The organism is Roseibium sp. (assembly GCF_048260565.1).
In the GTDB taxonomy this organism is placed as follows: Bacteria; Pseudomonadota; Alphaproteobacteria; order Rhizobiales; family Stappiaceae; genus Roseibium.
On record NZ_JBLXGP010000005.1, the window covers coordinates 229110 to 285179 of the forward strand.

A 56070-nucleotide genomic window follows, 5' to 3' on the forward strand; every position below is an offset into this window, starting at 1 on the left:
TGGCGGGCCTGGAAAAGCTGCTCACCGGGCGCGGTCTCGTCTCCGAGGACGAAATCGCGGCCGGACACGCGCTGACACCACCGGCTCCGATCAAACGCAAACTGCTGGCCGAAAACGTCGCGACAACCCTTGCCAGGGGCGGGCCGGTTGACCGTCCCGCCTCCGCGCCCGCCAAATACGCGGTCGGCGATCGCATCGTTGCAAAGAACATGCATCCGGAAACCCATACCCGCCTTCCCCGGTATGTGCGGGGCCATCCGGGCGTGATCGAAGCCGTTCACGGCGTCCACGTTTTTCCGGATACCAACGCCCACGGCCTCGGCGAACAACCGCATTGGCTCTATGGCGTTGCCTTCAAGGCATCGGATCTCTGGGGCGCGGAAGCGGATCCGAAGCTGACGGTGCGGGTCGATCTCTGGGAGCCTTATCTTGACCCGGCCTGAGATCGACGCACCAGAACTTGCCCGGAAAATCCCCGGCCTGCCGAATGACGGCGAAACGCCCGTGTTCCGCGAACCGTGGGAAGCGCGCGTCTTCGCCATGACCGTGTCCGCCCATGACGCCGGCCTGTTTACCTGGCCGGAATGGACGCAGGCGCTCGGTGCGGAAATCCGCGCGGCGGGCTCCAACCCTGAGGACACGGGCGCGGACTACTACCGGCACTGGCTTTCGGCCTTTGAAAAGCTGCTCGCCGACAAGGGCGCCGCTTCGGCCGATACGCTCGCCGGTCTCAAGGAGGCATGGGACCGGGCTGCCAAGGCGACGCCCCATGGCGAGCCGATCGTCCTCGGCGCTGAAAAGCTCTAGCCCCAGCCGAGCGTTGCGATCAGCAACGTCACGCCGAGGAAGAACACCAATAGCGCGCCGCCGATCTCGATGCTCCGGTGCACCACATGCGCCAACCGGCTGCCGTCGCCGGACAGGCGCACGGCAATCCCCTTTGCGCCGACGGCCAGTCCCGCGAGCACGGAGACCGTGATCCCGGTGCCGAGCGCCATGACCAGCGTCGATGCGATGCCGGCGGCAATCAGTCCCTGGGACAGGGCAAAAACCAGGACGATCAGCGCGCCCGTACACGGGCGCAGCCCCACGGCCAGCACGATCGATGCCGCGCGGGCAAGCGTGATCTTGCCCTGCACCATGTCCGGCGTTGGCGCATGGGCATGGCCGCAAGTCGAACAGGCGCCGTCCGCTCCGATCTCGTGATGGTGGTGGTCATGCCCGTGATGATGATGGTGATCATGACCCGCATGCGCGTAAGCATGGCCGGTCGGCGCCCCAAAACCGGCCAGGACCGGCTGCAGGGCCTTCTGCCACAACAACCAGGCGCCGAGCACTGTGATCAGGATATAGGAGCCGATCTCGAACCAGCGCGCCGTATCCTGGATCGCGATCGAGGTCAGGTTGAAGACCATGGCAGCGGCCCCGACGAGCACGATCGCTGTGACCGCCTGCGCGAATGCCGAGACGAACGACAGCACGATGCCCTTTTTCAGCGTCTCGTTGTTGGCGACCACATAGGACGAAATGATCGCCTTGCCGTGTCCGGGACCGGCCGCATGGAAGATGCCATAGGCGAAGGATATCCCGATCAGGAGCCACGCCGCATTCGGATTGGTCCGGAACATCCGGAGCGCGCTGACCAGCTTCTGGTAGAATTCGCTCTGCAGCCGGGCAATGGTGGCAAACCATTGACTGACCAGACCGGGGCTGGATACGGCGGCAGGAGACCCCTCGGGTTTCGCGGTGTTCAACGCCTGCGTAATCGCCTCCTGTCCGTTTCGGGCGATGCCCGGACCCGTTCCGGCGGTTGTCGCTGTCACGCCATCACCGCCCGCGTCGCAGGTCACGATCATCTGGTTGACCTGGGTCGCGGCTGCGGACTGGAGCTCCGGCGGCAGGTCCCGCTGATCCGGACCGATCTGCGCCAGCGCATAGGCCGTCGCATCGTCGAGGGGCGGCGGTTCCTTGCGCTCGATCCCGCATTTGCCCGGCGCGTTCACGATCCCGAGTGCATCGTCTCCCTTGGCGAACCGGAAATCGACGTAATAGGTCGGATCGTAGACGTCCAGCGTGATCGGCTTCGTAGCGTCGGTCGGCTCTTTCAGCGGCAGACGGAAATGCAGTTCCAGAAGATCGACGGTGTCCGGTATGTCCGTCCCGTTCATTCGCCGGTCTTCTTCCATAGCCTCAAAGTCTTCCGGCTTCATCACCCAGTAGTCCTTGAGATTCACCGTCTTGACCTCAAGCCAGTAATCCGTCGGCGGATTGAAATCCAGCTCCACGCGCATGTTGTCGCCGAAGGTGAAATATCCGTAATCGGCGATACCCTCGATATTCACCTTGGCGAGTTCGGCAAGTTCTTCGCGGCTGAAGTGACCGTCCCCGTTGGCATCGAATCCCTGGATCGCAAAGGCGGTGTAGGCGTCATCGAAGCGGAACACGTTGTCCACCGCGACCGCGATGCCCTTGTCGTCGAACACGAGCTTTGTGCGGGCCTCGATGAAAACATGCGGATGGGCAACGGCTGCAATCGATGTCAGGACCAGGCAGGCGAGCGCCAGACCGGCTTGAAGGAAACGCGCCATGAGAGCGAGAGAAAAAGGCATCGGACCTGCACGGACAAGATGATCGGTTGGGTTGACCTTCCTCTGCAACGGGAACGCGGCGGGATCAAGGCCACTGCGATGCTGCAGCGCCATAATTACCGAAAATTTATTTCCCTATAATCTGATTGAATCGGAACAAATTCATCGGAAATTCCGATAAATCAGCAAGATTAGACACCTTATTCCCCGATTGAGCGGTATCTTTATTTCAGAAAAACACTTTCTGAAGAGTGATCTCATGAACGCCCTGCCCCAATCCATCAAGCAAGCTGGCGCAATCGCCTCCGTTTTCGATCATCCCGAATTCCGAGACCACGAAGATGTGGTTTTCGCATGCGACCGGGAAACCGGCCTTTCCGCCATCATCGCCATTCACAGCACCACGCTCGGCCCGAGCCTTGGCGGCTGCCGGGTCTGGCCCTACGCCACCCCCGCGGAAGCCCTGACCGACGCGCTCCGGCTTTCCAGAGGCATGACCTACAAGAACGCCCTGGCCGGCCTGGACCTCGGCGGCGGCAAGGCGGTGATCATCGCCGACCCGCGCAAGGACAAGACTCCCGCGATGATGGAGGCCTTCGGCCGCCATGTGGACCGCCTGTCGGGCACCTACATTACCGCCGAAGATGTCGGCGTCTCGCCGGACGACATGGAGCATATTTCCCGCAAGACCGCTCATGTGCGCGGCACAAGGGCCACCGGCCTCGGAGACCCCTCGCCCTATACCGCCCTCGGTGTCTTCACCGGCATCAGGGCCTCTGCCCGCCATGTCTACGGCACCGACGACCTCTCCGGTCTGACAGTATCGGTACAGGGCCTCGGCCATGTCGGGTTCGATGTGTCCACCCGACTGCATGAAGCAGGTGCGACGCTGATCGTTTCCGATATTCACGCCCCTTCCGTCATGAAGGCGATCGAGACCTTCGGCGCACGAGCCGTTGACCCTGCGGAAGCCCATCGGGTCGAAGCGGATATCTTTGTCCCCTGCGCCCTCGGCGCCGGCCTGAACGCAACAACAATTCCGCAGATCCAGGCGAAGATCGTCGCAGGAGCTGCCAATAACCAGTTGCAGACCGAGGCGGATGGCGAGGCGCTCAAGGCCCGCGGCATCCTTTATGCGCCCGACTACGCGATCAACGCCGGTGGCGTCATTTCCATTGCCCTTGCTACGCCGGGCGGCAATGACGAGGCGGTTCGGGTCAAGACCCTCGCCATCGGTGACACGCTGACGGAAATCTTCGAACGCGCCAAAGCGGAAGACAGAACGCCGGAACAGATCGCTGACCGGATCGCCGAGGAGCGGTTGTCGGCCTAAGCCGGGCAGGACTCTCCGGACTTCTTGCGCTCAGCCAGCCATTCCACGAGAAAATCGACAAAGGCGCGCACCTTGCCCGAGAGGTGCCGCCGATGCGGATAAACGGCATAGATGGCCTGCGTGGTCGGCTCGAAGTCCTCAAGAACCGTCACCAGCTTTCCAGCCTCCAGTTCATCGGCCACGAAAATATAGGGCGTGCGCAGAAAGCCGAGACCGCACAGGGCCGCGTCGCGCCCGCCGAGCGCGCTGTTCACCTCCGCCCGTCCCCGGACAACCACCGAGACCCGCCGCTCGCCATCCGAAAACCCCCAGTTCTGTTTGAACCGGTAATTCGTGTCGATGATGCACGGCCGCGTGGACAGATCGGCCGGCACCTTCGGCGCCCCATACGCTTCGATCACTGCCGGCGTGGCGCAGACGACGGTCCTGAAAGGACCGATCTTCCGGGCGATCAGGCTGGAATCGTCCATTTCCGTCACCCGGATCGCCACGTCGAAGCCTTCATCCACCAGATCGACGAAACGGTCTTCGAGCCTGAGGTCCATCGATACTTCGGGATTTGCCGCCAGAAACTCCATGGCCGCCTGATTGAACAGGGCATCGCCCATGGACCGGGGCGCGGAGACCCTGAGCCTTCCGCGCACACCGGTGTGCGAGGATTGAACGGACGCCTGCAGATCGTCGATCCGCTGCAGAATGTCGGACGCTTCCTTGTAATAGGATTCGCCGACCTCGGTCAGGGACACCTGCCGGGTCGTGCGGTTGAGCAGCCGGACGCCGAGTTCGTCTTCCAACTCGCTGATATATTTGGACACCAGCGCCTTCGAGCGCCCCATCTCCCGCGCGGCCGCCGAAAACCCACGGCTGTCGACAACCTGAATAAAGCAACGCATTCGCGTGATGGCATCCATTCTCTTCCCCCGGACAGCGGACTTCCGACCTGCCCATGTTATGCCACTGCGGCGCCTCCGTCGGCGCGCGGATCATGAGCCCCGTCAAGGCCGCCTTTTGCATTGCGTACGATCATGCCGGCATGGCCCATGGTATCGGAATAGCCGTCCGCCATTTCGACCACCTCGTGACCGCAGCGCTCAAGAGCCCTTACGATATCCGGATCGAAACGGTTTTCCAGCCTGAGCGCCGTCGTTTCGTCGCCCCAGGTCCGGCCGAGCAGCCAGCGCGGCGCATCGATCGCCTCGCCGACGGGCATGCCGTTCAGGACATGACGGGCAAAGATCGCGGCCTGGGTCTGCGGCTGGCCTTCGCCGCCCATGGTGCCGTAGGTCACCGTCCGGCCGTCCCTCAGCCGGGCCATCGCCGGATTGAGCGTGTGGAACGGTTGCCGGCCCGGCTCCAGCACGTTGAGCGCGTCCGGATGAAGCGAGAAACTCGCGCCCCGGTTCTGCCAGGTGATCCCGGTCTTCGGCAGCACGCAGCCGGAGCCGAACTCCCAGTAGATCGACTGGATGAAGGAAACCGACACGCCCTTTTTGTCGACGGCCCCCATCCAGATCGTATCGCCATGCGCACCTTCATAGGGCCATTCCAAAGCCCGGCGCATGTCGATCCTGGCGGACTCCTGACCGAGCCACTCCGTGGTCAGGAAAGTCTTCGGCGGTTCCGGCAGGCGCATTGGATCGGTGACGATCCGGTCGCGCACCAGGAAGGCGCGCTTGGTCGCCTCCACCAGCCCGTGGACGAGATCGAAGCCCTCCCGGCTGTCGGTCTTCAGCCGGTCGTAGAGCCCGAGGATGATGAGCGACGCCAGCCCTTGCGTCGGCGGCGGCGCATTGAACACCGTCCCGCATTTCAGCTCGACCTTCAGCGCATCCTTGAACCGGGCCTCATAAGTCTCAAGATCCCGCTTGGTGACCGGAGAACCGATGCGCTCCAGGTCGTCGGCAATGGCGGCGGCCACATCGCCCTTGTAGAATTCCTCAAAGCCGTCATGCGCCAGATGCTGCAGCGTGTCCGCGAGCCGCTCCTGCCTGAGAAGCGTCCCTTCTTCGGGCACCTTACCGTCGACCAGAAATACGTCGGCAAAACCGGGCTGGTCCTTCAGCTCATCGAATTTCTCCGCCGTCAGGGCCGCCTGGCTGCGGGTCACACGAATGCCTTCCTTGGCATGGCGGATCGCTTCGCGCAGCAATTCGCCGCGCGGGGTCTTTCCGGCCCCGATCGCCTGCGCTGCCTCCAGAGCCTTGCCCCAGCCGCCGATGGTACCGGCGACAGTGAGGGCGGCCATCGGCCCGCGCGTCGGGATCGCGCCGTAGCCGGCCTCGTTATAGGCGGCGATCGTCGCCTTGGATCCGGCCGATCCGCAGGCCATCAATGCCTTCGGATCCTTCCCCGGCTCGGCGATCAGCCAGAAGCCGTCGCCGCCGATGGCGTTCATATGCGGATAGACGACGGCAATCGTGCTCGCAGCGGCGATCATCGCCTCGATAGCCGAACCGCCGTCAGCGAGGATTTCAGCCCCGGCGTTCGCCGCCGCCGTATGCGGAGCGACCACCATGCCGCCCGAAGATGTGACCGTATCCATTCCAAACCCCGTATTTCGTTGTTTTTGTCATCACGAGTGCGCCCGGGCCCGCCGCCGGCCGAGACGTCCGAGCCCGACGAACAGCCGCGCGCCCAGCAACCCGGCAAGTCCGCCCAATCCGGCACTGACGGCCCCTTCCACCGTCACCGGCAACGCAGGTTCATAATCCTTCACGGTGGCTTCGGCGATATCCGGGTCCATGGTCTCGAAGACAACGGCCAGCCGGGCGAAGGGGCCGGCGGAGGCCAACGCCTGCTTTTGCTCGGTCAGCCGTTCGAGACGCTCCTGAGTCCGCTCCATGCTGAAACCGCGTTTACGCGAAAATCCGTCCTCGCCGGTTTTCATCCGTGCGATCGCCTCGTCCACGCTCAGCCCGAACCCGGTCGCATCCGCCTCGAAATCGGCCATGACCTGCCGCAGCGCATCGATGGCGCCACCCATCCGCTGGCGGTATTGCTGCGCGAATTCCGGTAACTGTGACGTCGCTGTCCCGGCCAGGACCGCGACCAGCAGCATGATGATCCGTGCCATGGCTTCCTCCCCGTCTGCAGGACCCGCTTCCGCTAATCCTGCAGGGATATGATGCCGGCTTCGCCTTCTTCCGTCCCGAAGGCAAGGCGCGCACCCTCGCCGTCCCATTCCAGCGCGGAGACCGGCCCCTTGCCTGGACGGCGCAAAAGGACCTCGGCGTTATCCTCGAAACGGCACAGCATGACCATGCCGTCCTGATAGCCGACCGCGACGACCTCTTCTTTCGGATGGCAGGCAACCGCCGTCACGAAAAAATCGCCGCGCGTTCCAAGCTGCAGCGGCGTCTGTCCCATGGGACCGGTCTTGCCGTGGAAAGGCCAGAGAATTGCGGCATTGGCGCCCGACGTCGCCAGATAACGGCCTTTCGACGACCAGCTCCAGGACTTCACCTTGGCCGGATAGCCGGTCATGCGCATGTCCTGCTCGTCGGATAGCCGCCAGCCGTGCAGCGCGTTTTCCTGCATCGCTGTCACGAGGTACTTGCCGTCCGGCGAATAGATGATGCCCAGATGCGCACCTTTCCAGGAAAACTCCTGCGGCTTACCGGAGGCGTTGGCCCACCACACGGTCGCGCCGTCATAGCGGGCAACGGCCAGTTTCATGCCCTTGGGCGCGAAGGTCAGTCCGCCGACGGCCCGTTCATGGGTGAATTCGTTTTCCTTGCCGTCCGCGAGCCGGACCCAGGCGGTCCGCCCCGAGGCAAAGGCGATGGCCCCGTTGGGCCCACAGGCCAGAAGGTCGATCCACTTGCGCGGACGTTCCGCAAGGGTACTGACGCTTCCCTCCGGCGCGACCTTCTGGATCCTGCCGTCGTCGCCGGACGTCACCAGCGCCCTGCCGTCCAGGGTCCGTTCGGCGGCCAGCAGCCCGCCTTCATGAACCTGAACGCGGGTTTCCGCGCCTTCGACGAAACATACATAGCCCTCGCCGGAGGCAAAGAAGGCCGTGTCGTTCAGGAAGCCGGTGCGGACGATGAAGCCGTCCGCGTCGACCGGAGCAATCGTCGGCATGAGAGCTCCTATTCCGCTGCGCAGGCCTGGAAGCTCTTTTCCAGAACATCCCAGTTGAGATCGCGCCCGATGAAGACCAGACGGCTTTCGCGCGGCTCGTCCGCCTTCCAGTCGCGCTGATGATCGCCTTCGACGATCATATGGATACCCTGGATGACATAGCGCTGCGGATCGTCCTTCAGCGCAATAATGCCCTTCAACCGCAGAATATTTGGTCCCTGCACCTGGGTGACCTGGTTGATCCACGGGAAGAACAGTTCCGGATTCAGGTCCCCGGCCTTCAGCGAAATGCTCTTCACCGAATGGGGATTGTCGTCATGGTGATGATGGTCATGGTCGCAATCCGGACCGCATTCATGATCGTGGTCGTGATGATGGTGATCGTGGCCATGGTGGTGGTCGTGATCGCAGTCGGGACCGCATTCGTGTTCATGATGCCCATGTTGAAGGAAATGGGGATCGAGCGACAGGATCCGGTCCAGATCGAAAGCACCACGGTCGAGCACGGCCTTGAGATCCACTTCGCAGCGCTTGGTAAAATGGCGAACCGCATAGGGATTGATGGACACGATCCGGGCATCGACCGCCTCCAGTTCTTCCTTGGAAACCAGGTCGGTCTTGTTGATCAGGATGACGTCGGCAAACGCGATCTGGTCTTCCGCCTCATCCGTGTCTTCCAGGCGCTGCAGCACATGGCGCGCGTCGACCACCGCGACGACCGCATCCAGCTTGGATGCGGCGCGCACGTCGTCGTCCATGAAGAAGGTCTGGGCGACGGGGGCCGGATCGGCCACGCCGGTCGTCTCGACGATAATGGCATCGAACGCGCCCTTGCGCTTCATCAGGTTCTGCACGGTGCGGATCAGGTCGCCGCGCACGGTGCAGCAGATGCAGCCGTTGTTCATTTCGAAGATTTCTTCGTCCGACTCGACCAGCAGGTCGTTGTCGATGCCGACTTCTCCGAATTCGTTGACGATCACGGCGTATTTCTGGCCGTGGTTCTCGGTCAGGATCCGGTTCAGGAGTGTGGTCTTGCCGGATCCGAGATAGCCGGTCAGGACCGTGACCGGAATCTGGTGGGTCGTTGCTTCAGTCGCAGACATGGGAAGTCCCTTGCGCGGAATGTCTTGTGAGCCCGGCAACAGGGCCGGGCGCGAGTCACGGCGAATATAAGCGCTAAGAAGATCATATGGGAGGGGCTTTGCGGGAATTCTGTTTTGCCGGCGGTGTTTCCATGACCAAGCGAACACCTTTGCTGCAACCCGGTCTTTCCAGACCGGTGCCTTCTCCGCTAAACATTCCGAAAAGATCAGCATCGCCGCGGCCGCGGCCAGAAGGGTGGACCCATGCTCAAGACCATTGCCGGCTTCGACCGTATCGGCGAGGAAAACGCCTTTGCCGTGCTCGCGCGCGCCACGCGACTCGCCTCTGAAGGCCGCGACATCATTAATCTGGGCATCGGCCAGCCCGACTTCAAAACGCCGGACCACATCGTCGAGGCCGCCATCAAGGCGCTGCGCGACGGCCATCACGGCTACACGCCGGCAACCGGCATCCTGCCGCTGCGCGAAGCCGTGTGTGCGGATCTTCACAAGCGCGTCGGCGCCGAGGTCAACCCGGACAATGTGGTGATCGTGCCCGGCGGCAAGGTGACCATGTTCATGGCGATCCTGATGTTCGGCGAGCCGGGCAGGGAAATCCTTTATCCCGATCCGGGCTTTCCGATCTACCGGTCGATGATCGAGTTCACCGGCGCCACGCCGGTTCCGATTCCGATCCGAGAGGAAAACGACTTCGCCTTTTCGGCCGAAGAAACCCTGTCGCTGATCAACGACAGGACGAGCCTGATCATTCTCAATTCCCCGGCGAACCCCACCGGCGGGGTCACGCCGCGCGCGGAGATCGAGAAGCTGGTGAAAGGCCTTGCGGCCTTCCCGGACGTGGCGATCATGTCCGACGAGATCTACGCGCAGATGACCTATGACGGCATGGAGCACGTCTCCCTGCTCGGATTCGAGGAATTGCGCGACCGGCTGATCCTGCTCGACGGCTGGTCCAAGACCTATGCCATGACCGGCTGGCGGCTCGGCTACTCGGTCTGGCCGGATGCGCTCATCGACAAGGCGCGCAAGCTGTCCGTCAACGCCTGGTCCTGCGTCAACGCGCCGACGCAATTCGCCGGCATTGCCGCCCTCACCGGCCCGCAGGACGAGGCCCGGGCCATGGTCGCCGAATTCGACAAGCGCCGGAAGGTGGTGGTCGAAGGCCTGAACGCCCTGCCGAACGTGACCTGCCGGACGCCGCTCGGGGCCTTCTATGCCTTCCCCAACATCACGGCGACCGGCTGGAAGGCCAAGCAACTCGCCTCCGCCCTTCTGGAAGAAGCCGGCGTCGCCGTCATCGGCGGACCGGATTTCGGCATTCTCGGCGAGGGTTATATCCGGCTGTCCTACGCCAACTCGACGGAAAACATCCTCCGCGCCCTGAAGCGCATGGAAGAGTTCCTGACCGCCAACAGCAAGGCCTGAACCGCCACAAAGCCTCAGCCGGGAACCGGCGTGACTGCCTTGCCCGTCTCGAACCAGCTCGTCAGGTTGTCGACGACAAGCTGCCCCATGGCATCCCGCGTGTGCACCGATGCGGAGCCCACATGGGGCAGCAGGGTCACCCGGTCGAGCGCCATCAGCCCGGCCGGCACATGGGGTTCGTCTTCGAACACGTCGAGGCCGGCGCCGTGAATGACGCCCTTTTCCAGCGCCTCGGTCAGGGCCGCCTCATCGACCACGGTTCCCCGGCCGATGTTGATCAGGATGCCGTTTGAACCGAGTGCGGCAAGGACTTCGCCGTTGACGGCGTGATGGGTCTCCGGACCGCCCGGCGCGACCACCATCAGCGTATCGCAGGCTTCCGCCAGCTTCAGCAGGCTGTCGTGATAGGGATAGGCGACATCCGCCTGGCGGTTCCTGCCGTAATAGTGCACCTTGAGGCCGAATGCCTCCGCGCGTTTGGCGATCGCCTTGCCGATCCGGCCGAGGCCGAAAATTCCGAGTGTCCGGCCGACCAGGGTCGCCCCGGTCAGGGGATAGGGTCCTGTTGATTCCCACTTTCCGTCGCGGAGCCATTTTTCAGCCGCCGACAGTTCGCGGGCAGTCATGATCAGAAGACCCAGCGCCGTGTCGGCAACCTCTTCGGTCAGTACATCGGGTGTATTCGTCACCACCACGTTCTTCGCCGAACAGTCCGCGACATTGATGTTGTCATAGCCGACGCCGAAATTCGAAGCGATCTCGACATTCGGAAATTTGGCCAGAAAGTCCGCATCGATCCGCGTGCCCAGCACGGCAATGCCCCGAATCTTGTCCGCCACCTCCGCAAGCAGCTTCTCCGGGTCGTCCGCCTCGAACGGCTTGTGAACCGTGAACTTTTCCTCCAGCCCGCGCATGACCACCGGCAGCATGGCGCGCGGCATGAGAATATCGACTTTGCTCATTGGACCCTCGGAAAATCTGGAGGAGATGATGCGGAACGACCCGCTCCGCCTTTCCTGAACGTTCAAGGCAAAACGGTCTTCTGGCAAGCCCCGGAAAACACATTCCTCGGCAAAACTCTTTTCCCGATTGCCGTACCTGCCCGAAAACGCCGGATGCATTTCCGTCGATATTTCAATCGCGGAACGAGTTGACCGGCTTCGAACCTTGGGTCAATCTCACTGCCATAAACATTGGGAGGAACAATCATGAAAGCTCTTACCTGGGCCGCCGGCGCGGCCCTTGCCGCCGGTCTTATCGCCGGCCTGTCATCCGGTTCGGCCGTTGCCGCCGACACCACGCTGCGCATTTCGTTGCAATTGCCGCTCAAGAGCCACCTCGGCCAGAACCTGGTTCTGTTCAAGGAAGAGGTGGAAAAGACTTCCAACGGCGCTATCGCGGTCGAAATCTACGACAGCGCACAGCTTTACAAGGACAAGGAAGTCCCGGCCGCCGTCGGATCCGGCGCCATCGAGATGGGCGTTGCCTCGCTCACCCGTTACGTCGGCGACATTCCGGCTGTCGATATCTTCTACCAGCCGTTCCTGTTCGACTCGGAAGCCAAGGTCCGCGCGGCCGTCGCCAAGGGCTCTCCGGTTCGCGGGCCCCTGGACGAAGCGATCGCCGGCACCGGCTCCACCGTGTTGTGGTGGCAGGCCTACGGCGGCGCCATCATGCTGTCCAAGGGCGGTCCGGTGAAAACCCCGGCCGACATGAAGGGCAAGAAGGTCCGGGTCTTCGGCAAGACCCTCGGCGACTTCGTCACGGCCGCCGGCGGCGCACCGACGCTGATTTCCGGGTCCGAGCAGTATCTCGCCTACCAGCGCGGCACGGTCGACATCGGCATGACCGGCGTTTCCGGCGTGAAGTCGCGCAAGCTCTGGGAAGTGATGGACACCATCACCGAGACCAACCACGCCGACATCGAGTTCATCGTCGTGGTCAACACCGACTTCTGGAACGGCCTTCCCGAAGAACACAGGAAGCTGATCGAAGCCGCCGCCATGAAGGCGGAGGCCGACGTTCGCGACCGCATGTCCCAGATCGAAGCCGAAGCCTATGGGGCAGCCAAGGAAAACGGCATGACAATCTACAAACCGACGGCGGAAGAGCTGGCCGCCTGGAAGGCCGTCGCCGAGCCGGTCTACGACAACTACAAGGAAAAGGCCGGGGAACTCGGCGCGAAAGTGCTTTCAGCCGCACAGGCGCTTTGACCCTTTTCCCTTCATCCTTGCCCCCGGGCGGACACACCGTCCGGGGCTTTCATGTCTGGGTCTGACCGTCCATGGCCTATTTCCAATTCCTGACAAAAGCGCTCGCCTGGCTGGCGGCAGCCTTCTTCGTGGCTGCCGGCTTCATGCTGACCTACGAAGTCGTCGCCCGCTATTTCTTCTCCGCGCCGACGATCTGGGCGGCGGAACTGTCCCAGCTCGCCCTGATCTGGGGCTCGCTGCTGGCCATGGCCTGGCTGCTCGGCGCCCGGCGCCACATCGCCGTGGACGCACTCGTCAGCCTGCTCTCACCCGAACAGCGCCGGTTCACCGAGACCTTCGCCATGCTCTGCATTGCCGCCTTCAGTGCGCTGGTCACCTGGAAGGGATGGGATATCTTTTTCGATTCCTTCGAGCGCGGACGCACGACCGGATCCATGCTCGACCTGCCGACCTGGGTGACAGAACTGGCCGTGCCGGCCGGCTTTGCGCTTCTGTTCCTGCAGGCGCTGCTTGAAGCCTGGCGCGCGCTTACCGGCGAACGCGATGCCGATGCCCCGCACGGAGGTTTTGAATGAGCACGCTCATGATCCTGGTCGCGCTCTTCGCCCTGCTGCTCCTGCGCGTGCCGGTGGCCTTTGCGCTCGGCGGTCTCGGGCTTGCGCTGCTCATTGCCGGCGGCTTCTCGCCGCTCATGGCACCGCAGGCGATCCTGTCGACCCTGGATGGCTTCATCCTGCTGGCCGTGCCCCTGTTCCTGCTGATGTCGAACGTGCTTTTAAAGGGAGGTGTCGGCAAGGACCTGTTCGCCGCCGTTCATGCCTGGGTCGGCCACTGGCCCGGCGGGCTTGCCGTCGCAACGATCCTGTCCTGCGCGATCTTCGCCGCCATTTCCGGCTCCTCCGTGGCAACAGCGGCCACCATCGGCACCGTCGCCATTCCGGAAATGATCCAGCGCGGCTACGAGCGGCGCTTCGTCTACGGTCTGCTGGCCGCTGGCGGCACGCTCGGCATCCTGATCCCGCCCTCGATCCCGATGATCGTCTACGGCTTCGTCACCGAGCAATCGGTCATTGCCCTGTTTCTCGCCGGCATCGGCCCGGGCATCCTGCTCGTCGTCTTATTCATCGCCTTCTCGATGGTCTATGCGCGCTGGTTCGGCGGCTACCAGCCCGAACCGGCTGCCAGCTGGCGCGAGCGCAAGGATGCCAGCCTCCGGGCCGCACCAAGCATCCTTCTTGCCGCCATCGTCATCGGCGCGATCTACACGGGCGCCGCCACGCCGACGGAAGCCGCCGCTGTCGGTTTCGCCGCAGCCCTGGTGATTACCGCCGTCATCCTGCGCACGCTGACCTGGAAAGGCTTCAAGGAAGCGGCGTTCGAGGCCATGGCGACGACGGTCGCGATCCTGCTGATCATCGCCGGCGCCAAGGTGTTCGGCAAGGCGATCACCCTTTACCGGATCCCGCAGGACATTTCCGTCTTCATCGACCAGACGATCCACACGCCCTTCGCCTTCCTCGTCGTCGTATCGATCGTGCTCCTGTGCATGGGACTGGTGTTCGAGGCGCTGTCCATGGTCCTGATCATGACCCCGGTGCTCCTGCCCGCGGCCCAGGCCATGGGTCTGGACCCCATCTGGTTCGGCGTCTATATGGTCATCCTCGTGGAATGCGCCCTAATCACGCCTCCGGTAGGCCTTAATCTCTACGTGATCCAGTCGGTGGCACGCGCAAGCCTCGGCGATGTGTCGCGCGGGGTTCTGCCGTTCCTGCTGCTCATGCTGATCAGCGTGTTCCTGCTTTATTTCTGGCCCGATCTCGCGCTCTACATACCGTTCAAACTTTAGGAAATCCCATGTCCCAGGCTGCGAAACTGCGCGCACTTCTGGCGCAAGACAAACTGCACGTCATGCCCTGCTGTTTCGATGCGCTTTCCGCCAAACTGATCGAGCAGGCCGGTTTCGACCTGACCTTCATGTCGGGTTTCGCCGCTTCGGCCTCGCGCATCGGCGCGCCGGATCTCGGCCTCATGTCCTACGGGGAGGTCCTCGACCAGGTCCGCAACATCACCGACGCGACGTCGATCCCGCTGCTTGCCGACGGCGACACCGGCTACGGCAATGCCATGAATGTCCGCCGCACGGTCGCGGGCTTTGCGAAGGCGGGGGCTGCCGCCGTCATGATCGAGGACCAGCTTGCGCCCAAACGTTGCGGCCACACACCGGGCAAGGCCGTCGTTCCCCGCGAGGAGGCCTTCGACCGCATCCGGGCCGCCAATGACGCAAGGGGAGACGGCGCCGACATCCTCATTTTGGCGCGCACCGATGCCCGTCACGATCACGGCCTGGGCGAGGCCATCGAACGGGCGGCGAAATTCGCCGAGCTGGGCGCCGACATCCTGTTCGTCGAAGCTCCGAAGACGGTGGAGGAAATGCGCACCGTCTGCGCCGAACTTCCCGGACCGAAGATGGCGAATATCGTGGAAGGCGGCGAAACGCCGGACCTGCCGCAGAATGAACTGCGCGATCTGGGCTATACCATCGCGGCCTATCCGCTGACGCTGATGGCGGCCGCCATGAAGGCCATGACCGACACACTCGCCGTGATGCAACAGGACGGCGATCGCAGCCCGCACCTGATGGATTTCAAGACCCTGCGGCAGAAGATCGGCTTCAACGACTACTACGAGGCTTCCGAGAAATATCGGTCTTCTGTCCGCGAGACATAATCAGGCCGTCTCCGTGGCCGCATCGACAGCAATTTGGGTTTCGGAAAACCCGATTCCGCACCTTGCATTCCGATTCCGGCACCCAGGCTCGTGACCCTGGGTGCAATGGATCCCGCACGGAGAAATACATTCCAATTCGAAGCTATCAGAGTCGATAAAACCGAATGAATATAAAAATTTATTCAAAGTGCCAAATATTTAAAAATCAAGAAACGCACACCCAATCAAAATACTGGGAATTTATACGGGTTAAAAATTAGCAATAATCCAAGAATTCCTAATTTTTTTCACAATTATTATATATTACGCTAGGGAAGTTACGTATACTGTTGCTCGCAACCAAGAATGGTAACGACCGATGACCCAGCGCAGACCGATAAAAAATCTGAACCTGGATACGAAGAACCCCTTCGAGTCCGCGACGCCATCCACCGAAACGGAGCCAGTCCGTTTTACAGAACCGGATGACGGCCTGATAGGCGCCATAGTCGAGCTGGATAGCGAAGGGCGTTGCGTCTTCATCAATGACCTGTTTGCGAGCTGGTTCGGCAAACCGCGGGAAGACCTGCTCGGCACCAGGATCAGAGACGCTTTGCCAACCGACAGCAGGACCAAGTCCGAGCCTTATTACCAGCGCGCCTTGAAAGGCGAGCATGTCTGCTTCGAGACCGAAAAACGTTATCCGACCGGTATCATGCGCGAAGTTCGCATCGAATACTCGCCCAAGCTGAATGCGTCGGGCGAACAGACCGGCGTCATCGTCTATTCCACCGATATCACCGAGAGAACCCGGACAAAACGCACACTCGCGGACCTTTACGCGATCACATCGACACGAGAATTGACGACGGATCAGAAGATCGAACAGATCCTGAAACTTGGCTGCGAACATTTCGAGCTGCCGTACGGGGTTATCAGCCGGGTCATTGAAGACCATTACACGGTCATCCACGCGGAAAGCCCGAATGGGGAGATCATGGCCGGCGCCTCGTTCGGCCTCGCCGACACCTATTGCAGCCGCACACTCGGCGATAACGCCCCGCTCGCCATCGACCATGCGAACGCTGCCGGATTCGCCGGCTTTCCCTGCTACAAGAAATTCGCCTTGGAAGCCTATATCGGCGCACCGGTTATCGTGGACGGCGATACCTATGGCACCATCAATTTTACGGCGCCCGAGCCGAGAGATCCTCCGTTTTCGAAAACCGAAAGGGAACTCATCCGCCAGTTCGCGGACTGGATCGGCAACGAGATTGCCCGGCAGCAGGATCGTGAAGCGCTCATGGAAGCCAGGATCCGGCTTGAACAGGTGGCCAGCATTGATGACCTCACCGGGGTTTTGAACCGGCGCGCCTTCCTCGAATGCGCCGAGACGGAACTTGCCCGGTTCCATCAGACAGGCCGGAAATTCACGGCCGTGACGATCGACGTCGATGATTTCAAATCGATCAACGATAGCTTCGGCCATTCGGTCGGAGACGAGGTTCTGAAAGGGGTCGCCGAATTGTTTTCCGAAAGCTTGCGGCCGGTGGATGTCTTCGGCCGGATCGCCGGCGAAGAGTTCTGCGCCATTCTGGTCGACACCGAAGAACATGATGCCCTGATGATCTGCAATCAAATCCAGAAATACGTGATCAGGCAGTTCAAGGTGGCCCCCATCACACGGGACATCACCTGCAGCATGGGTCTCGCAACCGTCTCCGACGACGACAACCAGTTCTCTACCTTGCTTCAACGCGCCGACCAGGCGCTTTACCGGGCCATGAACGCCGGACGCAACCGCTGTCTGGCCTACAGACCTGAGGTCAATTTACGCATAGCGGCCGGTTAACGGGAGCCGCTTTGGAAAGGGAAGTCCAGTTGGCGAAGTCTGCCGTTCTCGGGCAGGCGCTCACGCAACGTGGGAAATGTGGCTGAAGAAACCCTGTGCACCCCAAATACTCTTGGAGTCTCATGGATTAGTCTCGGATTAAGTCCTCACAAGACAAGAAATAAATTTATTTTACATCGTAATATTTACCTATATCAATTTCTTCATGAAATACATCTTCCCACAAGCGGCCTGAGTAGACTTAAAAACGACTGAAATTATAACCTTCTTTAAGAAAATCGGACATTCTGCCGTTAAGTTAAAAAACGGCGACGGGTATGAACGAAGACACGTTAACCGACGTATTGAACATGGATCTGAAGAAGTCCTTCGGATCGCTGGATGAATGCGTCGCCATAACCGGTCCGGACCGCCGCATCCTGTTCGTCAATGACGCGGCTGAAAAGATTTTTGGATATTCCAGGCAGGAACTGACCGGCGCAACCAGTGTCAATCTCTATGCAAATCCGGAAGACTTTGCCGCCAACCGCAAAATCTATGACGACTCGGACACGCTTTCGGACGACAGCCGTTTCAGGCTTCAGCTCCGCCGGAAGAACGGCGATATCTTCCCGGCGGAAGTCATCACCGCCGCTCTTTATTGTGACGCGTCAGACCCCGTCGCTTTCCTGTTCATCGCTCGCGACATATCCGATCGCATGGCTCTGGAAAGCAAGCTGAGCGACGCGATCACGACGCTTGAAGATGCGCTGGAGACCATTTCCGAAGGTTTTGCCCTCTACGACAGGGATGACCGGCTCGTCATCTGCAATGAAAAATACCGGGAGATCTACGCGCACAGCGCGCCGGCGATGGTTCCGGGTGCCACCTTCAGGGAAATTCTCGAATACGGCCTGGACCGGAACGAATACGACCTGGGAGGGCTTAGCCGGGAGGAATGGCTTAATATCCGCATGGACCGGCATCTGGCTGCGGACGGCGAAGTCATTGAACAGGCCCTGGGAGACGGATCCTGGCTTCAGATCGCCGAACGGCTGACCCATTCGGGAGGCCGGGCCGGCATTCGGACCAACATAACCGACCTGAAAGCCGCACAATCCCTGGCCGAAGAGGCCCTGCACGATCTTTCGAACCTGGCGGACAACCTCTCCTGTTCGATCACCGAATACGATCTTGAGGGCAATTGCATATTCCTCAATGAAACCAGTGCAACGTGGTTCGGCGGAACAAAAGAGGAGTTGCTCGGAACCAGATTGCGCGACCGATTACCGGAAAATAACCGGAAGAGGTCGGATCCCCTGTTCAAGCGTGCTCTCGCTGGTGAAAAAATCTCGTTCGAAACGCGCAACGACTTCATCGATGGTCAGACGCGGGATATCCAGATCGACTACATCCCGAAGAAAAATTCCGCCGGCGATCCGGCCAGCCTTGTCGTCCTTGCAACCGACATCACGGACTTCAAGCAAGCCCAGGCGCAGACGGAAAAGGCCCATCGCGATCTCTCTGATCTGACGAACAATCTACCCTGCGCCATTGCCGAAATAGACCTGAACGGCATTTGCGTTTTCAGCAATGAGACCAACAACCGCTGGCTGGGAGGCAAGGATCAGGTCGGTTCCTCCATGGTCGAGGTCCTTAACCCCGAGTTCCTGCACGAAGCCCTCCCATACTACAAAAGGGCTCTTGCGGGAGAAAACGTCGCCTTCGAAACGATTTACGGCTTTCCTGACCGGGGCGACCGCAACATCCGCGTCGAATACACGCCGAAATCGAATGCGGATGGCGATCCCATCGGCGTCATCCTTTACGTCACCGATGTAACCGATCTGAAAACCGCCCAGGCGCAGACCGAACAGGCCCATCGCGACCTGACGGACATGACCGACAACCTGTCTTGCGCCATCATCGAAATGGATCTCGAAGGTCACTGCGTTTTCATTAACACCGTCTTTGCGAACTGGTTCGGAAAACCCCGCGAGGAGCTGCTCGGAATCAAGGTCCGGGATATGCTTCCCCCGGACAGCAGGAAAAAGTCGGAACCCTATTACCAGCGGGCGCTGAACGGCGAGCATATCTATTTCGAAGACAGGATCCGCTATCCGACCGGAATCGAGCGCGAAGTCAGTATCGAGTACACGCCCAAGCTCAACACGGCAGGCGAGCGCGTCGGCATTATCATCTATTCGACCGATATTACAGAGAGAAAACGAACCGAACGAACGCTTGCCAGGCTTTACTCGATCACGTCCACACGCGAACTGACGACGGATCACAAGATCGGCCAGATCCTTAAACTGGGCTGCGAGCATTTCGGACTGCCAATCGGGATCATCAGCCGGATCATCGAAGGCCACTACTCGATTATCTATGCGGAATCCGCGAAGAGCGACGTTCAGGTCGGTGCCTCCTATGACCTCGATGAGACCTATTGCGCCCACGCTCTCAAGGCGGACGGGCCGATCGCCATCGCCAACACCAAATATTCGGCTCTTGCCCAACATCCCTGCTACGAGAAATTCCAGCTGGAGGCCTATATCGGAGCCCCGCTCCTGGTGGACGGCGAAAGATACGGCACAATCGCGTTTTCCGATTGCGACCCGCGCGTGCATCCGTTCTCGCAAACGGAACAGGAGCTCATCCGGCAATTCGCGGACTGGATCGGAAACGAGATTGCCCGCGAGCAGGACCATATCGCCCTGATGGAAGCGCAAGTCCGACTGGAACGGATCGCCAGCATCGACGATCTGACCGGCGTCCTGAACCGGCGCGCCTTCATGGAAAGAGCATCAACGGAACTCGCGCGGTTCCGGCGGACGGGTCGGAAATTCACCGCCGTGATGATCGACATCGATCACTTCAAGTCAATCAATGACACGTTCGGCCATTCCGCAGGCGACGAGGTTCTGAAGAAATTCGCCGCGATCATTTCAGATGCGCTTCGCGCCGTGGATGTTTTCGGGCGGGTCGGCGGCGAGGAGTTCTGCATCATTCTCGACAGCACGGAAGGTGACGACGCCCGGATGGTCTGCGAGCGCATTCGTCAGCAGGTGGCCGAACATTGCCGGGTCGATCCGATTACCTGGGACATCACCTGCAGCATGGGGCTCGCAACCGTTGCCAAAGAGGATGTGGAATTCTCAACCCTGATGCAGCTTGCCGATCATGCGCTCTACAAAGCCAAGGAAGCCGGACGCAATCGGTGCCTGTTTTACAAGGCTTTGGACTACGAGCCTGTAAAAGCCGATTGAAAGCCGAACTCCTGATTTCGAGACCCTGCCCGCGCCGGCCTGCACATTTTTCTCTCAACCGGCAGCCTTGCCCGCAAACCGTGTGGAACTCTCGCGGATCCGAAGCTCCGGTTCGATGAGGATCGGCGTATTCGGCACCCGCTCGCCAGCAATCTGGCGCAACAGGGTCAAGGCAGCCAGGCGCCCGATCTTGTCTGCGTGGTTGCACACCGTCGACAGGGCCGGCAGCAGATTTGCAGACCCGTCGATGTCGTCATAGCCGGTCAGGGCGATGTCCCGCCCGGGCTCGACACCGGCCCGGCGCAGCATCGGCATCATGCCGAAGGCGATCAGGTCGTTAAAGCACATCGCCGCCGTCGGACGTTGCGGCGCATCCAGCACCCGGCCGACGGCCTCCCGGCCATCGGCCTGGGTCATCAGTTCCGGCAGGTCGAGTTGCGCGGACGGATCGATCCCGTTTTCCTCAAGCGCCTTTTTCCACCCGGCATGCCGGTCCCGGCCGGTCGAGCTGGCACGACGGCCGCCGATCATGGCAATGGACGAATGCCCCTGGCTGACCAGATGGCTGGTCACCGCATAACCGCCGGCAACATCGTCGCCGCGAACACATGGCGCCCAGGCCCCGTCCACTTCACGGCACACGAGGGTAACCGGAATCCCCTGATCGACCAGACGGTTGATCTCTTCGGCCGTTGTGCCCACGGACGGACAGATGATCAACCCGTCCGCCCGGTGCTGAAGCAGCGTGTTGACGAAAGCCCGTTGACGCATCACGTCGTCCCGGTGATTGCAGATGAAGATCATCTGCCCCTGCTCTTCCAGCACATCCTCCAGCGAGGAAAAGATGTCGGCGAAATAGGGATTTTGAATATTGTGGACGGCAACGCCCACGATCTGGCTGCGCGCGGTCCTGAGCGACGCCGCGGACCGGTTGTAGATGTAACCGATTTCCTCAGCAGTCCGCTTGACCCTGGCGCGCGTCTCTTCCGCCACCAGCGGGCTGTCCCGCAAGGCGAGAGAAACCGTCGCGGTCGAAATTCCGAGCTGGTCCGCGATGTGCCCGAGTGTCAGGCGCCGGCCCGGATTTGCCGGCAGAGCAGGACCGTCGATCCCGGCCTGCTCGTCGGGCATCGGATCGGAGGCGCCGGAAGTGGGACTGTCGGAACCTGATTTCTTTTTCATCTTCTAATCCGCCCCGCCCGAAAGCGGGCGTCGAGAAAAGGCAGCCGGACCTGCGTCGCGGCGACCATCTCCAGACATAGGTTCCAGGTTCTCCCGTTCAAAGCCTTTTCTCAGCGGCCCGGAGCCGAAGCATCGAATTCTTCCCGCAGGTTCACGACAACACGGCGGTTCTGGGACTTGCAGGTAATCTCATCACAGTCGGTCACAGGGCGTTCAATCCCGTAGCCTTTCGCCCACATGCGCTTGCGGGAAACCCCCTGGTCGGCAAGGGCGTTCAGCACGGCTTCGGCCCGTTTTGTCGACAGCGCCTTGTTGGCGCTTTCGCCGCCCGGGTCGTCGGCATGCCCCTGCACCTTGATCAGCCAGCCCTTGTTCTTCTTCAGCCAGTCGGCCTGACGGACGATGGTCATTTTGGCTTCGTCGGTGACGACCGCCGACCCTTGCTCGAAATAGATCCGGCGTCCGACATTGAGAATGAACTCTTCCTCGGAACCGGGTTTGATATCGACAAATCCGGCGGCCCTGGCATTCGTCACGTCTGGCGTGCTCAGATCAGTACTGTTGCAACCGGCCAGAAGAAGACAAGAGAGCAAAAGCCCCGCCAATCGGGTTACTCGGAAATTCCTGTTCACGGTCACGTCTTCCCCCACAAAAACAGGGCGGCCGCCAGGGCCGCCCGCATCATCATAACGCCAGTCACGTCTCAGCCGGCATTCTTTTCTCCCAGGTGCTTGAGCACCAGCACGCGTGTCCCCTTGGGGCAGCGCTGATAAAGATCGATCACATCCTCCGGGAACATGCGGACGCATCCGCTGGACACATCTCGACCGATGCTCCAGGGTTCAAGCGTTCCATGCAACCGGTAACCGAGATCGCTCCCGTCCCGGTACAGATACAGGGCCCGTGGCCCGAGCGGATTGTTCGCGGCGCCACCTTCCACCCTGCGCGGCAGATCCGGCTGGCGTTCCAGCATCTCGGGGGGCGGCACCCATTGGGGCCAGATGGCCTTTCGGTCGATCCGCGCCCTGCCGAACCATTGGAAGCCTTCCTTGCCGACGCCCACACCATAGCGGAGAGCGGTATTGTTCTCGTAGACGACGTAGAGAAAATGATTGGTCGAATCGACGACCACGGTTCCCGGGGGTTCCGTGCTGAAATACTTGACCACCTGGCGTTGCCAGACCGGATCGATCTTCTTGAAGTTCGTCAGACGATAGCGGAAACCGTTGTCTTCCGCATAGCCATTGAAATAGGCATCTGCCGCGGCATTCGCGAAAGCAGGCGAACGGACCAGAAGCGCCCCGCCAAGCGCAGCACTGCCAGTCAGAAAGTCCCGGCGCGATACGGACATCACATACCTCCACTCCCCGATCCGCCGGCACCTCCAAAAAACGCCCTGCCAACCGGGAATGTCCTTGCTCAACTCATATTAGCAGCCGTGTTATTGGAAAACACGGGCAATAGAGCCATAAGACCCGTCATCATTAAGCCCGCAATACCTACCTTGCGTCAACTGTTACCGGCGGCACCTTCCTGATCTGCTCGCGGTAAAGGATGTAAAGGCCGGATGCGACGACGACCGAAGCGCCCACAAAGGTACTCACCGTCGGAATGTCCGCGAAGATCAGATAACCCAGCGCAATCATCCAGACGATCTGGGTGTAGATGAAGGGGGCGAGCATGGGGGCGGGCGCCTTCCGGTGGGCCAGGATGAAGCACCAGTGCCCCAGAGCCCCCCAGAATCCGGTCGTCAGCAGCAGCACCCAGTGGAGCAGGTCCCCCGGCGGCGTCCACTCCGACAGCCCGGACGGGGTCATGGCGATCGCCGCGACCAGCCCCGAAATAATCAGCATTCCAGCCGGCGAATCCGTCGCCGCCAGCATGCGGGTCATGAGGGCGTAGAGTGCATAGAAGATCATCGCCCCGACCGAATAGATGGCGGCCCAATGCATGCCGCCGAAGCCCGGCTGGGTGACGATCAGAACGCCGATAAAGCCCACAATGATTGCCGCCCAGCGCCGCGCGCCCGCCCATTCGCCCAGCAGCGGCCCGGCAATCGCCGTGACCAGGAACGGTGCCGCGAACAGAATGGAGATCGTTTCGGCGAGCTGAAGATACCGCACGGCCATGAAATTGCAGATGGTCGTGGAAAGCAGACAAAAGGCACGCACGATCTGCAGGACCGGACGCCCGGTTCTCAGAAAACCGGGATTTCTCCAGATCCGGAACATGAACAGGGCGATGACCACATGGGATGCGAACCGCACCCACACAATTTGCAACGCCGGCATGGTCTGGCCCAGATACTTGGCCGTTGCATCGAGGATCGCAAAACAGAGACAGGCAAGAACGATCAGTCCTATCCCGATCAGAACGGCTTTCGACGCCCCTTCATCACCCTTTGATGGGGTGTCCGTATTTCCGGTGGTCATGGGGTTATCCTGGGTGGCCGCGCCGAAGTCCGGCGACAGACGTTTTCGGTTTGTATCCCCGAAACGGAAATATCGAAAGGCCGGTTTGCACCGGAACGGTACGGCATGTATTCACGATGAGGACCATCGAAAGGCCTGCGCATGCCCGTCGCCTCACTGCAAACCCCTGTCGGCCCTCTCGCCGTAACCGTCGAGGGAGAAGCCGTGACCCGGCTGACCTGGGACAGCCGCACGGAAGACGCGCCTTGCGCCCTTCTGGATGAAGCCCTGACCCAGCTCCGCGCCTATTTCGACGGCCGCCTGAAAACCTTCGACCTGCCATTGGCCCCAAAGGGAAACGACCTGCATCAGGCTGTCTTCAAGGCCATGCTGGACATACCCTACGGCCAGACGCGCACCTATGGCGATGTCGCGAAGGAGCTGGGAACCTTCGGACAACCGGTCGGCCAGGCCTGCGGGGCCAATCCGATCCCGGTCATCATTCCCTGTCACCGCATCCTGGCCGCGACTGGCCTCGGCGGCTATTCCGGCTCCGGTGGTCTGGATACGAAAATCGCGCTGCTGAAAATGGAAGGCGGCTATCCGTTCCTGCTCTGAACCGCGTTCCTCGCCTTGAAGCAAGGTCAGGTCAGAAGCGTACCGAGCAAATAGGCGACCACTCCGATCACTGCCCAGATCAGGATACTTTTGCCGACAGCGCCGGCGTTCCTGTCCGGACCGGCTCCGGCCGATGCATTTTCCCTTGCCCGGAATATCCCTGTGCGACCGAACGAGCGGTCGGACACTTTGCTGAAGCGGGCTCTCAATGCCGCGGCACGGCGCGCACCGCGCTCTTCGTTCAGTCTCTGTTTCGCCATCGGTCCGGTCGTCAGAAAGAAACTTTCTCCATTTCCCCCGGACCCGGAGATAAGGATTCAAACATCGGGTTTCAAACCCGGACCTGATCACCCGGGTTTCGACCTGCCGGCCTATGCCGTTTCGAGTGCACCGTCCTGGTCCGGTTCCAGATCGCTTTCGTGCTCCGGATCCTGGTCGAAGGAAATGGACAGGTTCTTTTCCACCTGACGCAGCAACTTGCGCAGCTTCTTGCGATCCTTGTCGTCGAGACCGGCCATGGCCTCCCGCTCCAGGCGTTTCCAGGCCTTGTCGACGGATTCGACCAGATCGCGACCGGCTTCCGTCAGATGCACACGAGCAAGACGCCCGTCCGTGTCGGAAACCTGGCGACGGACATAGCCTTGAGCGGAAAGGCGGGTCACCATCTTGGTCACCGTCGGCGGCTGAACGCCGAGCGCCAGCGCCAGTTGGCTCATGGTGCGCCCGTCCGTATCCGCGAGCACCTTCAAAACCAGCTCCTGACCGGGATGCAACCCAATCCGCATCAAATGCCCGCCGGAACGCGCGCGTTGCGCCTTCGCGGCCTGAACGAGACGGAACGTCACGCTCTTCTTGTAATTGAATGCCATCGTCGAAATCCCCGCCTGATCACTCGACCCGAATCGTCCCGGTCCGTATCGAATCCGGGCGAAAGATAATGACGTTATTTAACCGTCAAATGACACTCCGGTCACAATGGCCGATTCTCAGAATTTTCCAAGGTGATGACGAATCTTAGCCAGATAACGGTTGCGGGTCTCCGGCGTCGACGTGTCCATCTTGTAGTGCGCCAGATAGAGCGTCCTGCAATTCGTCGCGCACAGTGCCCGCATGCCGCGCAGGATCGTCTTGCGCCCCGGTTCTCCCATCAGCTTGGAAACCAGCCATGTGGCCCCGCAGGTCGTGACCACGGCGATCTTTTTGATGTGCTGCATCTTCGGTCTCATGCCGGAGCGTTCCGTCGGCATCTCGAAAGTCACGTGAGGCACCCACACCCGGTCGAACCAGCCCTTGAGCATGGCCGGCAATCCGAACCACCAGGTCGGATAGACGAAAACGATCATCTCGCACCAGTTGATCGCATCCACATGTTCCGCGACCGGTTGCGCATTGCTGTCGGGCTCGTGATAGCCGCGCCGCTCCTCGGCCGACATCGCCGGTTCGAACCCCTGCGCGTAAAGATCGATCAACCGGATGTCGTGCCCGGCGCCTTCGAGCGTCGACAGGACCGTTTCCTTGACCGCGGCGTTGAAGCTCTCCGCACAGGGATGACAGTAAACGACCAGAACGCGCATCAGAAAGCCTCGAGCGATGCGCCGACCTTGTCCATAAAGGCCTTGCGCTGGTCTTCGGTGACCCGGTTCATGTCGTAAAGCGCATGGTATTTTACCGGAGCGGCCGGCTTGATGACCGCCCTGAGAACGCGCGTCGCGATCTTGCGCGGCGGGTCGCCGACGAGAAACGCCCGCAGGCGCGTGCCGCCATAGGTGGTCACGATGGCAAGCTTGCGGATGTTGTGCAGGCTCGGCTCCACCTTGCCGTTCTTCATCTTGAAGGAAACGCCGGGCAGGAACACCCGGTCGAAAAACCCTTTCAGGATGGCCGGATGGCCGAAATTCCATACCGGCGTGACGATCACCAGCGCATCTGCGGCCAGGACCCGGTCGACATAGCCCTGCACGGGCGCCTGGTTGGTTTCCAGATCGTGATAGCCGAGCCGTTCTTCGCGGGTGAGACGCGGATCGAAGCCTTCCGCGTAGAGATCGCAGTCGTCGACCTCGTGCCCGGCCGTGCGCAGCGCACTGAGAACACGGTCATGCAGGGCAGCCCCGAAGCTGGTTTCGACGGGATGGGAAAAAAGAACGAGAACCCGCATTTGACGCCTTTCAAATTCCGGACATGCGGAAGGGACGGCCCGCCGATCCTATGCATCGTCCGGGCGGCCTCGCCTGTCCTATAGGTTTTAAAATCGAACTCCTACGAGCGCTGAAGGCCCGGGAACAGGAACACTTTGTCGCTGGAATAATCGTAGGAAGGATCTTCCCAGGCAATCATCTTGCCCGGATTGAGCAGCCCTTTCGGATCCGCCTCGCGCTTGAACGCCAGCTGGATCTCGTCCGTCTGCTTCATCCCGCCTTCCTCCAGCGTGTAGCGGTGGGCGTTGAAGATCGGACAGCCGTTTTCCTCGTGAAGGCGCATGATCTCGTTGAGCCGCTCTTCACTGGTGTAGCGGACGATCGGCAGGCCGAAGCAGGTGATCTTGCCGTCGAAACGGACGAATTCCAGGTGACCGGGAACTTCGTCGCCCAGAAGCTCGGTCATGGTCCTGACCTTTTCCACCTGGTTCGGGAACGGATACAGGACCTGCAGATAGGTGATCTTGGGATCGACGCGAAGCCCGCGCAGGGTGGTGTGGTTCCACGCCAGTTCGTAGGCCGGGGGCAATCCCTGCTTTTCGGTGTCGCTCGCCGTGTCGGACCGATAGAGAATGGACGCCTTGGCGTTACGCGCAACGAAGGCGGCAAAGGCGTCCATCGCGAACGGCGCCACCATGCACACCACCACCGACTGGTCCTTGCGGATATATTTCTGGTGGCGCAGGAAATAGTCATGGGGGACGGGCGCCGCGATCGGCGCCAGTTCCTTCACCAGAATTCCGTCCTGGTTGCCGAGCTCATCGGCGAAATGCACACCGTCCATGAAAGCGTCGAAGCCGACAAGCACATCCACCCAGTCATAGGCGGCCGTCAGCGGCATTTCGATCTCGGTGATCACCCCGTTCGTGCCGTAGGCATGCATCACCTTCTGAAGGTCCTCGCCCGTGAGATCGAGCACCCTCGGTTCCGCCTCCATGGTCAGTACCCTGAGGCGAATGACGTTGCCGAGATCGCGCAGGCCGCCCCAGTTGATGGAGCCGACGCCGCCGGATCCGCCGGCGATGAACCCGCCGATGGTCGCGGTGCGGTAGGTCGACGGATGCAGCCGCAGTTCCTGACCGGAATTCGCCCTGGCCTGCTGGTCCATGTCGTAGATGATGGCACCCGGCTCGACGACGATAACGCCCTGGCGGATCTCCTTGACGGCATTCATCTCCGCCAGGTTCAGCACCACGCCGCCGGACAGCGGCATCGCCTGGCCATAGTTGCCGGTTCCGGCGCCGCGCACGGTCACGGGCACGTCATGAGCGAAACAGGCCTTGAGAACCCGCGCGACTTCCGCCTCGTTCTGCGGGCTGACGATCAGGTCGCCGGTCACGTGATCGAGCTGTTGCTTGAGCACCGGGGAATACCAGAAGAAATCCCGGCTCTTCTGCTTCACGATCTGCGGATTGTCCTCGATCTTGAGACCGTCCAGATCCGCCTTGAGCTGTTCGATAGCGCTCATCCTGCCAATTCCCTTCCCTGCATCAAACCGTCGAGCATTCGATAATCGGGCAGTTCTTCCGTGACGGTTTTCCCTTGCCGGAGGACATCCCTGGGTCCATGGGGCCGGGGCAGGAGTTCACTCCAGTCCCGGGCCCTGAAGAGTATCATGTCGGCCGCCGCGCCTTCCGCGAGACGTCCCGCGTCGGACCTCAGCATGTCCGCCGCCGACGTCGACACGGTCTTGATCCAGTCGGCGATCGGATGATCAAAATGCAGGATGCGGGTCGCCTGCGCATAGACTTCGATCAAATCCAGGTCGCCATAGGCATAAAAAGGATCGCGTGTGTTGTCCGAGGCGACCGCCACCGGTATGCCGCGCTCGGCCATTTCGTGGATCAGGGTCACGCCTCGCCACCTTGGCGTCCGCGCGACATGCCTGTCCTGAAGATACATGTTGCACATGGGAAGCGATACAACGCCGATGCCGGCTTCCGCGACCAGATCCAGCGTTTCATCGGCTTCCACCGGATCCTGCCGGGCGATCGAACAGCAATGGCCGCAGACGATCTTGCCTTCGAACCGGTTCCGGATCGCCGCCTTGGCAATGTGGTGCAAAGTGCGCGCTGCCGGATCGGCGGTCTCGTCCACGTGGAAATCGAGATCCAGACCCTTATCGGCGGCCTTCTTGAAGATCGCGTCCAGATGTTCGTCAAGGCGCGGGATCATGTAGGTGACCGAACCGAGAATCCCGCCGGCATCGACAACCCGATCGGCGATCCGGTCCAGATAGCCGTCGTCCAGATCCAGCCGGTCGATCCCGAACAGGCAGGATCCTTGCAGATCGATCCTGCCCTTCCAGGCTTCCTTCAGTTCCTTGAAGACCGGCCAGGTGATCTCATCCTGGGGCGGCAGGCTGTCGATATGGGTCCGAACGACACCGGTCCCATGCACATAGGCGCATTGCAGGCCGAACTCCATGCGCGCACGCACGTCTTCCGCCGTCCAGTTCTCCAGCCGGTCCTCGCCGACGGCCTTGAGCGCGCTCGTGAAGGTGCCGTCCGGATTGGATTTGCGCGGCCAGATGTGCCCCTTGTCGAGATGGGTATGCATATCGACAAGCGTCGGCAGGATCATGCCCCCGTCGAGATCGATGGCAGCTCCGCCCTCGGCCGGAGCCCCGACCGCAGGCACGATTCTGGCAATCCGGCCGCCCGCGATCTCCAGATCGATGCGGACGAGATCGCCGGTTGCCGCGCCGGACAGTTCTTTCGGCAACAGGCAGGCCGGCGCCGTCCCGTTGAGAAGACGCACGTCGCCTGTGAGGTTTCTTCCCAAAACGCCCATCTCAGTTCTCCCGTTTCAGGGCGCTCTCGTGCCAGCGGCGCAGGAGCAGATGTGAAATCATGCTGGTGCAGAAGAAGATCACGACACCGGTCGCCGACAGCAGAAGCAGGGCAGAGAACAGGCGAGGGATCTTGAGCCGGAAGCCTGCTTCCTGAAGACGGAAGGCAAGGCCCGACCCCGCCCCTGCGGAACCGGCCGCGAATTCCGCGACGACGGCCGCGATCAACGCCAGACCGCCGGCGATCCTCAGTCCTGCCAGAAAATAGGGAAGCGCGCTCGGCATCTTCAACAGGAACAGGGTCTGCCAGCGACTTGCGCCGTAAAGCTCGAACAGGTTGAGCAGATTGTGGTCGGTCGACTTCAGCCCTTGTGCGGTATTCGACAACACCGGGAAGAAGGCGACGATCCAGGCGCAGATCAGGATTGCCGACTGGGTCGTCGGCGCATAGATCAGGATCAGCGGCGCGATCGCCACGATCGGCGTGACCTGCAGGATCACCGCATAGGGGTAGATCGCGACCTCGATCCAGCGCGACTGGGTCATCAGGACCGCAAGTCCGACGCCCCCCACAAGCGCGATCGCCAGCGCCGAAAACGTGATCTTCAGCGTGACCAGCAGCGCCGCCGACAGGATGCCCCAATCCTCGACCAGGGTCTGGGCCACCAGCCACGGGCTCGGCAGGATATAATGAGGAACGTTATAGGCCTTCACGTACCAGGCCCACAGCCCGACCAGCAGCGTCAGCATGGCCAGCGGAATGACGACTTTCAGGACGCGTTCGCCAATGTTGTCGGTTGCCGGCGCGATCGGCGCCGGCTCATCGAGCTCGGCCGGTACCACGTCGGCGGTCTTGTCGTTTTCAATCATGCTCATAGGTGGTCGTTCGCCCCCATTGCTGCATGCAACGCGTTGGACGCTTCCCTGCAATAATCGTTGTAGACGCTGGAGGTGCGGAATTCGTCTTCCCGCGGGTAGGCGGCGTCGACCGCCATATCGTTGACGACGCGACCCGGACGGGCGGCCATCACAACGATCCGGCTGGAGAGATAGACGCTCTCGAACACCGAATGGGTCACGAAGATCACGGTCCAGCCGAATTTTTCCCAAAGATGCAGAAGATCGTTGTTCAGCTTGAACCGGGTGATCTCGTCCAGCGCGGCAAAGGGCTCGTCCATGAGCAGCAGTTTCGGCCGGGTCACAAGCGCCCGTGCGATGGACACGCGCATCTTCATGCCGCCGGAAAGTTCGCGCGGATAGGCATCCGCGAATTTATCCAGGCCGACCATTTCCAGCGCGCCGAGCACGTCGTCGCGGGCCGCGGTTTTCGAAACGCCTTTGAGCCTCAGGGGAAGCCAGACATTGTTGAACACGGTCGCCCAGGGCATCAGCGTCGGTTCCTGGAACACGAAACTGATTTCCGGCGTCGCCTTGCCCGTCGCATCGTGGCCGGAGGTCGGCCAGTCGATGGATCCGGACGACACGTCGCCCAGTCCCGCGATGATGCGCAGCACCGTGGACTTGCCGCAGCCCGACGGTCCGAGCAGACTGATGAATTCGCCCTGATGGACATCCATCGTCATGTCCTGCAAGGCAGTCGTGCCATTGGAGAAGACCTTGGACACGCCCTTGAGGGCGATGAGCGGTTTCGATGCCGCGGCTGACGTTGCCGCCGGTGAGGTGGGGTCGGCTTTCGCCGTATCAATCGTCAAGAGAAAGCTCCGTTTAGGGCCAGGTGCCGGCCATGGAGGCACGTTGGAACGCGGCTCCAATGAATCCGTGTGACGGGTAAACCGCCACACAGACTCATGCTAACAGATAGGATTGGAAAAGGGAGTTGGATCCGGGAAGACTTACTTCTTCAGATCCATGCCGACGCCCTTGCACACGAACTCGGTCGTGTAGATCGACTTGATGTCGATACCGGCCTTGACCACGCCGGCCTCGACCATGGCGTCGTAGAAGCCCTGCTGCTGCTCGTCGGTCATGCAGCCGATGCCTTTGTCAAGCGCGGCACCGGATTCGACCAGACCGAATTCCTTCATCGTCTTGATGGAGAAGGCGATCTGCCCGTCGGACATTTCCGGGTTGTCCGTCTTGATCAGTTCGTTGGCAGCGGCATTGTCGCCATAGAGGTAGTTGTACCAGCCCTCGATGGTGGCATCGACGAAGCGCTGGGTCAGGTCCTTGTTGGCTTCGACGAAGTCCTTGCGGGCTTCGATCAGGGTCGAATAGGTCTCGAACCCGGCATCGGCCAGCAGGAACAGCTTCGGCTTGATGCCGCCTTCGGTCTCGATGGCATAAGGCTCGGACGTGATGTAGCCCTGCTGTGCGGACTGCTTGTCGGCCAGGAACGGACCCGGATTGAAGGTGTAGGGCTTGTACTGCGCGTCGCTGAAGCCTTCATAGGCCGACTTCATCCACTGGAAGTAGGAGGCATAGCCGTCCTTGCCCATGAAGATGGTCGGCAGCTTGGCAAGGTCCTCGAACTTTTCGAGACCGACATCCGGATGCGCGATCAGGACCTGCGGGTCCTTCTGGAAGATCGCGGCCACTTCGATCAGCGGAATGTCCTCGGCCAGCGCGTTCAGCGGCTGAAGCATGTTACCGGCCATATAGAAATCGATCTTGCCGGCCAGGAGCAAGGCGCGGTTGGCCGCCTGCGGTCCGCCCGGAACGATGGTGACCTTGAGGCCGTATTTCTCGTAGGTGCCGTCTGCGACCGCCTGGTAGTAGCCGCCGTGTTCGGCCTGTGCGAGCCAGTTGGTGCCGAACTTGACCTCATCGAGGGCAAAGGCGCTCGTGGTGAAGGAAAGGGCCGCCGCAGCGACGCCGAGTGTCTTGAGAATATGCATGTTGTCTACCGTCTCCTATACGCTCAAAAGTACCGTGGCCCGCTCACCGAGGGTCCCGATACGTGCTCTGCCGCTGTGCCTCCTCAGGCCCTGGGAGCGGGTCAGGCAATCATGCAGGGAAATAAAGAGCAAACGCCGTGCCAAAACCGTCCGCCAACCGAATACCGGAAAGATTCCCCTGCCTCCCTGCTTCCGCTTTTGCGCTGCCGAACAAGAATCGGTCCCAGTCAGATCGAAACTATGCTCATTTATTATGCAGTTTTACCAATTAAATGCCACAAGCTTCGGCAGAAGCTTCGCTTGCGCTGCCGTCGGCACGCGCTAACATTCCGGAACCACATCTTCGTGACAGCCACATCTTCGTAACAGCCACATCTTCGTAAGAGAAAGGCGACAGGTTCCATGGCGCGAGCCGTTACCCCATCCACCATCCGCCCCCCCTTTGCCCGCTACAGCCACGCCGTGGAGGTTCCCGCCGGGCACAGGCTGGTCCTGACCTCCGGCCAGCTCGGCATTACGGAAGACGACACCATCCCCCCGGACGTGGAGGGACAGACCCGGCTCTGCTTTGAAAATATCGGCGCGATCCTGAAGGAAGCCGGCATGTGGTATCAGGACATCGTGCGCATCAACGCCTATGTCACCGGGCGCGAGCACATGGCCGGCTACATGAAGATCCGGGACGAGTTCACCGCCGATCCGCCGCCGGCATCGACCCTGATGATCGTCGGCGGCTTTACCCGCCAGGAGTTCGTCGTGGAGGTCGAGGTGATCGCGGCAAAGGCGGATTAGAATAAGCTAGAGGAGCACTTGCGCTTCGCTGGAAACCGCATAAAGAATGACCCTCGGCCGACAGGCCGGTGCGGTTTCGCGAAAGGCGCGCCTTAACAGACTTAACTTCCCTGCGCGGAACTCGGACAGCCCGAAAATCTGGTAGCTGTTATCTAAGCCTGCAGGTCCGTGAAAAAGGACCATTTCAATGCGTTTGTGGATCAAGGACCCCATCGCCATTCTCAGCCAGGGTGCGGAGCGTGGCGTCGTCGTGGAAGACGGTGTCATCGTCGAACTCGTCGCCTCCGGCAAGGAACCGATGCTGCCGGTCGACCAGACCTTCGACGCCTCCCGGCACGTGATCACGCCGGGTCTCGTCAACACCCACCACCATTTCTTCCAGACCCTCACCCGCGCCCACCCGCAGGCGATCAACAAGGAACTGTTTCCCTGGCTGCAGACGCTTTACCCGATCTGGGCCAAAAACGTGAAGCCCGACAATTTCCGTCTCGGATCGCGCCTCGCGCTGACCGAACTGATGATGTCGGGCTGCACCGCCGCCTCCGACCACCATTACCTGTTTCCGGACGGCCTTGAAGAAGCGATGGACATCCAGGCGGAGGAAGCCGAACGGGTCGGCGTGCGCATGACCATCACCCGTGGCTCCATGAACCTCAGCCAGAAGGACGGCGGCCTGCCGCCGGACACCGTGGTGCAGGACGAGGACACGATCCTCGCCGACTGCGAGCGGGTGCTGTCGAAGTATCACGACACCTCGAAAGGCTCGAAGCTCCAGGTCGCGCTTGCCCCTTGTGCGCCATTCACCGTCACCAAGCGCCTGATGCAGGACAGCGTGGCGCTCGCGGAAAAATACGATTGCCGCCTGCACACTCATCTGGGCGAGACCATCGACGAGGACAATTACTGCCTGGAGAAATTCAACTGCCGCCCGGTCGACTATCTGGAAGAATGCGGCTGGCTGAACGAACGCGTCTGGCTCGCTCACGGCATTCACTTCACCGACGACGAGGTCAAGCGCCTCGGCCATGCCTGCGTTGGCGTCTGCCATTGCCCGACGTCCAACATGGTGCTGGCCTCCGGCCAGTGCCGGACCAAGGAACTGGAAGCCGCCGGCAGTCCCGTCGGTCTCGGCGTCGACGGCTCGGCCTCCAACGACAATTCCAATCTGATCGAGGGCGTCCGTCACGCGCTGATGATCAACCGGCTGACCTATGACGCCGCCTCCGTGACCCATTACGACGCCTTCCGCTGGGCAACCGAAGGCTCGGCGCGCTGCCTCGGCCGTGACGATATCGGCGCGATCAAGGTTGGAAAGATGGCCGATATGGCCTTCTACACCCTCGACGAGCTGCGCTTCTCCGGCGCCGGCGATCCGCTGGCGGCCCTGGTGCTGTGCGGCGCCCATTCCGCCGACCGGGTCATGATCGGCGGCGAGTGGAAGGTTGCCGACGGCGTTCCGACCGGCATCGACATCGGCGAATTGCGCTACGAGCACGGACAGGCAGCGAAGCGGTTCCTGGAAAGCCTTTGAGAAAACCAACGCCGCGGGGCGGACACCCGCCCTGCGGCACCTAAACCCCTTCGCCCTTCTCGACCTTCAAAGCTCCGGCCAGCAGGAAAATGAAGATGGCAAGAACGGCGACCAGCCCGAAGGCCGCGCGAAGCGAAACCGCCGTGCCGATAAAGCCGAGAACCGGCGGCCCGAACAGGAACGCGCCGTAACCGAGCGTCGCCACGGCCGCAAGCGCTGTTCCCTTGGACATGACCGGATCGGCCGCCGCACGGGACATGGCGAGCGGAAAGATGACCGCGTTGCCGAGCCCCATGACCACGCAGCCGATCCAGATAAGCCAGATATGCGATCCCAAAACCAGAAACAGCGCCCCGACGGCGGCTGCCAGCCCGCTGAGGCGGGCAACCGGCACCGGGCCATAACGGGCGATCAGCCTGTCGCCTGACAGACGCATGATGACCATGGCACCGGAGAAGAGCGCAAATCCGATCGCGGCCTGTGAACTGCCGAACCCGAGTTCCTCGATCTGATAGACCGCGGCCCAGTCGGTCACGGCTCCCTCGCCCAGCGCCGCGATCAGCGCCATGATGCCGACGAAAAACAGAGCCCCTTTCGGCAGTGCCAGAAGCGGTCCCTTTTTCTTCTCCGGCACCTGCCGTTCCGAGGTCCAGGGAACCCGAAGCGCGAAGGCAAGCATGAACGCCATCAGCAGCCCCCAGAGGACGAAAAGCTGCGGCACACTCAGCCCCAACCGGATCGCTCCGGCGCCGGCCGCCGCACCGACACCCGCGCCCAGGCTATAGAGCCCGTGATAGGAGGACATGACCGGCTTGCGCAGCGCCTGTTCCACCTCCGCGCCCCAGGCATTCATCGCGATATCCAGCGCCCCGATTAAAAACCCGGTCACGAAGACAAGGGGCACCATGATCCACACCGTCGTGCCCGCCGCCAGGCTGACGAACAGGACGAGCGTAAGCACGGCAAGCCACCGGGCCATGCGGGCGGCGCCGATCCGGTCGATCTGCCGACCGACGATCGGAAACGCAAAGAAGGCACCAAGAGCCATGGCGAGAAGCACGAGACCAAACCCGGCTTCATCGAGCTTCAGGATGGCCTTGATATCGGGGATGCGCGATGCCCAAATCCCGATCAGCGTTCCCAGAAGAAAAAAGATCGTCGCAACGGCGCGCCGCGCCTTCACAGCCTGCATCGGTTACCTGGTTTGGAAAAGGTACGGAGTTGGTCTCCGTACGAGAGAGGTCGGCGGCGACAGTAAGTCGAAAATCGCCGGTCGGGCAAGCCCGGAAAGCCGTCCGAGATGCGATCAGGCGTAAAGCCCGTTCCGGCGTTCCGCAGCCCGGTCCGCGTTCGCTTGCTGGAACAGCTGTAGAGCATCGGAATAGGCCCTGTTCGCTGAGGACGGCCCGGCGTCATCGCGCCCCGAACCCGCACTGGAATCGGGGCTGGCGAACCCACCCCTGCTGGTGTCTCCGCCCCCGTTGGAACCATTCGGGTCGGCACCGTTCTGGCCGGGTCCGGTTTCGGCTGCAGTCGGACCGGCGCCGGCGGCAGAAGTTCCGTCGGCACCCGCAGCACTCGTTGCCTCATCACCGCCGGACTGTTCAGCGGCACGCTCCTGGCGAACCTGCGCCTGCGCCTCCTGCAACTGCGCGCGGGCCTGCTGCGCAACCTTCAGATCCTGGGACGACGGTTCGGCGGGCGCGGTTGCGGCGCGGATGACGACCTGCATCTTGCGGATCGTCGCTTCCGCCGTTCGTTCCGCGGAGGTATCGATGGAAACCTCGCCGCCGATGGCGTAGCGTTTTCCGTCCGGTCCCTGCTGGTAGGTATAGCTCGGCGCACCGGCATGACCGCCCCCGGTCCGGGCATGGGCCTGTTCGTGGGCACGCACTTCACGGTCGCGCTCTTTCAGCTCCTTGACCTGTTTTTCCTCACCTTCGGAAAGCCCGTCCGCCTTGTTGGCGCCTTCGTCCTCTTCCGCCTGCGTCGCGGCCGCCGGATTGCCGGCGGTATCCGCACCACTGATGGCTACACCCTGCCCGTCTTCCTCGCCCTGCTCCTGACCTTGTGCGGGTGCCTGACCGGTCGTGCCGTTCGGGTCTTCCTTGAGCGCTGCGAACGTCTCCGCATCGACCCCCTGCAGGGCCAGGATCGCATTGGCATCCAAAGGAGGAACAGCCGGTGCCTGGGTCGCCGCTTGCCTGGCCTGTTTCTTTTCGTCGGCCTCGCACTCGCAGTCGTCCCCCCGAAGAGGCAATTTCTCTTCGGGGTTGCCTGCGCCGAACCCCGCAGACCTGCTTGCGGCAAGGCTGCGTGCGGCGGAACTGGACAACAGGGCGCCGATCATGCGCCGCATTGTCCGCGCAACCGCCTATCGAAACCTTAACGCACCTTAACGCTCACTATCAGATTTCCGTGAGAGGCCAGGATCGGCTCCAAAATTCAGGCATTTGAAAAATAGACATCGCCCCGCCTGACGATTACGTTGCAGCGCGGTAAGCTCAGCCGCAACAAGATCTCCGCTAAAGGTGAGTAGAATGCTTCCAAGACGTTATTGGCACGAAATGACAACGATGGATTTCAGGGATCCGTCGACCAAGGACTGGATCGCAGTCCTGCCGGTCGCGGCCATCGAGCAGCACGGGCCGCATCTTCCGGTCTATACGGACACCGCCATTGCCGAAGGTCAGATCGCCCGTGTCCTGGAGCTTCTGCCGGAAGACCTGCCCGTCACCTTCCTGCCGACCCAGGCCATCGGCAAGTCGAACGAGCACATCTCCTCGCCGGGCACCCTGACCCTTTCCTGGGACACGCTGACGAAGGCGTGGCTGGACATCGGCGACAGCGTGGCGCGCGCCGGCATCCGCAAGCTGGCCCTGATCAATTCCCACGGCGGCAACGTGCCGATCATCGACATCGTCGCCCGGGAACTCAGGGTAAAGCACGACATGCTGGTGACCGCCACCGCATGGTCCCGGTTCGGACAGCCTGAAGGCGTCTTCCCGGAAGGCGAATTCGTCTACGGCATCCATGGCGGCGACGTGGAAACCTCCATCATGCTGCACCTCCATCCGGAGCTGGTGCGCATGGACAAGGCGGAGGATTTCAAGTCCTCCCAGCAGGAGTTCATCAAGGAGTTCAAATATCTGCGCGGGCACGGTCCGCAGCAGTTCGGCTGGAAGTCCCAGGACCTCAACCCGAAGGGCGCGGTCGGCAACGCGGCCAACGCCAGCGCCGAAAAGGGCAAGAAGTCGCTGGACAGGGCGGCCGAGGCTTTCGTCGACCTCATGAAGGACATCCACGCCTTCGACATCAACCGGCTGTGGACGCCGGGGTCCTAAGTCGCCTTCAATCCAGATGGCGCGTTTCGTTTTTGGATAGAAGCAGAAGACATTTTCGCCCCCTCTCCCATAGGGAGAGGGCTGGGGTTAGCGGCGCAAATCTTTCAGGGATACCGATAGTCCAGATCCCCTCACCCGGGCCATTCGGCCCGACCTCTCCCCATGGGAGAGGTTATTGGTGCAAGTAGTCAGCGCCCGTGAAAAAAATGGCCCGGACGAAAATCCGGGCCCTTTTCAATTTCACAGCAATGCTTGTGCCGCGATCAGGCGACCGCGCGGGCAAGGGCGCATTGCGACCACAGGTCGTTGAGCGCGTGCACCAGATGATCGAGATCCGCATCGGTGTGCATCGGCGACGGCGTGATCCGCAGACGTTCCGTGCCCTTGGCGACCGTCGGATAATTGATCGGCTGGATGTAGATGCCGTAACTGTCCAGCAGGATGTCGCTGATCATGCGGCACTTGACCGGATCCTTGATCATCACCGGCACGATATGGCTCGGATTGTCCAGGTGCGGAATCCCGGCCGCATCGAGGCGCGCCCGCAGCTTGGCGACTGCCGCGCGATGCCGCGCGCGTTCGAATTCGCTTTCCTTCAGGTGACGGATCGAGGCCGTGGCGCCCGCGGCGACCGCCGGCGGCAGGGCCGTCGTGAAGATAAAGCCGCTTGCGAAACTGCGCACGAAGTCGACCAGGGCAGCAGACCCGGTGATGTAACCGCCGACCACGCCAAAGGCCTTGCCGAGCGTGCCTTCGATCAGGGTCACCCGGTCGGCGACGCCGTCACGTTCGGCAATACCGCCGCCGCGCGGGCCGTAAAGACCGACCGCATGGACTTCGTCGAGATAGGTCATGGCGCCGTATTTGTCGGCGACGTCGCAGATGGCCTCGATCGGCGCGATGTCGCCGTCCATGGAATAGACGCTCTCGAAGGCGACGATCTTCGGCCGGTGCGGTTCGATCGCGGCCAGCTTGCGCTCCAGGTCGGCCACGTCGTTGTGGTTCCAGATCACCTTTTCCGCACGCGAATGGCGGATGCCTTCGATCATGGAGGCATGGTTCATGGAATCGGACAGGATCACGCAGTCCTTGAGACGCGACCCCAGCGTAGAGAGTGCCGCCCAGTTGGACACGTAGCCGGAGGTGAACAGCAGAGCGGCTTCCTTGCCGTGCAGGTCGGCCAGCTCGTTTTCCAGTTTCACATGGTAATGATTGGTGCCGGAGATGTTCCGCGTGCCGCCCGCGCCCGCGCCGCAATGGTCGAGCGCCTCGTGCATGGCCGCGATGACCTTCGGGTGCTGCCCCATGCCGAGATAGTCGTTGGAGCACCAGATGGTGACTTCACGCTGTTGGTCGCCAATATGATTGTCGGCTTTCGGGAAGGCCCCGCAACGGCGTTCAAGATCGGCGAAGAGACGATAGTTGCCTTCTTCCTTCAGCTGATCGAGCTGATCCTGGAACAGCGCGTCATAATCCATCAGTAACCTCTCCCAAAACTCGGGCACCTGCGTCCGGTGGTGCATTTTCTCATGGGGCTTTTTACATGCCAAAAAAGCAATTTATCATTGCGCTATCTCAAAGCCAGCCATTCAGTCAAATTTTCTTAAGGGCCATTCGTCGCAGCCCGATCCTGACGGAACGACATGCCCCCTTTGGCACCCGCATGCTGCCATGTAAATATGCAATTGAAAAGTTAATGGGCCTTGGTTGGAAGCGATCAGCAGTTTTCGCAATGCCGGTGAAGAAAAATTCACAGGACGCCCCGTTCAAGCCTGGTCCTGAGCGATAAGCCGCTTCTGCGGCGTTGATCGCGGTCAATGCGCCTCATCCCGCACCGCAGTAAACACTTTCATCATTGGGAAAGACCGTTATCCTTTCATAGGCAACGCTCCGGAATTCAGTCGCAGGCAGGATCCATTCATGACGGACGGACGGAACATAGGACACATCGTTGCTCTTGAAGGCGGCGTTGCGGATGTCCGCTTTTCCGGTCGCCTGCCGGGAATCGGCAATCACCTCGTGGCCCTGTCCGATCCGGAAATCGATATCGAGGTGGCAACGCTGCCAGGCGCCGATATCGCCCGCGGCCTTGTTCTCAACCCGTCCTCAGAACTGCGCCTGGGGCTTGCCGTGCATGACACCGGGCGCCCGCTGACCGTGCCGGTCGGAGAAGATCTTCTCGGCCGCATGCTCAACCTGTTCGGCGACACGATCGACAACAAGGAACCGCTTGCCAAGCTGCCTCGGCGGTCGATCCATGGAGAAATGGTGCCCCTGTCGAAACGCCGGGTCGAAAGCGAGATTTTCGAGACCGGCATCAAGGCGATCGATCTGCTGAGCCCGCTGGAAAAAGGCGGCAAGGCCGGGCTGTTCGGCGGCGCCGGCGTCGGCAAGACCGTTCTGATCACCGAGATGATCCACAATACGGTCGCCGAATATGAGGGGATCTGCCTGTTCTGCGGCATCGGCGAACGCTGCCGCGAGGCGGAGGAACTCTACCGCGAAATGGAGGCGGCAAAGGTCCTCGACCGGACCATCATGGTCTTCGGACAGATGCACGAAAGCCCCGGAGTCCGGTTCCGGGTCGGCCATGCGGCCCTGACCATGGCGGAATATTTCCGCGACGACCTGCGCCGCAACGTTCTCGTGCTGGTCGACAATATCTTCCGCTTCGTGCAGGCCGGATCGGAAGTCTCCGGCCTTCTCGGGCGGATGCCGTCGCGCGTCGGCTACCAGCCGACGCTGGGCACGGAACTTGCCGGTCTGGAAGAACGGATCTGCTCCACGGACCGGGGCACGATGACGTCGATCCAGGCCGTCTATGTACCCGCCGACGATTTCACCGATCCGGCAGCCACCCACACGTTCTCTCACCTGTCGGCTTCGATCTTCCTGTCGCGCAAGAAGGCCTCGGAAGGCATCTATCCCGCGATCGACCCGCTGACCTCGTTCTCCAAGATGCTGACACCGGGCACGGTCAGCGACCGGCATTACAAAGTCGCCCGCGCCGTCCGCAACACGCTTGCCGAATACGAAGAGCTGAAGGACATCATCGCCATGCTGGGTCTGGAGGAGCTGTCGGAAAAGGACCGGGCAGTGGTCAAACGGGCGCGGCGGCTGGAACGGTTCCTGACCCAGCCGTTCTTTTCGACCGAAAAGATGACCGGGAATCCCGGAACCTTCGTCCGCCTGGAGGACACGCTTACCTCCTGCGAACGCATCCTGGCCGATGAATTCGCCGACCGACCGGAGAGCGATTTCTATATGATCGGCACCGTGGACGATCTCGAACGCGATCACGCCGGGACTGGGGCCACGACAGATGCGGCTTAAGATCGTGACACCCCGGAAAATCCTGATGGACATGGAGGTCAACCGGATCGTGGCCGAAGGGCCGGACGGCGCCTTCGGCATGCTGCCCAACCACATAGACTTCGTCTCGCAACTGGTTCCCGGCATCCTGACCTATGAAACGACCGACGGGACCGAATGCTACGCCGGCATTCGCGCCGGCACCCTGGTGAAATGCGCCGAAGAGGTTCTGGTCTCGACAAGCAACGCCATCCTCGGCCACGATCTTGAAAGCCTTCAGGACCGCGTGCAGGAGGTCTTCCGGGACCTCGACGAGAATGAACGGGCCGCCCGCTCGGCGCTGGCCCGGCTGGAGGCACAGATGGTCCGCCGCTTCCTCGATCTGGAACAGTCCGCATGACCCGCAGAGACAGGCACAGCTACGATGAAAGCGCCGGCAGGCAGGCCGAAGAGATCGCCCGCAAGGCGAAGCGCAAAAGGCAAGCCCGCTTGCGCGAGGGAAAGAGCGAACTCTACGGCCTCGGCATGTTCGGCCTCGTCGGCTGGGCGGTCGCGATACCGACCGTACTCGGCACGGCCTTGGGCGTGTGGATGGACGATCGGATGATTTCAAACCCGAAGTTTTCCTGGACCCTCGCCATGCTCCTGGCCGGCGTGGCCATCGGTTGCATGAATGCCTGGTACTGGGTTCGGCGGGAAAGTCAGGATGATGACGATGAAGACTAAGACAATGAATGCTTGCCGGTACATACGGACGGAAGGTCGCGCCTGAGCATGTCCCCCCTCCCCCTTGTCATTGCATTTGCGGTCGGCGCGGTCCTGGGTGCCGCCTATTTCGTGATGTTGTGGTTTGCCATCCGCAACTTCACCGGCGGCGGGCCGGGATGGATCTTTGCCGCCAGCACGATCGGGCGGCTTGCGCTGGTCGGTGGCGCCATGGCGTGGTTCGTCCTCGGCAAATTCGGGCTTTACGAACTGGCAGCCGCCGTTGCGGGTTTCGTGATCGTCCGTTTCTCGGCAACGCGCATTGCCAAGCATAAGAACCGCGAAGGCAGCCGATAATGGAAATCAGTCCGGACCAGTGGATCATATATGAATGGCAAGGCCTCAAGCTGAACGCGACGATCGTGTTCACCTGGGCCATCATGGCCGTCCTGGTGCTCGGATCCTGGTCGATCACGTCTCGCCTGTCGGAAGGAGAAACCGTCTCCCGCTGGCAGGTCCTGCTGGAAGTGATCGTCAGCGGCATTCGCGATCAGATCGCGGACATCGGCGCCGGAGATCCGTTGCGATACTTGCCCTTCATCGGAACCCTGTTCCTGTTCATCGCGACCTCGAACCTCCTCACCATCCTGCCCTGGTACGAACCGCCGACCGGGTCCCTGTCGACGACCGCCGCCCTTGCCATCTGCGTTCTGATCGCGGTTCCCTTGTTCTCCATCACGAAACGGGGGCTGCTGGCGTATCTGCGAAGCTATGCCGAGCCGACCTTCATGATGCTGCCGTTCAACATCATCGGCGAACTGTCGCGCACGCTGGCGCTTGCCGTCCGTCTCTACGGCAACATCATGAGCGGCTCGATCATCGTCGGCATCCTGATCAGCATCGCGCCCTTCTTCTTTCCGATCATCATGCAGCTTCTCGGCCTGCTCACCGGCCTGGTCCAGGCCTACATCTTCGCGGTTCTGGCGATGGTCTATATCGCCTCCGCCTCGAAGACCCATCGGCGCGACCCGAAAGAAGCGGAAGCCGGCGGCTCCTCAGACGAAATCCACAATCCGGGAGAATGAATATGGAACAAATTCCATGGATCGAAATCGTGTCCATTTTCACGGCCGGCATGACGACCATGTTCGGCGCCATAGGCCCGGCTCTTGCAGAAGGCCGGGCGGCCTCCCAGGCGCTGCTTGCCATCGCCCAGCAGCCGGACGCGTCCAATACGATCACCCGCACACTTTTCGTCAGTCTGGCCATGATCGAGTCGACGGCGATCTACTGCTTTGTCGTCTCCATGATCCTTCTGTTCGCCAATCCGTATGTCACCCAGGCCACGGCCGTAGCCGGAGGATAACCCCTTGCAGCTCGACTGGCTGACGATCACCGCGCAGATTGCAAATTTTCTGGTTCTGATCTGGCTGCTCCAGCGTTTCCTGTACACGCCGATCACGCGTGCCATGGCGAAGCGCGAGGCGCGGATCGAGGAGCGCCTCGCCGATGCCCGCAAGCAAAGGGAAGAAGCGGAGCAGGAAGGCAGGGCCTTACGCGAACGACAGCAGGACCTCGACGCGCGCGCCGAGGAGGTTCTGGCCGAAGCACGCCGCGAGGCCGAAGCCCTGAGGGTCCGGCTGGAACAGGACCTCCGCAAGGAGTTCGACGAAAAGCGCAGCAACTGGCAGGAGCATCTGGAAGAAGAAAAGACTGAACTGATCCGCCAGTTGCGCAAGCGCATGTCCGATCAGGTGGTCAAGGTGGTTCGGCGCACCTTGGCCGACTTCGCCGGTACGGATCTCGCCGTACAGATAGCCAATGAATTCGCCCGGCGCCTGGAAACGCTGGAAGAGGACACCAAGACGCGCCTGCGCGATGCGGCCACCCGGCCCGACAGCACGGCGGTGTTCGAAAGCGGTATCGACCTGCCCGACGATGCGCGCAACCGGATCGCCCAGGCCGTCCGTGATACCCTGGGCACGGATATCGAATTCGACTACCGCACCGAAGAGGACGTGGTCCTCGGCATTCGCCTGACCCTGGGCGAGGAGACCGTCGAGTGGTCGGCCGGCAGCTATCTGAAGAAGCTGGAAAATCTCGTCCGTGACACCCTGGACGCCGCAGGAATGAGCACCCCGAAGCCGGAAGGCCAAACCAATGGTTGATCTGCCCAAGGAGCTGACCGACAAGCTCTTCGACCAGATGGATGTGGCCCTGGACAAGACCAGGGCCAGGCTGGAAGTCGCCGATATCGCTCGGGTCCTCAGCGTGGGCAACGGAATCGCCGAGATCGCCGGCTTTACGGATCTCTACGCCGACGAACTGGTCTCCTTTCCCGGTGGTGAGATGGGCATCGCCTCCAGTCTCGGCGAGGAACGGACAGGCGTGATCGTGCTTGGCCCGACGGAGCATATACGCCCCGGCGACACGGTCCTGCGCACCCGCCGGGTGGTGGACGTGCCGGTCGGAGATGCCCTGCTCGGCCGGGTACTCGATCCGCTGGGACAGCCGCTGGACGGTGGCAACGCCATCCGTGCCGAAGCACGGCTGCCGATCGAGCGCCCTGCCCTGCCGATCATGCATCGCGCCCCGGTCAACGTCCCGCTCCAGACCGGGATCAAGGCCATCGACGCGGCCATACCCGTCGGGCGCGGCCAGCGGGAACTGATCCTCGGAGACCGGCAGACGGGCAAGACGGCGATTGCCGTCGACACCATCCTGAACCAGCACGACAGCGGGGTCATCTCGATCTATTGCGCCATCGGCCAGCGGGCCTCCGCCGTTGCCCGGGTGATCCAGGCCCTGCGCAAGGGCAACGCGCTTGAGCGGACCATCGTCGTCGTCGCCAGCGCCGACGAAGCCCCCGGGCTCCAGTTCGTCGCTCCCTATGTGGCGACTTCCATGGCCGAGTATTTCATGGAAAAAGGCCGGGACGTCCTGATCGTCTACGACGATCTGACCCGCCATGCCCGTGCCTACCGCGAACTGTCGCTGCTCCTGCGGCGCCCGCCGGGGCGCGAGGCCTATCCGGGCGATATCTTCTACATTCATTCCAGGCTCCTGGAACGCTCCGCCCGCCGCAGGGACGAATTCGGCGGCGGTTCCATTACCGCGCTACCCATCATCGAAACCCAGGCGCAGAATATTTCGGCTTACGTGCCGACCAACCTGATCTCGATCACCGACGGACAGATTTACCTGTCGCCGGGCCTGTTCGAAAAAGGCCAGCTTCCGGCCATCGACATCGGCGCATCCGTCAGCCGCGTCGGCGGCAAGACCCAGCTTCCCGCCTATCGTTCGGTCGCAGGCGACCTGCGCCTGTTCTACGCCCAGTTCGAGGAACTGGAGAGCTTCGCCCGTTTCGGCACCCAGATCGATCCGGAAACCCGGATGAAGATCGACCGGGGCTTGAGAGTGCGCGAAATTCTCAAGCAGAACGAACACGCACACATGTCGGTCGTCGATCAGGTCGTCGCCCTGCTGGCCGCGACCAGCGGCCTGTTCGACAAGATCCCGCCGGAACAGATCGCGGAGGCTGAGAAGCGGGTCTGCGAGGCCGCAAGCCAGCTTTGCCCCGAGATCTGCACCCGCGTTCAAGGCGGAGAGGAACTTAGGCCTGCCGACCGCGACCGCCTGATCGAGACAATGACGCAGGCTCTGCAGACCATGCTGCCAGATACCGGCGGGAGCTAGTCGCGATGGAAACGCTCGAGGCGCTATCTGAACGCCTGCACACCACCGAGGAAATCCAGTCCATCGTCCGCACGATGAAGGCGCTGTCGTCGGTCAACATCCGGCAATACGAACATGCGGTCACGGCGATCGCCGACTATGAGCGGACCATCACCCAGGGTCTGCAGGTGGTTTTGCGCAATCGCAGGAACAAGGCGGAACCGCTCGACCTGACCGGCCCGGACGGCAAGTCCGGACACCGCCGCGCCCTCATCGTCATCGGCTCTGACAGGGGCTTGTGCGGCCGCTTCAACGACCGGATTGCGGAATTCGCTTGCCAGGGACTGGAGGCGGACGCAAAGACACCCGACGAAAGACCGCCCCTCATCTGCGTCGTCGGCGTCCGTGCCGCGGCCCGCCTGGAAGCCCTGGACCGGCCGGCGGACAGGCTGTTCACCCTGCCCGGATCGGTCGACGGCCTGATCGATTCCGTCCAGGCAATCGTCATTGAACTCGACCGTTGGGTCCGCCAGGAAGGCGTCGGCCCCGTCGCGCTGATCTATAACCGCAGATCCGAGCAGGCGCTCGCGGAGACGACGCACAAGGCGCTGCTTCCGATCTCGAAAGATTATCTGGACCGGCTCGCGGCCACCCCCTGGCCGTCGAAGCGGCTTCCCATGTACCGGATGGACGAAGGCGAATTGTTCTCCTGGCTGATCCGGCAGCACCTGACCCTGGTACTTTACGCAGCCCTTGCGGAATCCCTGGCAAGCGAACATGCCTCACGGCTGGCCGCCATGCAGAATGCCGAACGCAACATCAACGAGCGCCGGGAAAACCTGCTTGCCGAATACCGGAAAAAGCGTCAGGAAACGATCACGAACGAACTGCTTGAAGTGGTCGCCGGGTTCGAGGCAATCCGGAAAAAGAAATAGAGTCACAAAGAAGAATGACCGGGCTGCAGAGGACCGAAACATGCCGCAGGACAGCCTGATATCGGGTCTGCTACGCCGATACGGGGAAACCTATTCCAGCGAACTGGGGCTGGATCTGTCCGGCAATATTCCCGCGCATCTGTTCCGCTGGCTCTGCGCATGCCTGCTCATGAGCGCGCCCATTTCCGCACGCCTTGCCATGCGCGCGACAAGAGCGCTGGCGGACAAGGGCTGGACAACGCCGGCCAAACTTGCCCTCAGCCACTGGGCCGACAGGAAAAGCGTGCTGACCGCCGCCGGTTATGCGCGCTTCGACGAAAAGACGGCGACGCTTCTCGGCGAACTCGCCGAAAAGATCATGACCGACTATGACGGCGATCTGCGGGGCCTTCGAGAAAGGGCTCACCGCGATCCGCTGACGGAACGAAAGCTCTTGAAGGAGTTCAAGGGGATCGGCGACGTTGGCGCCGATATCTTCTGCCGCGAGGCGCAGGTCGTCTGGAAGGAACTCTATCCCTTTGCCGATGATCGAACCTACGCTGCCGCCCGTTCCCTCGGCCTGCCGGAAGATGTCACCTACCTGTCCGCACTGGTCGAGCCCGAGAAATTTCCGGACCTGCTGACGGCCCTGATCCGGGCCGACATGACAGGCGAAACGGCGGAATCTCTCGGGCTATCGGACCGGGCGCCGGAAGACGACTGACGCTCTCCGCCTCTCAGCTCGCGCCGATGGCCTTTGCCAGAATCCTGTCCGCACTACCTTCGTCCCCAGACCAGGCGACGAACTGATCCGGCCTAATCAGGATCAGCGAGGCACCGTAGGCAAGGATCAGTTCGGGCGCATCCGCTTCGACGATCGTCAAGGGAATGCTCCGCTCGCCCGCCGATTGGCGGAACGCTTCGACGAGGGCGTCATCCCCCTTGATCGAGACAAGCGTGAAACCTTCGCCCAGCACCTCGAAGATATTCCGCCCGTCCGGCAGGAGCTGAGGGGCAAGGTGATGGCCGGGACGGGCCGTGAATTCATGGGTGCCCTTCGCGCTCGGCACGACATCGGCCGGGCTTCCCGTGACAATGGGCGAGCCTTCGTAATTTGGCTCGAAGGAATTCACGTCCGCCGTGTCTTCACTGCGCTTGCTCCAGGCGGTCCGGAATTCATCGAGGTCCTTTTCGGGGCTGTAGCGGTTGAGGAAGGCGCGGTCCTGTTCGATGTAATTGCCGATGAAATCCGACGCCGTCGACGCGAACACCGGACGCCGTTCGGCATCGTAACTGTCCAGAAGCTCCGGCCCGGCCCATCCTTTCAGGGTCGCAGCCAGTTTCCAGCCGAGATTGCGCGCATCCTCCAGCCCGGAATTCACTCCGTAGCCGCCATAGGGCGGATGGCTGTGCGCGGCGTCGCCCGCAATCAGCACCCGGCCTTTGCGATAAGTGTCGGCCAGGGCGAAACGCAGATCCCAGAAACCGATATAGTCCACGTCAAGTTCGATCTCGTGACCGACCGCCTTCCGGACGAAGCCCTTGAAGTCGAAATTGTCTTCCGTGGCATCGGCGGGAACCGGCGCATGGAAGAACCAGGACGTACCGAGATCGACCCGGCCGAAGAACAGCCAGTAGCCGCCATAGTCCGGGTGCAGCACGTTGAAGAAAGCCTTGCCCGGATACCGTTCCAGAAGGTCGTGCAACTCGGTGGAGGTGAAGACCAGAAGCACCATCTTGCGGTCGTGATCGGCAAGGGTCTGGGTGATGCCCGCCGCCTGCCGGGTGAAGGAATGGCTGCCGTCGCAGCCGACCGCGTAACGTCCGCGCAGGACCCGTTGTGCGGAGCCCCCGTGCTCGGTCGCCGTCACGGTGACACCCTCGCCGTCCTGCGCGATATCCGTGCCGTCAAAGCCGTACAGGAAATCGATGGCCTCGATTTCCGCCGCGCGGGTGCGCAGCACGGCCTCCATGGCATATTGCGGCAGGCGTTCGTTGGCGGTGTAGTAATAGTCCTTGACCGCGGCCCGGTTCAGCCAGTCGTAGCTGTAGTCGTTGAGAAGCGTTCCGTAATTGGTCAACCCTCCGATGCCGGCGCCGCGCGGCACGGTGCGGGCATTGCGCAGCTCTTCCTCGCAGCCCCAGAAATGGAAATGCTCCGTCGTGCGCTGGGTGAGGTTCTGACCCTTGGGGATCGGCTGAATGGTCTCGTATTTTTCCACCACCGCGGAGGTGATGCCCCTGAGGCCGAGCTCGATTGAAAGCCCGACCCCGACGGGGCCTCCGCCGATGATGATCACATCATGGGTAAAACCGTCCGGCATCGTTATCCCTTCAGGCCGAGCAGGCGTTCGGTGTTGCCGTGGAACAGCTTCGCCCGGGTTTCCTCCGAGACGTCCAGCTCTTCCAGAATGCGGATGGTTTCGCGGATATACATCGGCCCCGCTTCCGGATCGAACGGCGCATCGGAGGCAAACACCACATGGTCCTCACCGAAGAACTCGATGGCATGCTCGATCGCCTTGCGCGAACCGAAGGTGGCGGTATCGGCGTAGAAGTCCTTGAAATACTCAAGATGCGGACGCTTGAGCGCCTTGCGCACGGCCGCCAGATCCTTGTTCGAGGTGCGTGCGCCCATCTGGTCCCAGCCCGGACCGACCCGGCCTTCGAAATACGGCACCATACCGCCGGCGTGGTGGGTGATCACGTTCAGGCCCGGATGCCGGTCGAACACACCGGAAAAGACCAGGCGCGCCATGGCGGCGGAGGTTTCATAGGGCCAGCCGAAGGTCCACCAGATCTCGTATTCGGATTCCTTCTCCGTCAGGTAATCGGTGAAATTGGCGCCACGGGCCGGGTGCAGCCACACCGGTTTGCCCGCCTTGGCCATATAGTCGAAAAACGGATCGAATTCCGGCAGGTCGAGCGGCTTGCCCGAGACGTTGGTGAAGATCTGCATGCCCGATGCGCCGAGGTCTTCGATGGCGCGCCGGCTTTCTTCCACGACCGCATCCGGATTGCTCATGGGCGCGGTGCCGATGAAAGCGGGAAAGCGCTCCGGGTATTTCTGGCAAAGCTCGGCCAGGGCATCGGAGCCGATCCGGCTGAGTTCGAGCGCCTTTGCGGGATCGCAGAGCTTTTCCAGCGGCGGCGAGGCCAGCGACAGCACCTGCTGGTAATCCGGCCCGAACATGTCCATGACCTCGAACCGCCGATCCAGCTCGGTCATCATCGGCACGTCGCCGGAGCGCCGGGTGATGTCGGTCATTTCGCCGATGTGATCGATCAGGGCATCGAAAAAGGGTTTCGGCCAGATATGATTGAAAATGTCGAGTTTTCTCACGTGTTTTCTCCCTGAGCAATCAAGCTGTTGTCCCGGCTTTCGGCCGGTTCCTGGTCTTTGGTTTCAGATGGATCGTGTTGCAGTTCCGCAAGCTCGAAACTGATTTCCGCGGCGGCCTCACGAACGTTTTCGGCAATTTCCGTTTCCGTCAGCCCCTGTGCTTCGAGAGCCGTTTGCTCGATGGTGACGCAGAGCGCTGCAATCGGCAGGCGACCGGAATCGAACACCGGCGCGGCAATACCGACGACCCCGGCGGTGACCTCCCCATGCGCAATCGAATATCCGCGGCGGCGTATGGCACGCATCGAGTCGAGAACACCCTCGACGGTCGAACCGATCCCGATCTCGGCGAAATCCTCAAGGGCTTCCGCAATGATCGGCTTCTGCTGGCGGCGCGGCAGGTTGGCGAGGATGGCGCGCGAGATCGCACCGCGCGCCAGGGGCATCGGCCGGCCTCTCGGGTAGCTCGACCGCGGATCGGGAATCGAGCAGGCCGAATGCACGCACAGGAGTTTCTTGCCGTAGTAGCGTACCAGCAGCGACGAGCACGGATAGCGGTTTGCGAGCGCGTCGACCTGATCGCGCCCGATCTCCACGACCGGATCCGAGCGGCGGACCAGGAAGTCCAGCTCCACCACGCGCGGTCCCAGGGTGAAGCCCCGGCCCGGCAGGGAGGTGAGGAAACCCGCGTCCTTCAAGGTGCGCAGATAGCGGTAGAGGGTCGGGCGCGTGTAGCCGAGCTCGGCCATGATTTCCTGCGGCGTCCACTCCAGCCTGTCCTCGGTGAACAGGTCCAGGATCGCGAACAACCGCTCACCGCTTCCGGAAGAAACGCTCATGACTCGACCGCATCCTTTGTCGTAGCGGGTTTCCGGGTCATCAGTTGCCAGACCATCAGGACGAACCCGCAAGCCACGCCGACTACATCGGTGATGACGGCCTGGGGGAACGCGCCGGAAGGAATGAGGGCAAGTAATCCGGCGAGGGAAAACAGGACCCGGACCCCTGGGGACAGAAGACCGGCGAAGTAACCGGCAAGTCCGATCGAAACCAGCCAGACCCCGACGACCGCTGTCATGACCGCCAATGCGATGTCCAAAGGAGCGCCATGCAACAACAGGGTGGGCGAGAACACGAACAGGATCGGGATGATGTAGGCAACCCAGCCGAATTTCATTGCCGCCCACCCGGTCGCCATCGCCGGGGCTTTCGCAAGCGATGCAGCAGCGAAGGCCGCGATGGCGATCGGGGGCGTGATCATCGACATCATGCCGAAATACAGCACGTAGAGATGGGCTGCGATCGGATCGATTCCGACCTTGACCAGGGCCGGCGCGACGAGGGCCGCCAGCAGCACGTAGACGCCGAGGGTCGGCAGGCCCATGCCTAAAATGATGCAGACGATGGCCGAAAGCGCCAGCAGGATAAAGGCGTTGTTGCCCCCGATCTGAACCAGAAGATAGGTGAGATTGAACGACAATCCGGTCACGTTCAGAACGCCGATCACAAGGCCGGAGGCTGCTGAAATCAGAATGATCTCAACCACGGAATGCCCGCATTTGGAAAGACTGCCGAAGATTGTCCGCAGCGCAGGCCGGCTCCCCCGGTAACCGATGGCAAGCGATGTCGCGATCAGCACCACGGCGGACCACAGCGCCGCGCGCTCCGGTTGGTACCCCTTCCAGAACAACAGCCAGATCAGCATGGCGAAGGCGAGAACGAAGTGCAGACCGCGCACAACCGTCCGCCCGGCCGGAATCTCGGATTTGGGAACCGGACGGATACCCATGCGCGCCGCGTCCAGATCGGCCTGGATGAACAGGGCGACATAGTAGAGGATTGCCGGGACCAGCGCGGCCGCGACGATGTCGGAATAGGGTATGGCCAGGAACTCGGCCATGAGAAAGGCGGAGGCCCCCATTACCGGCGGCATGAGCTGGCCTCCGGTGGAAGCGACGGCTTCGATGGCTCCGGCCTTGTGACCGGGATAGCCGTCCCGCTTGATCATGGGGATCGTCACGACCCCGGTGCCGACCACATTGGCGACGGCGGATCCGGAAATCGATCCGAACAGGCCCGAGGCCAGGACGGCGATTTTCATCGACCCGCCGCGGAACCGGCCCATGCCGAGCATGGCGGCATCCGTAAAGAAGTTCGACCCGCCGGTGATGCCCAAAAGCGTCCCGAACAGGATGAAGGCAACGACGACGGTGGCGGCCACCGACATGGGCAGGCCGAGAATGCCGTTGGAATCGAGCGTCATGTAGCCGGCGAGCATTTGCCAGTTCTGCGCACGCCCCTGAAGACGGCCCGGCAGAACATCGCCGAAAAGCGCATAGAGAAGAAAGGCGCTGATAATCAGGACCAGCGTCCAGCCGGTCGCGCGCCTGAGGCACTCGAGCGTCAGCAAAATGATGACGATGCCCGGGATCCAGACCGCCGCGGGCTTTGCGAAGATCTGGAGCACGAATTGCGGATAGCCGACGGCGATCCAGGAAACGGAAGCAAAGGCGGTCAGCGCCAGGATGACATCATACCAGGGCACGACCGTCCGGCTTGAGAACCGGCGTGCCGGCAGCTCGAGAAAAGCAATCGGCAGGACCAGGGCAAGGACCGCGGCGAAGAACTGCTGCGGGTAAAAACCAAGGCCTAGGTAGCGGGGCACGGACAGCGCCCAGCAGATCGTCGTCAGCGTCAAGAGAGCTGCCAGCACATCGGCGATCGGGCGCCGGATTGCCGGAGAGAGGCCGCTCGGGCCTCTCCCTTCCGTTTCATCCTGCACGGTGCGTCCTCAGTCCAGACCAGCTTCTTTGAAGAACTTCAATGCACCGGGATGGAATTCGGCAATGCCCGGATCCCCTTTGACATCCGCCGGATTGAACGCATTGAACGGTTTGAACGTGCCGGCCATGGCATCCTTGCCCTCATAGATGGCCTTCGCCATCGCATAGACGACATCGTCCGGGACACCCGCATGGGTGAAGATCACCTGCGGAAATGCGATATAGGTCGCATCTTCCAGGACACCCGGAGACGAACCGGCCTTCATCTTGGTGAAGAATGCGGTCGGCCAGTGTTTGCGGGCCTTGGCCAGGGCCTCTTCGCTGTCATCGGCCACCGGCAAGGCACGCAGCCCGCCGACGGAGGCATCCGCTTCGCGGACCTTGCCCGCGCCATGGGCGAAGATGAAACCGTCGGCGTCGTTGGCGATGAAAGCCTGAGCCCCGGCAACGACCGACGTGACATAGACCGGCGTCACGTCCTCGCGGGTCATGTCCGCCGTGGCATAGACCGCATCGAGCTGCGGCAGGATGGTGTTCTGGGCGGTATAGCCATCCGTCATCCGCTTGCCCTTCAGATCGGTCAGCGTCTTGATGTCACTGTCGGCGCGAACGAAAATCGCTTCCTTGAGCGGCATCAGCATGGCCACGACGCGAAGGTTCGGATTCTTGACGCCATTCCACCAGGCCTCACCGGAAATCGCGTAGTTCACTTCCTGCAAATTCGAAACGCCGAACTCGATCCCTCCGGAATTCACGAACGGAATGAACTGGTTCGGGCTGGTGGCCGGCTGAACGGTGGTGTTGAGCCCGGTTTCATTGGCCGCATTGGCGACAGCCGTCCCGATGTTGTGGAACAGCGACCCCGGGTTCGACGTCGCGATCCCGACCGTCTGTGCCTGAGCGGACCCTGCCGCAACCATTGCGACCGTCGCCGCGGCAATGGCGGTTGCCTTGAAATATCTCGTCATGTGGTTCCTCCCTTTGATCGCCGCCTCTCTCCAAAAGGCGACAAAAATCCCAATAATTGAGATTTCTGTTCATTTATTACTTGCATTCGCAGCTTTGACAAGTCCATTTTGTCGCAGCCCTGCGACAATGATCGTCCGGCATGGGAGGGAACGAATGACGTCACAGCATCCGCGCGAGCCGAAAAACGGCGCGGAATCCGTGCTGCTCGGCCTGAAGCGGGCCGGCGTGGATTATCTGTTTGCCAATGCGGGAACCGATTTTCCGCCGATCATCGAGGCCATGGCCGCATTGCCCGACGACGAGATCCCCGAACCGGTGACGGTTCCCCACGAGACCGCGTCCGTCGCCATGGCCCACGGATACTACCTGGTGACCGGCAAGGCCCAGGCGGTCATGGTTCATGTCAACGTCGGGCTCGCCAATGCGGCCATGGGCGTCATTAACGCCGCGAGCGACAACATTCCGGTTCTGGTCATGTCCGGACGCACCCCGATCACCGAAACCGGGAGGCTGGGCAGCCGGGCGACCCCGATCCAGTACGGTCAGGAACAATACGACCAGGCGTCCCTGATCCGCGACGTCACCAAGTTCAACTACGAAATGCGCTATCCCGAACAGGGCGACGCGCTGGTGAGCCGCGCACTGTCGCTGGCAACCAGCGCGCCTGAAGGACCGGCCTATATCAGCCTGCCGCGCGAACCGCTGGGCGCGGACATTCCAGAAAGCGCGCAACAACCGGCCCGCCTGCGGCCGGCGGCCACGCCGGCGAGCCCGGACGCGGAAGCCATCGGCCAGCTTGCGATCTGGCTCGAAAAAGCCGAACGACCCGTGATCCTGTGCCAGCGCGGCGACACCGAAGGCCGTCTGTCGGCCGCATTGTCGACGCTTGCGGAGACACACGGAATCGGCGTTGCAGAACCTTTCGTCGTGCGCAACGTCATGGCGAGCGATCACCCGATGTTTCTCGGCTACGACCCGGCCGCTGCCATTGCCGGCGCCGATCTGATCGTCGTTCTCGACACGGACATTCCCTGGATCGAACGGTTTCACGCCCCCTCGGAAGACGTGAAGATCGTCCATATCGGTCCCGATCCCCATTTCGCCCGCATGCCGGTGCGCAACTACAAGACGGATCTGGCCATCGGTTCCGATCCGGTGCGCGCCATCGAGGCCTTGTCCGCCGCTTTACGTACCGACCAAGACCGCGTCCATAAGCGCATGAGCCGCATCGCGGCGGAGGTCGCGCCCCGGCGGGAAAAGATGACCGAGTTGATTGCGAAGGGCGCGGACGATCCTATTGGAGCGGAGTTCTTGAGCCGCACGCTTTCGGATGCGATGGGAGACGATGCCGCCGTATTTTGCGAGCTTGGCGTCGTCCCCGGCGCCATGGATCTGAAGGGCCCCAACCGGATGTTCATGAACGTCCATGCCGGAGGTCTCGGCTGGGCGTTTCCGGCGGCGCTCGGCGCGCAACTCGCGGACCGGGACCGGCTCTGCGTCGCCTGCATGGGCGACGGCTCCTATATCTTTTCCAACCCGGTCGCCTGCCACCAGATTTCCGAAGCGCTGGAACTGCCGGTTCTGGTGATCATCAAGAACAACGGCATGTGGAACGCGGTCCGCCGCTCCGTGGTCAACGCCTACAAGGACGGCGCCGCCGCCAAGGCGAACACGATGCCGCTGACGTCCCTGGAACCGGCGCCTGACTATCTGCAGGTCGCCGCCGCCAGCCGCGCCTTCACAGCAAGGGTAACTCGAGGCTCGGAATTGCGCACAGCGCTGGAAGCTGCCATCGCTGCGATCCGCACCGAAAGACGACAAGCCGTGCTCGACGTGAGGGTCGCCGTTTCCGACAGCTATTGAAGCGATGATTCAGATCTAGTCGGTCTCGGCCAGAACGTCGCGCAGGGTGCCGGCCATTTCCGAAACCTGGGCTTCTTCGACGATCAGCGGCGGCGACAGCGCGATGATGTCGCCCGTCACCCGGATCAGGAGACCGGCCTCGAAACATTTGACGAACACCTCGTAGGCACGCTGGCCGACGGCACCGTCCCGGGACTCCAGCTCGATCCCCGCGATGATGCCGAGGTTGCGCACGT

The 56070-nt window shown here is 61.7% G+C and carries 55 protein-coding genes (2 of these 55 running past the window's edge); 26 read left to right on the forward strand and 29 right to left on the reverse strand.

All coding sequences use genetic code 11. From position 1 onward, the window contains the following. Positions 1–443, forward strand: partial view of a nitrile hydratase subunit beta gene (gene nthB / locus ACN0SO_RS13835; protein WP_417678610.1) — the 3' portion only. The gene continues 217 nt to the left of window position 1, outside the view; only the last 443 of its 660 coding nucleotides appear in the window; its start codon lies off the left edge, out of view; it ends in the stop codon at positions 441–443. After that, entirely contained in the window at positions 430–807 is a 378-nt protein-coding gene (locus ACN0SO_RS13840) for a nitrile hydratase accessory protein (protein ID WP_417678612.1), read from the forward strand. Before nthB ends, ACN0SO_RS13840 begins: the two co-directional genes overlap by 14 nt. Here the strand turns inward: ACN0SO_RS13840 and ACN0SO_RS13845 are convergent. Beyond that, positions 804–2609: a DUF1007 family protein gene (locus ACN0SO_RS13845; protein ID WP_417678614.1), complete on the reverse strand. Its 1806-nt coding sequence runs from the start codon at positions 2607–2609 to the stop codon at positions 804–806. The two genes, ACN0SO_RS13840 and ACN0SO_RS13845, sit on opposite strands and share 4 nt — an antisense overlap. A 238-nt stretch (positions 2610–2847) precedes the next feature. Here ACN0SO_RS13845 and ACN0SO_RS13850 point away from each other — a divergent pair, with 238 nt between their 5' ends. Then, positions 2848–3921 (forward strand): Glu/Leu/Phe/Val dehydrogenase dimerization domain-containing protein, encoded by a 1074-nt coding sequence (locus ACN0SO_RS13850; protein ID WP_417678616.1) that lies wholly within the window; start codon positions 2848–2850, stop codon positions 3919–3921. Here the strand turns inward: ACN0SO_RS13850 and ACN0SO_RS13855 are convergent. From ACN0SO_RS13855 to ACN0SO_RS13875, 5 genes are read right to left on the reverse strand one after another with little or no spacing between them, the layout of a single operon-like run. Further along, complete coding sequence (locus ACN0SO_RS13855; protein WP_417678618.1) at positions 3918–4832, reverse strand: LysR family transcriptional regulator; 915 nt, start codon at positions 4830–4832, stop codon at positions 3918–3920. The two genes, ACN0SO_RS13850 and ACN0SO_RS13855, sit on opposite strands and share 4 nt — an antisense overlap. Before the next feature lie 38 nt (positions 4833–4870). After that, positions 4871–6463, reverse strand: a complete 1593-nt coding sequence (locus ACN0SO_RS13860) for a gamma-glutamyltransferase family protein (RefSeq protein WP_417678620.1) — start codon at positions 6461–6463, stop codon at positions 4871–4873. Between the two features lie 30 nt (positions 6464–6493). Then, positions 6494–6994 carry a DUF2937 family protein gene (locus ACN0SO_RS13865; protein WP_417678622.1) on the reverse strand — a complete coding sequence of 167 codons (501 nt, stop codon included), beginning with the start codon at positions 6992–6994 and terminating at the stop codon, positions 6494–6496. A gap of 32 nt (positions 6995–7026) precedes the next feature. Next, complete coding sequence (locus tag ACN0SO_RS13870) at positions 7027–8004, reverse strand: WD40 repeat domain-containing protein (RefSeq protein ID WP_417678624.1); 978 nt, start codon at positions 8002–8004, stop codon at positions 7027–7029. An 8-nt stretch (positions 8005–8012) separates the two neighbouring features. Continuing rightward, positions 8013–9107, reverse strand: coding sequence for a CobW family GTP-binding protein (locus ACN0SO_RS13875; RefSeq protein ID WP_417678626.1), 1095 nt, complete (start codon positions 9105–9107; stop codon positions 8013–8015). A gap of 243 nt (positions 9108–9350) precedes the next feature. Here ACN0SO_RS13875 and ACN0SO_RS13880 point away from each other — a divergent pair, with 243 nt between their 5' ends. Beyond that, positions 9351–10532: a pyridoxal phosphate-dependent aminotransferase gene (locus ACN0SO_RS13880; RefSeq protein WP_417678628.1), complete on the forward strand. Its 1182-nt coding sequence runs from the start codon at positions 9351–9353 to the stop codon at positions 10530–10532. A gap of 14 nt (positions 10533–10546) precedes the next feature. On the opposite strand, the gene ACN0SO_RS13885 is transcribed toward ACN0SO_RS13880, so the two are convergent. Further along, positions 10547–11494 (reverse strand): 2-hydroxyacid dehydrogenase, encoded by a 948-nt coding sequence (locus tag ACN0SO_RS13885; RefSeq protein WP_417678630.1) that lies wholly within the window; start codon positions 11492–11494, stop codon positions 10547–10549. A gap of 246 nt (positions 11495–11740) precedes the next feature. On the opposite strand from ACN0SO_RS13885, the gene dctP reads away from it, so the two are divergent. The 6 genes from dctP (at position 11741) to ACN0SO_RS13915 (ending at position 20551) form a co-directional block, all read left to right on the forward strand. Then, complete coding sequence (dctP, locus tag ACN0SO_RS13890) at positions 11741–12745, forward strand: TRAP transporter substrate-binding protein DctP (RefSeq protein WP_417678632.1); 1005 nt, start codon at positions 11741–11743, stop codon at positions 12743–12745. A 71-nt stretch (positions 12746–12816) separates the two neighbouring features. After that, positions 12817–13320, forward strand: coding sequence for a TRAP transporter small permease (locus tag ACN0SO_RS13895; protein WP_417678634.1), 504 nt, complete (start codon positions 12817–12819; stop codon positions 13318–13320). After that, positions 13317–14591, forward strand: a complete 1275-nt coding sequence (locus ACN0SO_RS13900; RefSeq protein WP_417678636.1) for a TRAP transporter large permease — start codon at positions 13317–13319, stop codon at positions 14589–14591. Before ACN0SO_RS13895 ends, ACN0SO_RS13900 begins: the two co-directional genes overlap by 4 nt. Before the next feature lie 8 nt (positions 14592–14599). Then, a complete protein-coding gene (locus tag ACN0SO_RS13905; RefSeq protein WP_417678638.1) occupies positions 14600–15472 on the forward strand; it encodes an isocitrate lyase/PEP mutase family protein in 873 nt (290 codons plus the stop codon). 358 nt (positions 15473–15830) lie between these two features. Continuing rightward, positions 15831–17303, forward strand: coding sequence for a diguanylate cyclase (locus ACN0SO_RS13910; protein ID WP_417678640.1), 1473 nt, complete (start codon positions 15831–15833; stop codon positions 17301–17303). A gap of 317 nt (positions 17304–17620) precedes the next feature. Further along, entirely contained in the window at positions 17621–20551 is a 2931-nt protein-coding gene (locus ACN0SO_RS13915; protein WP_417678642.1) for a PAS domain-containing protein, read from the forward strand. A gap of 54 nt (positions 20552–20605) precedes the next feature. Here the strand turns inward: ACN0SO_RS13915 and ACN0SO_RS13920 are convergent, their stop codons facing one another. From ACN0SO_RS13920 to ACN0SO_RS13935, 4 genes are all read right to left on the reverse strand, one after another. Further along, positions 20606–21733, reverse strand: a complete 1128-nt coding sequence (locus ACN0SO_RS13920; RefSeq protein WP_417678644.1) for a LacI family DNA-binding transcriptional regulator — start codon at positions 21731–21733, stop codon at positions 20606–20608. Between the two features lie 110 nt (positions 21734–21843). Then, entirely contained in the window at positions 21844–22269 is a 426-nt protein-coding gene (locus tag ACN0SO_RS13925; protein ID WP_417678646.1) for an OmpA family protein, read from the reverse strand. 167 nt (positions 22270–22436) lie between these two features. Further along, positions 22437–23084 carry a L,D-transpeptidase family protein gene (locus tag ACN0SO_RS13930; RefSeq protein ID WP_417678648.1) on the reverse strand — a complete coding sequence of 216 codons (648 nt, stop codon included), beginning with the start codon at positions 23082–23084 and terminating at the stop codon, positions 22437–22439. Between the two features lie 148 nt (positions 23085–23232). Continuing rightward, positions 23233–24165, reverse strand: a complete 933-nt coding sequence (locus ACN0SO_RS13935; RefSeq protein WP_417678650.1) for a DMT family transporter — start codon at positions 24163–24165, stop codon at positions 23233–23235. A gap of 141 nt (positions 24166–24306) precedes the next feature. Here ACN0SO_RS13935 and ACN0SO_RS13940 point away from each other — a divergent pair, with 141 nt between their 5' ends. Further along, entirely contained in the window at positions 24307–24762 is a 456-nt protein-coding gene (locus ACN0SO_RS13940; protein ID WP_417678652.1) for a methylated-DNA--[protein]-cysteine S-methyltransferase, read from the forward strand. A 26-nt stretch (positions 24763–24788) separates the two neighbouring features. Here ACN0SO_RS13940 and ACN0SO_RS13945 read toward each other — a convergent pair whose 3' ends face one another. From ACN0SO_RS13945 to ACN0SO_RS13985, 9 genes are all read right to left on the reverse strand, one after another. Next, the gene (locus ACN0SO_RS13945; RefSeq protein ID WP_417678654.1) at positions 24789–25022 is read right to left on the reverse strand and encodes a hypothetical protein; all 234 of its coding nucleotides are present in this window, start codon (positions 25020–25022) and stop codon (positions 24789–24791) included. Positions 25023–25133: 111 nt separating this feature from the next. Further along, positions 25134–25631 carry a MarR family winged helix-turn-helix transcriptional regulator gene (locus ACN0SO_RS13950; RefSeq protein ID WP_417678656.1) on the reverse strand — a complete coding sequence of 166 codons (498 nt, stop codon included), beginning with the start codon at positions 25629–25631 and terminating at the stop codon, positions 25134–25136. Between the two features lie 117 nt (positions 25632–25748). Further along, positions 25749–26336, reverse strand: a complete 588-nt coding sequence (locus ACN0SO_RS13955; protein WP_417678658.1) for an NAD(P)H-dependent oxidoreductase — start codon at positions 26334–26336, stop codon at positions 25749–25751. Next, positions 26336–26917 (reverse strand): NAD(P)H-dependent oxidoreductase, encoded by a 582-nt coding sequence (locus ACN0SO_RS13960; RefSeq protein ID WP_417678660.1) that lies wholly within the window; start codon positions 26915–26917, stop codon positions 26336–26338. The genes ACN0SO_RS13955 and ACN0SO_RS13960 overlap by 1 nt, the downstream gene beginning before the upstream one ends. A gap of 101 nt (positions 26918–27018) precedes the next feature. After that, a complete protein-coding gene (locus ACN0SO_RS13965) occupies positions 27019–28425 on the reverse strand; it encodes an FAD-binding oxidoreductase (protein ID WP_417678662.1) in 1407 nt (468 codons plus the stop codon). After that, complete coding sequence (locus tag ACN0SO_RS13970; protein WP_417678664.1) at positions 28422–29750, reverse strand: cytosine deaminase; 1329 nt, start codon at positions 29748–29750, stop codon at positions 28422–28424. The genes ACN0SO_RS13965 and ACN0SO_RS13970 overlap by 4 nt, the downstream gene beginning before the upstream one ends. 1 nt (position 29751) lies before the next feature. Continuing rightward, positions 29752–30624 (reverse strand): ABC transporter permease, encoded by an 873-nt coding sequence (locus ACN0SO_RS13975; protein ID WP_417678666.1) that lies wholly within the window; start codon positions 30622–30624, stop codon positions 29752–29754. Further along, positions 30621–31454, reverse strand: a complete 834-nt coding sequence (locus ACN0SO_RS13980; protein WP_417678795.1) for an ABC transporter ATP-binding protein — start codon at positions 31452–31454, stop codon at positions 30621–30623. The genes ACN0SO_RS13975 and ACN0SO_RS13980 overlap by 4 nt, the downstream gene beginning before the upstream one ends. 147 nt (positions 31455–31601) lie before the next feature. Continuing rightward, positions 31602–32603: an ABC transporter substrate-binding protein gene (locus ACN0SO_RS13985; protein ID WP_417678668.1), complete on the reverse strand. Its 1002-nt coding sequence runs from the start codon at positions 32601–32603 to the stop codon at positions 31602–31604. Between the two features lie 402 nt (positions 32604–33005). Here ACN0SO_RS13985 and ACN0SO_RS13990 point away from each other — a divergent pair, with 402 nt between their 5' ends. Then, positions 33006–33395: a RidA family protein gene (locus ACN0SO_RS13990; RefSeq protein WP_417678670.1), complete on the forward strand. Its 390-nt coding sequence runs from the start codon at positions 33006–33008 to the stop codon at positions 33393–33395. Positions 33396–33582: 187 nt separating this feature from the next. Further along, complete coding sequence (locus ACN0SO_RS13995; RefSeq protein ID WP_417678672.1) at positions 33583–34926, forward strand: 8-oxoguanine deaminase; 1344 nt, start codon at positions 33583–33585, stop codon at positions 34924–34926. A 40-nt stretch (positions 34927–34966) separates the two neighbouring features. Here ACN0SO_RS13995 and ACN0SO_RS14000 read toward each other — a convergent pair whose 3' ends face one another. Both ACN0SO_RS14000 and ACN0SO_RS14005 read right to left on the reverse strand, forming a co-directional pair. After that, positions 34967–36118, reverse strand: coding sequence for an MFS transporter (locus tag ACN0SO_RS14000; RefSeq protein WP_417678674.1), 1152 nt, complete (start codon positions 36116–36118; stop codon positions 34967–34969). A gap of 114 nt (positions 36119–36232) precedes the next feature. Next, positions 36233–37285, reverse strand: a complete 1053-nt coding sequence (locus ACN0SO_RS14005) for a putative metalloprotease CJM1_0395 family protein (protein WP_417678676.1) — start codon at positions 37283–37285, stop codon at positions 36233–36235. Positions 37286–37466: 181 nt separating this feature from the next. Between ACN0SO_RS14005 and ACN0SO_RS14010 the strand changes: the two genes are divergently transcribed. Continuing rightward, positions 37467–38270 carry a creatininase family protein gene (locus ACN0SO_RS14010; RefSeq protein WP_417678678.1) on the forward strand — a complete coding sequence of 268 codons (804 nt, stop codon included), beginning with the start codon at positions 37467–37469 and terminating at the stop codon, positions 38268–38270. Positions 38271–38533: 263 nt separating this feature from the next. On the opposite strand, the gene hemA is transcribed toward ACN0SO_RS14010, so the two are convergent. After that, complete coding sequence (gene hemA, locus ACN0SO_RS14015; protein WP_417678680.1) at positions 38534–39748, reverse strand: 5-aminolevulinate synthase; 1215 nt, start codon at positions 39746–39748, stop codon at positions 38534–38536. Between the two features lie 65 nt (positions 39749–39813). Between hemA and ACN0SO_RS14020 the strand changes: the two genes are divergently transcribed. The 11 genes from ACN0SO_RS14020 (at position 39814) to ACN0SO_RS14070 (ending at position 47600) form a co-directional block, all read left to right on the forward strand. Then, positions 39814–40059 carry a hypothetical protein gene (locus tag ACN0SO_RS14020; RefSeq protein ID WP_417678682.1) on the forward strand — a complete coding sequence of 82 codons (246 nt, stop codon included), beginning with the start codon at positions 39814–39816 and terminating at the stop codon, positions 40057–40059. 131 nt (positions 40060–40190) lie between these two features. Continuing rightward, on the forward strand, positions 40191–41603 hold the full coding sequence (atpD, locus tag ACN0SO_RS14025) for a F0F1 ATP synthase subunit beta (RefSeq protein WP_417678684.1): 1413 nt from the start codon (positions 40191–40193) through the stop codon (positions 41601–41603). Continuing rightward, positions 41593–41982, forward strand: a complete 390-nt coding sequence (locus ACN0SO_RS14030) for a F0F1 ATP synthase subunit epsilon (RefSeq protein ID WP_417678686.1) — start codon at positions 41593–41595, stop codon at positions 41980–41982. The genes atpD and ACN0SO_RS14030 overlap by 11 nt, the downstream gene beginning before the upstream one ends. Continuing rightward, the gene (locus ACN0SO_RS14035) at positions 41979–42308 is read left to right on the forward strand and encodes an AtpZ/AtpI family protein (protein WP_417678688.1); all 330 of its coding nucleotides are present in this window, start codon (positions 41979–41981) and stop codon (positions 42306–42308) included. Before ACN0SO_RS14030 ends, ACN0SO_RS14035 begins: the two co-directional genes overlap by 4 nt. Before the next feature lie 48 nt (positions 42309–42356). Beyond that, positions 42357–42644 carry an ATP synthase subunit I gene (locus ACN0SO_RS14040; protein WP_417678690.1) on the forward strand — a complete coding sequence of 96 codons (288 nt, stop codon included), beginning with the start codon at positions 42357–42359 and terminating at the stop codon, positions 42642–42644. After that, positions 42644–43372: a F0F1 ATP synthase subunit A gene (locus tag ACN0SO_RS14045; RefSeq protein WP_417678692.1), complete on the forward strand. Its 729-nt coding sequence runs from the start codon at positions 42644–42646 to the stop codon at positions 43370–43372. The genes ACN0SO_RS14040 and ACN0SO_RS14045 overlap by 1 nt, the downstream gene beginning before the upstream one ends. Next, complete coding sequence (locus tag ACN0SO_RS14050) at positions 43369–43653, forward strand: F0F1 ATP synthase subunit C (protein WP_417678694.1); 285 nt, start codon at positions 43369–43371, stop codon at positions 43651–43653. Before ACN0SO_RS14045 ends, ACN0SO_RS14050 begins: the two co-directional genes overlap by 4 nt. Positions 43654–43657: 4 nt before the next feature. After that, the gene (locus ACN0SO_RS14055) at positions 43658–44455 is read left to right on the forward strand and encodes a hypothetical protein (protein WP_417678696.1); all 798 of its coding nucleotides are present in this window, start codon (positions 43658–43660) and stop codon (positions 44453–44455) included. Next, the gene (locus ACN0SO_RS14060) at positions 44448–45983 is read left to right on the forward strand and encodes an alternate F1F0 ATPase, F1 subunit alpha (RefSeq protein ID WP_417678698.1); all 1536 of its coding nucleotides are present in this window, start codon (positions 44448–44450) and stop codon (positions 45981–45983) included. The genes ACN0SO_RS14055 and ACN0SO_RS14060 overlap by 8 nt, the downstream gene beginning before the upstream one ends. 5 nt (positions 45984–45988) lie before the next feature. Beyond that, complete coding sequence (locus tag ACN0SO_RS14065; protein ID WP_417678699.1) at positions 45989–46897, forward strand: F0F1 ATP synthase subunit gamma; 909 nt, start codon at positions 45989–45991, stop codon at positions 46895–46897. Between the two features lie 40 nt (positions 46898–46937). After that, entirely contained in the window at positions 46938–47600 is a 663-nt protein-coding gene (locus tag ACN0SO_RS14070; RefSeq protein ID WP_417678701.1) for a hypothetical protein, read from the forward strand. A gap of 13 nt (positions 47601–47613) precedes the next feature. Here the strand turns inward: ACN0SO_RS14070 and ACN0SO_RS14075 are convergent, their stop codons facing one another. From ACN0SO_RS14075 to ACN0SO_RS14095, 5 genes are read right to left on the reverse strand one after another with little or no spacing between them, the layout of a single operon-like run. Beyond that, positions 47614–49200 carry an FAD-dependent monooxygenase gene (locus ACN0SO_RS14075; RefSeq protein WP_417678703.1) on the reverse strand — a complete coding sequence of 529 codons (1587 nt, stop codon included), beginning with the start codon at positions 49198–49200 and terminating at the stop codon, positions 47614–47616. 2 nt (positions 49201–49202) lie between these two features. Continuing rightward, the gene (locus ACN0SO_RS14080) at positions 49203–50219 is read right to left on the reverse strand and encodes an amidohydrolase family protein (RefSeq protein WP_417678705.1); all 1017 of its coding nucleotides are present in this window, start codon (positions 50217–50219) and stop codon (positions 49203–49205) included. Then, on the reverse strand, positions 50216–51058 hold the full coding sequence (locus ACN0SO_RS14085; protein WP_417678707.1) for an IclR family transcriptional regulator: 843 nt from the start codon (positions 51056–51058) through the stop codon (positions 50216–50218). The genes ACN0SO_RS14080 and ACN0SO_RS14085 overlap by 4 nt, the downstream gene beginning before the upstream one ends. Then, positions 51055–53001: a TRAP transporter permease gene (locus tag ACN0SO_RS14090; protein WP_417678709.1), complete on the reverse strand. Its 1947-nt coding sequence runs from the start codon at positions 52999–53001 to the stop codon at positions 51055–51057. Before ACN0SO_RS14090 ends, ACN0SO_RS14085 begins: the two co-directional genes overlap by 4 nt. Before the next feature lie 9 nt (positions 53002–53010). Continuing rightward, entirely contained in the window at positions 53011–53970 is a 960-nt protein-coding gene (locus ACN0SO_RS14095) for a TAXI family TRAP transporter solute-binding subunit (protein WP_417678711.1), read from the reverse strand. A gap of 154 nt (positions 53971–54124) precedes the next feature. Here ACN0SO_RS14095 and ACN0SO_RS14100 point away from each other — a divergent pair, with 154 nt between their 5' ends. Further along, on the forward strand, positions 54125–55834 hold the full coding sequence (locus ACN0SO_RS14100) for a thiamine pyrophosphate-requiring protein (RefSeq protein ID WP_417678713.1): 1710 nt from the start codon (positions 54125–54127) through the stop codon (positions 55832–55834). Positions 55835–55849: 15 nt separating this feature from the next. Here the strand turns inward: ACN0SO_RS14100 and ACN0SO_RS14105 are convergent, their stop codons facing one another. Next, a protein-coding gene (locus ACN0SO_RS14105) for an aspartate aminotransferase family protein (protein WP_417678715.1) crosses the window boundary here: on the reverse strand, positions 55850–56070 show its 3' portion. It continues 1120 nt past the right edge of the window; only the last 221 of its 1341 coding nucleotides appear in the window; its start codon lies beyond the right edge, outside the window — the gene reads right to left on this strand; it ends in the stop codon at positions 55850–55852.

What these genes read in the sequence shown, in the direction of transcription:
- ACN0SO_RS13880 (WP_417678628.1), top strand. Translation starts at nt 9,351, where the DNA reads ATGCTCAAGACCATTGCCGGCTTCGACCGTATCGGCGAGGAAAACGCC.
- ACN0SO_RS13930 (WP_417678648.1), bottom strand. Translation starts at nt 23,084, where the DNA reads ATGTCCGTATCGCGCCGGGACTTTCTGACTGGCAGTGCTGCGCTTGGC.
- ACN0SO_RS14030 (WP_417678686.1), top strand. Translation starts at nt 41,593, where the DNA reads ATGCGGCTTAAGATCGTGACACCCCGGAAAATCCTGATGGACATGGAG.
- ACN0SO_RS13860 (WP_417678620.1), bottom strand. Translation starts at nt 6,463, where the DNA reads ATGGATACGGTCACATCTTCGGGCGGCATGGTGGTCGCTCCGCATACG.
- ACN0SO_RS13900 (WP_417678636.1), top strand. Translation starts at nt 13,317, where the DNA reads ATGAGCACGCTCATGATCCTGGTCGCGCTCTTCGCCCTGCTGCTCCTG.
- ACN0SO_RS13935 (WP_417678650.1), bottom strand. Translation starts at nt 24,165, where the DNA reads ATGACCACCGGAAATACGGACACCCCATCAAAGGGTGATGAAGGGGCG.
- hemA (WP_417678680.1), bottom strand. Translation starts at nt 39,748, where the DNA reads ATGGATTATGACGCGCTGTTCCAGGATCAGCTCGATCAGCTGAAGGAA.
- ACN0SO_RS13970 (WP_417678664.1), bottom strand. Translation starts at nt 29,750, where the DNA reads ATGGGCGTTTTGGGAAGAAACCTCACAGGCGACGTGCGTCTTCTCAAC.
- ACN0SO_RS13875 (WP_417678626.1), bottom strand. Translation starts at nt 9,107, where the DNA reads ATGTCTGCGACTGAAGCAACGACCCACCAGATTCCGGTCACGGTCCTG.
- ACN0SO_RS13910 (WP_417678640.1), top strand. Translation starts at nt 15,831, where the DNA reads ATGACCCAGCGCAGACCGATAAAAAATCTGAACCTGGATACGAAGAAC.
- ACN0SO_RS14070 (WP_417678701.1), top strand. Translation starts at nt 46,938, where the DNA reads ATGCCGCAGGACAGCCTGATATCGGGTCTGCTACGCCGATACGGGGAA.
- ACN0SO_RS13895 (WP_417678634.1), top strand. Translation starts at nt 12,817, where the DNA reads ATGGCCTATTTCCAATTCCTGACAAAAGCGCTCGCCTGGCTGGCGGCA.
- ACN0SO_RS14085 (WP_417678707.1), bottom strand. Translation starts at nt 51,058, where the DNA reads ATGAGCGTTTCTTCCGGAAGCGGTGAGCGGTTGTTCGCGATCCTGGAC.
- ACN0SO_RS14010 (WP_417678678.1), top strand. Translation starts at nt 37,467, where the DNA reads ATGCTTCCAAGACGTTATTGGCACGAAATGACAACGATGGATTTCAGG.
- ACN0SO_RS13975 (WP_417678666.1), bottom strand. Translation starts at nt 30,624, where the DNA reads ATGAGCATGATTGAAAACGACAAGACCGCCGACGTGGTACCGGCCGAG.
- ACN0SO_RS13850 (WP_417678616.1), top strand. Translation starts at nt 2,848, where the DNA reads ATGAACGCCCTGCCCCAATCCATCAAGCAAGCTGGCGCAATCGCCTCC.
- ACN0SO_RS13915 (WP_417678642.1), top strand. Translation starts at nt 17,621, where the DNA reads ATGAACGAAGACACGTTAACCGACGTATTGAACATGGATCTGAAGAAG.
- ACN0SO_RS13920 (WP_417678644.1), bottom strand. Translation starts at nt 21,733, where the DNA reads ATGAAAAAGAAATCAGGTTCCGACAGTCCCACTTCCGGCGCCTCCGAT.
- ACN0SO_RS13990 (WP_417678670.1), top strand. Translation starts at nt 33,006, where the DNA reads ATGGCGCGAGCCGTTACCCCATCCACCATCCGCCCCCCCTTTGCCCGC.
- ACN0SO_RS14000 (WP_417678674.1), bottom strand. Translation starts at nt 36,118, where the DNA reads ATGCAGGCTGTGAAGGCGCGGCGCGCCGTTGCGACGATCTTTTTTCTT.
- ACN0SO_RS13865 (WP_417678622.1), bottom strand. Translation starts at nt 6,994, where the DNA reads ATGGCACGGATCATCATGCTGCTGGTCGCGGTCCTGGCCGGGACAGCG.
- ACN0SO_RS14075 (WP_417678703.1), bottom strand. Translation starts at nt 49,200, where the DNA reads ATGCCGGACGGTTTTACCCATGATGTGATCATCATCGGCGGAGGCCCC.
- dctP (WP_417678632.1), top strand. Translation starts at nt 11,741, where the DNA reads ATGAAAGCTCTTACCTGGGCCGCCGGCGCGGCCCTTGCCGCCGGTCTT.
- ACN0SO_RS14045 (WP_417678692.1), top strand. Translation starts at nt 42,644, where the DNA reads ATGGAAATCAGTCCGGACCAGTGGATCATATATGAATGGCAAGGCCTC.
- ACN0SO_RS14060 (WP_417678698.1), top strand. Translation starts at nt 44,448, where the DNA reads ATGGTTGATCTGCCCAAGGAGCTGACCGACAAGCTCTTCGACCAGATG.
- ACN0SO_RS14100 (WP_417678713.1), top strand. Translation starts at nt 54,125, where the DNA reads ATGACGTCACAGCATCCGCGCGAGCCGAAAAACGGCGCGGAATCCGTG.
- ACN0SO_RS14020 (WP_417678682.1), top strand. Translation starts at nt 39,814, where the DNA reads ATGCCAAAAAAGCAATTTATCATTGCGCTATCTCAAAGCCAGCCATTC.
- ACN0SO_RS13845 (WP_417678614.1), bottom strand. Translation starts at nt 2,609, where the DNA reads ATGCCTTTTTCTCTCGCTCTCATGGCGCGTTTCCTTCAAGCCGGTCTG.
- ACN0SO_RS14040 (WP_417678690.1), top strand. Translation starts at nt 42,357, where the DNA reads ATGTCCCCCCTCCCCCTTGTCATTGCATTTGCGGTCGGCGCGGTCCTG.
- ACN0SO_RS14065 (WP_417678699.1), top strand. Translation starts at nt 45,989, where the DNA reads ATGGAAACGCTCGAGGCGCTATCTGAACGCCTGCACACCACCGAGGAA.
- ACN0SO_RS13960 (WP_417678660.1), bottom strand. Translation starts at nt 26,917, where the DNA reads ATGCGGGTTCTCGTTCTTTTTTCCCATCCCGTCGAAACCAGCTTCGGG.
- ACN0SO_RS13940 (WP_417678652.1), top strand. Translation starts at nt 24,307, where the DNA reads ATGCCCGTCGCCTCACTGCAAACCCCTGTCGGCCCTCTCGCCGTAACC.
- ACN0SO_RS14050 (WP_417678694.1), top strand. Translation starts at nt 43,369, where the DNA reads ATGAATATGGAACAAATTCCATGGATCGAAATCGTGTCCATTTTCACG.
- ACN0SO_RS13885 (WP_417678630.1), bottom strand. Translation starts at nt 11,494, where the DNA reads ATGAGCAAAGTCGATATTCTCATGCCGCGCGCCATGCTGCCGGTGGTC.
- ACN0SO_RS14035 (WP_417678688.1), top strand. Translation starts at nt 41,979, where the DNA reads ATGACCCGCAGAGACAGGCACAGCTACGATGAAAGCGCCGGCAGGCAG.
- ACN0SO_RS13905 (WP_417678638.1), top strand. Translation starts at nt 14,600, where the DNA reads ATGTCCCAGGCTGCGAAACTGCGCGCACTTCTGGCGCAAGACAAACTG.
- atpD (WP_417678684.1), top strand. Translation starts at nt 40,191, where the DNA reads ATGACGGACGGACGGAACATAGGACACATCGTTGCTCTTGAAGGCGGC.
- ACN0SO_RS13955 (WP_417678658.1), bottom strand. Translation starts at nt 26,336, where the DNA reads ATGCGCGTTCTGGTCGTTTACTGTCATCCCTGTGCGGAGAGCTTCAAC.
- ACN0SO_RS13995 (WP_417678672.1), top strand. Translation starts at nt 33,583, where the DNA reads ATGCGTTTGTGGATCAAGGACCCCATCGCCATTCTCAGCCAGGGTGCG.
- ACN0SO_RS13965 (WP_417678662.1), bottom strand. Translation starts at nt 28,425, where the DNA reads ATGAGCGCTATCGAACAGCTCAAGGCGGATCTGGACGGTCTCAAGATC.
- ACN0SO_RS13855 (WP_417678618.1), bottom strand. Translation starts at nt 4,832, where the DNA reads ATGGATGCCATCACGCGAATGCGTTGCTTTATTCAGGTTGTCGACAGC.
- ACN0SO_RS13985 (WP_417678668.1), bottom strand. Translation starts at nt 32,603, where the DNA reads ATGCATATTCTCAAGACACTCGGCGTCGCTGCGGCGGCCCTTTCCTTC.
- ACN0SO_RS13950 (WP_417678656.1), bottom strand. Translation starts at nt 25,631, where the DNA reads ATGGCATTCAATTACAAGAAGAGCGTGACGTTCCGTCTCGTTCAGGCC.
- ACN0SO_RS14005 (WP_417678676.1), bottom strand. Translation starts at nt 37,285, where the DNA reads ATGCGGCGCATGATCGGCGCCCTGTTGTCCAGTTCCGCCGCACGCAGC.
- ACN0SO_RS13870 (WP_417678624.1), bottom strand. Translation starts at nt 8,004, where the DNA reads ATGCCGACGATTGCTCCGGTCGACGCGGACGGCTTCATCGTCCGCACC.
- ACN0SO_RS14095 (WP_417678711.1), bottom strand. Translation starts at nt 53,970, where the DNA reads ATGACGAGATATTTCAAGGCAACCGCCATTGCCGCGGCGACGGTCGCA.
- ACN0SO_RS13945 (WP_417678654.1), bottom strand. Translation starts at nt 25,022, where the DNA reads ATGGCGAAACAGAGACTGAACGAAGAGCGCGGTGCGCGCCGTGCCGCG.